Origin of the sequence: Bradyrhizobium sp. USDA 4538 (genome assembly GCF_024171045.1) — a bacterium.
GTDB lineage: Bacteria > Pseudomonadota > Alphaproteobacteria > Rhizobiales > Xanthobacteraceae > Bradyrhizobium > Bradyrhizobium australafricanum.
The window spans coordinates 6,322,948-6,378,030 of sequence record NZ_JALJZE010000001.1 but is presented as its reverse complement, the minus strand read 5'-3'; the positions used below and the strand labels follow the sequence as shown (position 1 = coordinate 6,378,030).

Genomic DNA, 55,083 nt, shown 5'->3' with positions numbered 1-55,083 from the left:
ACAACAAACGCCGAGATCGCGAAAGCCGATGGCGATCTCAGGATCGCGCTGCTGCTTGGCATCGCAAACTGGTTTCTGTTTCTGGACCATATTCCGCACAACGTCGTCGGCGCGCTGACCATGCGCAACTTCGGCTTCAGCGGCGCAACCGACCTTTTTGTATTCGTCGGCGGCTACGCAGTGACGCTCATATACGCCAGGATGACGCTGGAACGCGGATTCCTGGTGGCCGCGACCCGCATCTTCAAGCGCGTATGGCAGCTCTATGCTGCCTATATCGTTCTATTCGTGATCTATGTCGAGTTCATCAGCTATGTCGCTACCCGGACCGCGGCGCCGGAGATCATCAGCGAGTTCAACATCACCGGCTTCATCGATCACCCGATCCGGACGTTGATCTACGGCCTGTTCCTGCAGGCCAAGCCGCTCAATCTCGACGTGCTGCAACTCACCATTGCCTTGATGGCGTTCCAGCCCATCATCGTGTTCGGGCTGTTGTACGTGCCGAACGCGACGGTCGTCGCATCCGTGACCCTCTATGCGGCCGGCCGGCTGCTCAACTGGAACCTGTCGTCATATCCGTATGGAGACTGGTACCTCAATCCGTTCTGCTGGCAATTGCTGTTCGTGATGGGCGGCTGGCTCGCGCTGATCGGCGCGCGATATGCGCCCGCGATCCGCGCGATGCAGGCTGCTCCCGCGCTGCGCGCCATGGCGTTGCTGTATCTGCTGTTCGCCCTGACGATCATCTCGAGCAGCGATATCCCGGCGCTCGCGCAAATGATGCCGAGCGGGCTGAGCGATATGCTGCTGCCAAACGACCGGGAGGAGATCGCGCCTCATCGCATCCTGCACTTCCTGGTCCTGACGTTCCTGTTCACGTGGCTGGTGCCGCGCGATTGGGAATACCTGCGATCTCCCGCCTTGCAGCCGATCATCAAGTGCGGCGAGGAATGGCTCGCCGTGTTCTGTGCAGGCGTCTTCCTCTCCTTCGCTGCGCACCTGATCCTGATTACGGGCCCATACTCACTGGCAAGGCAGGTCGCGGTCAGCATCGCCGGTATCGCGGCGATGACGGCCGTCGCCTACTACGTCTCGTGGTCAAAGCAGCAGGACGGCAAGTCGGCCGTCGCTCATTCCTGATTCCTGCGGTTAGTCGATCGCCAGCGACCGCCGCAGCCGCGCCTCACTATCGCGCAACATGGCGGTATCGGCCCGCCTCCCCGACTATTTCCTGCGCGACGCCAGGATCTTCTCGGCGGCGCGCAGATGCGGCTTGTCCAGCATCTTGCCGTCCATCTTGGCGACCCCCGACGGGTTATTGGCGAACGCGGCGATCACCCGCTCCGACCATGCAATCTCCTCATCCGTCGGCATGAAGGCCGCGTTGACGACGTCGACATGCTTGGGATGGATCACGGCTTTGGCGAGGAAGCCATCCTGGCGTGCGGCGACCGCCTCGGCCTTCAAGGCATCGAGATCGTTGATGTCGGTCGCGATGGTGTCGATCGCGACGACGCCGGCGGCGGCCGCGCCGATCAGGCAGAGATCGCGCGCCAGGATGAAGGGCGAGTGATAGCGGCCATCGCTGCGATTGCGCGTTGCCCCGAGCGAGGCTGCGAGATCCTCCGCGCCCCACATCATGCCCCATAGCCGCGGGCTCATGTTCTCGAAATCGAGGATTTTCAGCACCGCCCGCGCCGTCTCGGTCGCGACCGTCACGATCCGGGTGGTGCCCTGCGCGATATCAGAGGCCGCCTCGAATGCGTCAAGATAGAGTGCGAGCCGGTTGACGTCGGCGGCACCGGCGCATTTCGGCAGCACGATTCCATCGGGTTTGCCGGGCATCACGGCGGCGAGATCGCCGAGCGTCAGATCGGTGTCGAGCGCGTTGACGCGGATATAAAGCTTCTGCTCCGGATTGCGCGCATCGAGCATCTGGCGCGTGATGCCCCGCGCAACCACCTTCTGGTCCGGCGCGATGGAATCCTCGAGGTCGAGGATCAGCGCATCGGCTGCGGTCTTCTTCGCGCTTTCATATTTCCGGGTGCTGTCGCCGGGAACGAACAGGAACGATCGCATCGCTTACGCCTTCGGCTTGCAGTGCATCAGGCCGGTCCGGCGGCAGCTCGCCACCACCTCGCCGCGCTGGTTGGTCATGGTGTGCTCGAACTCGACGATGCCCTGGGTCGGCCGCGACTTGCTGGCGCGCTTGCCGATGATCCTGGTGTGCGCCTTCAGCGTATCGCCATGGAACACCGGCTTCGGGAACTTGACGTCGGTCATGCCGAGATTGCCGACGGTCGTTCCCAGCGTCGTATCGTACACGCTCATGCCGATCATGATGCCGAGCGTATAGAGGCTGTTGAACAGCCGCTGGCCGAACTCGGTCTTCTCGGAGAAATGCGCGTCGATATGCAATGGCTGCGGGTTCATGGTCAGAAGGCTGAACATGGTGTTGTCCATCTCGGTCACGGTGCGGCTGAACTCGTGATGGAATTCCTGTCCGATCTCGAACTCCTCGAAATACAATCCAGCCATTTACCGTCCCTTGTAGTTGGGCGCCCGCTTCTCGACGAACGCATTCAGCCCTTCCTGGCAATCTTCCGTCGATGCGACCACAACGAAGCTTTCCGCCGTGTTCTCCACCGAGCGGCGGAAATCGGCATCGACCGCACGCATGAAGGCGTCGCGGCCGATCTTCATCACGATCGGCGATTTCGCCGCGAGCTTGCGTGCGATCTCGCGGGCGCGCGCGAGCGCGGTGCCCTTCGGCACCACCTCGCTGAGCAGGCCCATGCGAAAGGCGGTCGCGGCATCGAAGGGCTCGCCAAGGAACAGCGGGCCGAACGCCTGGTGCTTACCGACCAGCCGCGGCAACTGCACGAAATGGATCGCCGGGATCAGGCCGACATCGATCTCGGGATAGCCGAAGGTCGAGCCGTCGCCCGCGACGATCATGTCGCAGGAGATCGCGATCGTCATGCCGCCGGCGCGCACCGCGCCATCGATCGCCGCAATCGTCGGCTTGCCCATGCGGTACTGCGTATCGTTCAGCGCGAAATACAGCCGCTCGAGGAACGTCTTGGTCTCGATCGCGGGCTTGCCCCTGACGATGTCGAGATCGAGGCCGGCGCAAAACACCTTGTGAGCGCTGCTGATGATGACGGCACGCACCGCGTCGTCGTCGCGCGCTTTCGCCAGCGCCGCCAGCAGCGCGTCGATCAGGGGAATGCTGAGTGCGTTGACCGGCGCGCGATCCAGCACGATCTCCGCAATCTGGTCGGTGACCGAGTAACGAACGAGGTCGGTGCTCATGATGTATTGCCTCCCGTTAGCTCTTGGTCTGCCGCACCGCGCCCGAGAGCAGCAGGCCATCGATCTCGGCGGAACCGAAGCCGGCCTCCGTCAGCACGGCGCGGCTATCCTGCCCGACGTCAGGCGCGGGGCAAAGGTGATCCTCGGACAGGCTCGCGATCCCCGGCGTGCGTGGCGTGTAGACCGCGCCGACGCCGGGTGTGTCCTGGCGCACCGATGCCCTGGTCGCCTCGACATGGACATTGCGCAGCCATTCGCCGGGATCGAGGATCCGCTCGGCGATGATATCTGCCGCATGCAGCCGGGTCAGCCAGGCATCCGTCGCCTGGGTCAGGAACACCTCGCGCAATTGCGGGATCAGCGCGTCGGCCGCGTCGGCGCGCCGGGCGAAGTCGGCAAAACGCGGATCGGCGGCGAGATCCTCACGGCCGATCGCACCGCACAGCCGCTTGTATTGCGGCTCGTTCACCAGGGTGACCATCATCCAGCCGTCCTGGGTCTGGTAGGTGCCGGCCGGAACGTTCAGCGCGCGCGGCGCGCCGCCCTCGAGGATGAACTCCGCCACCTTGTGGCCGAGCAGCGCCGACGTCGACTGGCAGAGATTGACGTCGATCCAGCGGCCGGTGCCGACGGTCGCACGCGCGAATAGCGTCGTGGCGATGGCCTGGAACGCATAGACGCCGGTGACGACGTCGGAAATCGTGGTGCCGACCCGATGCGGCACGCCATCGGCGCCGAGATTGACCGAGACCAGCCCCGAGAACGCCTGCGCCACCGAATCCGAGCCGGGCCGCTTGGCGTACGGGCCGCTCTGCCCGAAGCCGCTGACCGACAGATAGACCAGGGCGCGATTGTCGCGCGACAGGCCCTCGTAGCCGAGCCCGAGCCGCTCCGCGACGCCGGGACGAAATCCTTCGATGAGCACGTCGGCCTCGCGCGACAGCCGCTGCGCGATCGCGATCCCATCCTTGTGCTTCATGTCGAGGCACAGGCTGCGCTTGCCGCGGTTGTAGACCGCCGACAGCGTCGTGTGATTGCCGTAGGTCGTGCCGAGATAGCGCGACCAGTCGCCCTCCGGCGGTTCGACCTTGATGACGTCGGCGCCGTAGACCCCAAGCAGCATCGCGCAATAGGGCGAGGCAATCCCCTGCCCGAAATCGAGGACCTTCAGCCCGCGATACGGCGCTTCATGCGTCGGCGACAGCTTGCCCGCCATTTGTCCTCCCATGTCGAAAGAGCCCTGTCCTTTGGGCATGATCCCCGCGCAACCGCTACGCGCTTGTCGCTTTTTTCCGGATCATGCCCTACAGCGCCAGATAGCGCTGCCGGATGTTGTCGTTGGCCTTCAGCTCTTCGATGGAGGATGTGTAGACGATCTGTCCCTTGTCGATAACCGTCGCGTGGCTCGCAAGGCCAAGGCAAAAATGCATGTTCTGCTCGGCGATCAATACTGTGGCACCGGTTCCGCGGAGCTGCCGCAGCAGCTCGCCGATGCGCTGCACGATGATCGGCGCCAGCCCCTCGCTCGGCTCATCCAGCAGCAGCAGAACCGGATTGCCCATCAGCGTGCGGGCGATCGCCAGCATTTGCTGCTCGCCGCCGGACAGCCTTCCGGCGATCCGGTGCCGCAGCGGCTCGAGCAGCGGGAACACATCATAGACGCGGCGGATCGACCACTCGTCCTCGCCATCAGGCCCCTTCTTCTGGCCGATGACGAGATTGTCCTCGACGGTATGCTCGGGAAAGATCTGGCGGTCTTCCGGCACGAAGCCGAGCCCGGCCCGCGCGATGTGATGCGGCCGCATTCCCGAGACCACCTGGCCGCGCAGGGTCACCCTGCCGCGGTGCGCCGGCGCCAGCCCCATGATGGCCTTCATGGTGGTCGACTTGCCGGCGCCGTTGCGGCCGAGCAGCGCCATGGTCTCGCCCTGCCGCACCGACAGGCCGACGCCGAACAGGATCTGGCTGGTACCGTAATAGACGTCGAGGTCCTCGACCTGCACCACCGGCTGCGCGCTCATGCCACCGCTCCCGCGTGGTCGTCGCTGCCGAGATAGGCCTCGATCACGGCATCGTTCCTGCGGATCGCGTCCGGCGTCCCGGTCGCCAGGATCCGGCCGTAGCACAGCACGACGATTTGGGGCGCGATCTTGAACACGATGTCCATGTCGTGCTCGATGAACACGACGGTGATCTTCTGCTTCTCCCAGAGCTCGCGCACCTTGTCGATCATGCGCCAGCGCTCCTCGGTACCCATGCCCGCGGTCGGCTCGTCGAGCAGCAGCACCTTGGGCTCGAGCACCAGCGCGAGCGCGATATCGAGCAGCTTCTGGTCGCCATGCGACAGCGTCGCCGCGGTCCGGTTGCGCTTCCCGGCGAGGCCGAGCAGCTCCATCGTATGCTCGGCGCGGTCGCGCGTCTCGGCCAGCGGAAACCGGCGATGCATCACGCCGGCGCGGCGCTGATCGGCGCAGACTGCAGCGAGCATCGTCTCCTCCACCGTCAGCGACGGGAATATGCTCGCGACCTGGAAGGCGCGGCCGATGCCATGGCGCACGATCTCCGGCGGGGCCTTGCCCGCCATGTCGACGCCGTTGAGCAAGATCTGCCCGGCATCAGGCTGCAGCGCGCCCGTGATCAGGTTGAAGAATGTGCTCTTGCCGGCGCCGTTGGGGCCGATCACGGCGGTGAGCGAACCATCGGCGAAGTCGAGCGAGACGTTGTCGGTCGCCTTGACGCCGCCAAAGGATTTCGAGAGTCCGCGAATCTCCAGCATGGCTAGCCACTCGCCTCCCGTAGACCGCCGTACGTGCTCCACGATGTGCCGGCAAGCCAGCCGCAATCGACCGGCACGTTGGCGCCGGTCATCGCGGAGGCCGCGTCGGAGGCCAGGAATGCGACGACGCGGCCGATCTCCGAGGGGTCAACAAGGCGGCGAAGTGCTGCATTGGCAGCCAACGCCGAGACATCCCGCTCCCCTCGATCGATGGCATTCTTCAGCGCCGGCGTCAGCGTATAGCCAGGGGACACGGCATTGACGCGGATGCCGGACGGCCCCCATTCGGCCGCGAGGCATTCGGTGATGGCGATCACCGCCGCCTTGGCGGGCGCATAGGCATGCAGCGGCATCGAGCGCATGCCGGCAATCGAGGCGATGTTGAGGATGCTGCCGCGCTTGCGCGCGATCATCTGCCGCGCAAAGGCAACGCAGGCGACATAGGTCCCGCGCTGGTCGACGCGCACGACGTCGTCCCAGGAGGTCATCGGCAGCTCGTGCGGCCGGACCGGCACCTGGATGATGCCGGCGCTGTTGACCAGCACCGCGACCGGGCCGCAGTCGCGCTCGATCGCGGCCGCACAGGCCTCGACGCTGCGCTCGTCCGCCACGTCGGCCGCAAACGCCTTGCCACCGACTTCCGCCGCAATCGTCTGCGCCTTGGCAAGATCGCGGTCGAGAACGGCGACGAGATCGCCAGCCGCTGCGAGCTCACGCACGCACGCCGCGCCGATGCCGCTGGCGCCGCCGGTTACGACGCTGATCCGCGTCTGTGCACTCATGGCGCGCGCTCCCCGGCTTCTCCGCGACGCTGCGCGAACCATTCGACGACAAAGTCCATCAGGCCCTTTCGCAGGCCGATGGCAAAGAACAGGATCACAATGCCGAGCACGATGCCGTGATACTCGGTCAGGCGGGTAACGGTATCGTTGAGGATCAGCAGCAGCACCGTACCGACCATCGGTCCGAGGAAGGTTGTCACGCCCCCGAGCATGTTGATGAAGATGCCCTCGCCCGAGATCGTCCAATAGGCGAACTCGGGATAGGCGCCGGAGACGAACAGCGCCATGATGATGCCGCCGGTTGCCGCGAACAGCGCGGCGAGCACAAAGATCGTCAGCTTGGCGCGCCAGACATCGATGCCGATGAAGCTCGCCCGCGTGGCGTTGTCGCGGATCATGCGCAGCGTGTAGCCGAACGGCGATTGCGCGATCTGGCGCATGAGCAGCAGGCCGATCACCAGCAGGGCGCAGCTCGTGATGTAGAGATGTAGATGATTCGACAGATCGATGCCGAGAAACAGCGGCCTCGGGATCCCGCCGCGCAGGCCCTGGTCGCCGCCGGTCAGCGACTGCCACGACAGGATGGTCGAGTGAATCAGCATCTGGAATGCCAGCGTGACGAAGGCGAAATAGATCTCCTTCAGCCGCACGCAGATCGCGCCGATGACGACGGCAACGACCAGGGTCATCGCCAGCGTGGCGACGAAGGCCACCGGGATCGGCACGCCGGTCTTCTGCATCATCAGCCCGAAACCATAGGCACCGAGGCCGAAGAACATGCCGTGGCCGAACGAGATCAAACCGGTGTAGCCGACCAGAAGGTTGAGCGACGTCGCGAACAATCCGTAGGCTGCGCAGCGGATCACAAAGTCGAGCAGCTGCTTGCTGCCGAAGATGAACGGCAGCAGCGCGAGCAGGACAAAGGCCGCGAGCGCGATCAGCACATCGCGGTAACGCTGCGGCCTGGCGTCGATCCGGGCAACATCGAGGGGCTGCGTGCCCTGCCCGGCCTGCAATTCGGTCATGCGACCTCCTTGCCGAACAGCCCGCTCGGACGCGACACCAGCACGACCACCATGAACAGATACATCAAGCCCTCGGTGAACAGCGGGAAGCCGAGCGATCCGAAGGAGCGGATCAGGCCGATCAAAAGCGCGCCGATCAACGCGCCGAGGATCGAACCCATGCCGCCGATCACGGTGACGATGAAGGACTCGATCAGCACCGAGAAGCCCATGCCTGGTGTCAGCGAGCGCACCGGCGCGGCAAGCGCTCCTGCCAGTCCCGCCAGCATGCCGCCAAGCGCAAATACGCCGCCATAGATCAGCCCGGTATTGATCCCCAGCGCCGAGACCATTCCGGGATTATGCGCAGCCGCACGGATCACCTTGCCGATCCTGGAGCGCGCCAGCCCCAGGCCGAGAACAACCGCCGCGGCGAGCGCCACCCCGATCAAGAGCAGATAATATGGCGGCACCACGCCGCCGGCGATGAACAGCGGCGGCACCTGGAACGCGGCCGGCATGCCCATCGACTTGAACTCAGGCCCCCAGATCATGCGGACGACATCGTCGAAGATCAGCACAAAGGCGTAGCAGACCAGGAGCTGCATCAAGACGTCGCGGCCGTAAACCCGGCTCATGAACACGCGCTCGAAGATCAGGCCGAGGATCGCGGTGCCGACGGCGCCGCTCAGCATCGCCAGCGCGAAGCTGCCGGTGAGCTGATAGGCCGTCATCGCGAAGTAGGCGCCGAACATATAGAAGGCGCCGTGGCTGAAATTGACCACCTTGAGCACGCCGAAGATCAGCGTCAGCCCAACGGCGACAAGGAACAGCAGCATGCCGATGATCAGGCCGCTGGTGGTTTGCGTCACCAGGCAGGCAGGGCTGGCGAGGCAACTGGCGAGCGCGTCGAGGTCCACGGAAAATCATCCATCACGGCGGGCCGCAACGTCGGCGCGCGACAAACATCAGATGCGAGGCGAAGGCAGCAGATTGCCACCTCCGCCCGACATGCGGATCAGGTGTAGCCCTTGCTCTTCTTCCACTCGGCTTCGAGCTCGAAGATGGTCTTCCAGTCTCCGGCCTTCACGTCAGGCACGTAGGGCTCCTGCGGGATCGTGGTGCCCCAGCCGATGGCGTAACCGACCAGCGTGTGGTCGTCGGCGCGCATAGTGACGGTGCCGTCGGCGCCGAACGGGCACTTGATGGTGAGCCCGGTGAGCGCTTCCGCGACCTTCTTGCCGTCGGTCGAGTTCGCCTTCTTGACGGCCTCGTTGAGGAACATGACCGCCGTGGCGTTCTGCCACGACCAGTTGGTCGGGTACTCGTTGTACTTGGCCTTGTAGGCATCGCCCCAGGCCGCATTTTCCGGCGTCGGCGGGAATGTCTTGATGTAGCGGTCGCCGGAGTGGATGCCCTTGGGCAAGTTCTTCACCACCGTGAGTGCGGTGTAGTCGGCCATGTTGACCGCGAACACCTCCATCTGGGTGAACATCGCGTAGATGTTGGCCTGGTCGATGTAGGAGGTGAGATCGCCACCCCACAGGCACGAATAAAGCGCCTGCGGCTTTGCCTGCAGGATCTTGGTCACCACCTCGGTGTAATCGGGCTGGAACAGCTTTGGCCAGGACTCGCTGATGATCTCGACGTCAGGCGCGAACTTCTTCAGGTAGAGCACGAACTCGCCGGTGGTGTCGCGGCCATAGGCATAGTCGGGCGAACAGGTCGCCCATTTCTTCAGGCCCTTGGCCTTGGCGATCCCTGCAGCGTAGCTGGCGCCGACGATCGAATCATGAATGCCCTGCCGCACACAACGGAAGGCGTTCGGGATGTGCTGCTTGGGATCGGCGGTCAGCGATGACGCTTCCGAGCAGGTGTGGATGCACAGCACGCCGAGATCGCGCGCCACTTCGTGAACCGCGAACGATCCCGAGGACGCTTCGCCGTCAAGCAGCATCTCGCAGCCGTCGGTGTTGACGAGCTCGCGCGCGATGCGCGCCGCTTCCTGCGGCTGTCCCTTGGAGTCGCGGATCACCATCTCGATCTGCCGCCCGGCAAGGCCGCCGGCGGCATTGACCTTCTCGACCTCCAGCAGCACTGCGTTGCGCGAGGACGTTCCGAGCTGCGCGACGCGGCCCGACAGAATGGTCGGCATGCCGATCTTGATCGTCTTGGCCTGTGCGCGCGCCACCCATGGCGCGGCAAAGCTCACCGCACCGGCGCCCATCAGCGCAAGCGTCGAGCGCCGGGTGATGCCCGGTTTCCGGGTCCTCTTCATCATTCCCCTCCCTGTCGGATTCGCGTTCCCAAAATCCCTGCCGGAGATCGTTCCGTCTCCATGACCACGATGTTTTCAGAGCAAGGGGGGTGACGTCAAGCCAAAGATGAATTACGACTCACAATTCATCCAGGGAGAAAACGGCGCCGGAATCGGCCCCGCGGGCGGCAAATGATCAACCTTTCCAGCTTCATCGCATTTCATGCCCGGCGGACTCCGGACCGCTGTGCGCTGAAATATCGCGGTGAGGACGTCTCCTACGCCGACTTTGATCTGCGGATCCGGCAGGTCGGCGGCTGGCTCGCGGCGCGCGGGATGGCGCCCGGCGACATCGTCGCCGTGCTGATGAAGAACAGCACGGCCTTTCTCGAGCTGGCGTTCGCGACCAGCCATATCGGCGCGGTGTTCCTGCCGATCAACTATCGCCTCTCGGCCGATGAGGTCGGCTACATCGTCGGCAATTCCGGCGCGCGCCTCTTGGTCGCCGACGAGGAGTTTGCCGCGATCGAAACCGGCGGCGCGCCGGTCGTGCTGCTCGATGAGGTCGCGCAGTCCAGCGTCACCAACCTTGCGCCCGACATCGCGCCGGCGCCGATCCATGTGCGCGGGCCGCGCGACCTGATGCGGCTGATGTACACCTCGGGCACGACCGATCGTCCCAAGGGGGTGATGCTCACTTACGAGAACGTCTACTGGAAGTCCGCCGACCAGACCTTGGTGCTCGGGCTCAACGCCGACACGCGGTTGCTCGTCGTCGGTCCGCTCTATCACGTCGGCGCGCTCGACCTGCCCGGCATCGCGGTGCTCTGGCATGGCGGCATGCTGTGCATCCACCGCACCTTCGAGCCTGAACCCGCACTCGCCGCGATCGAGCGGGAGAAACTGAACGCGGCATGGTTCGCGCCGGTCATGACGACGGCGCTCCTCACCTGCCCGAACCGCGAGCGCTATGACGTCTCCAGCCTGCAATGGGCGATCGGCGGCGGCGAGAAGACACCGGAAGTCCGCATCCGCGCCTTCTCTGACTATTTCAAGAACGCGCGCTACATCGATGCCTACGGCCTCACCGAAAGCTGCGGCGGCGATACCTTCATGGACGCCGGCCGCGAGATCGAGAAGATCGGCTCGACCGGCCGCGCCATCGCCCATGTCGAGATCGAGATTCGCGACGATGCCGGCAAGCGCCTGCCGGCCGGCCAGAACGGCGAGATCTGCCTGCGCGGCCCGAAGGTCACGCAGGGCTACTGGAAGGATCCGGAGAAGACCGCATCCGCGTTCTTCGGCGACTGGTTCCGCACCGGCGATGTCGGCTATCTCGACGATGACGGCTTCCTGTATCTGACCGACCGCAAGAAGGACATGATCATCTCCGGCGGCGAGAACATCGCCTCCTCCGAGGTCGAGCGCGTCATCTACGAAATGCCCGAAGTGCGCGAGGTCGCGGTGATCGGCCTGCCGGACGCGCGCTGGGGCGAGAAGCCGGTCGCGATCGTGGTGCTGGCCGACGACGCCAAGCTCGACCTGCCCGGTCTCACCGACCACTGCCGGACACGGCTCGCCGGCTTCAAGGTGCCGCGGCAGCTCGTCATCCGCGACAGCCTGCCGCGCAATCCATCCGGCAAAGTGCTCAAACGCGTGCTCCGCGCCGAACTCGAGGCCACCGCATGACGCAAGCGACAACCGCCAAAGTGACAAAGCTCAACCGGGTCGAGCGCAACGCCTGGACCAAGCAGAAGATCTTCGACGCCGCGACCAAGGTCGTCGGCAAATACGGCTATGCCGAAGCCTCGGTCGCGCGCATCACCGAGGCCGCCGGCGTCGCGCAGGGCACCTTCTACAATCATTTCGAGAACCGCCAGGAGCTGCTCGACCAGCTGCTGCCGAAGATCGGCCTCGACATGGTCCGCTTCATCCATGCGCGCACCGGCACCGCAAGCGAAGCCCGGCAGGAGGTCGAGCGCTTCAGCGCCTTCTTCGATTTCATCCGCGAGGTGCCGGAATTCCTGCGCATCCTCAACGAGGCCGAATTCTTCGCGCCGATCGGCTACCAGAAGCATTTTGACAACATCTCGAGCGCCTATGTGCGGATCCTGCAACGCGCGCGGGCTGCCGGTGCGACCAACGCGTTCAGCGACGAGGAATTCGAGGCCATCGTCCAGGTGCTGATGGGCGCGCGCGGTTATCTCAGCCGCCGCTATTCCTATTCCGAGCGCGGCGTCACCGCGGTGCCCGACTATGTGATCACCGCCTATCAAAAACTGGTCACCCGCGGCCTGTTCACCACCAGCGACAAGGGAAGAAAATCATGAGCGCTGAGGGCACCATCCTCGTCACCGGCGGCAGCCGCGGCATTGGTGCGGCGACCGCGACACTGCTCGCCGATCAGGGGCATCGCGTCGTCATCGTCGACATCGCGCCCGAGCCGCTGGTTGGAACTGCCGCCGTCCTGTGGCCGGCGCCGTTCGACGTCGCGAACGAGAGCGCCGTTGTCGCGGGCATTGCCGATATCGAGACCGCGCATGGTCCGATCAGCGGCCTCGTCAACGCCGCCGGCGTGTTCGGTAAGATGCACACGATCGAACGGGTGCGGATGGAGCAATGGGACCGCGAGGTCAATATCGATCTGCGCGGCACCTTCCTGGTCGCGCGCAGCGTCGGCATCGCCATGGCGAAGCGGCGGCATGGCGCGATCGTCAACGTCGCCTCGGTGGCCGGCATGACGTCGGGCCCGATCCACGCCTATACCGCGGCGAAGGCCGGCGTCATCCAGATCACGCAGACGCTCGCCGCCGAATGGGGCCGTTCCGGCGTCCGCGTCAACGCGGTGTCGCCCGGCTTCACCCGCACGGCAGCGCTCGAGGCCGGCATCGCATCGGGCGCCCTGAACAAGGACCTGCTGGCGCGGCCGACCGCGCTGAACCGGCTGGTCGAGCCGATCGAAGTCGCGCAGGCGATCGCATGGCTGCTCTCGCCGCAGAGCAGCGGCATCACCGGCATCAACCTGCCGGTCGATGCCGGCTACATCGCAGGCACCACCTGGGCCGCCTATGGCGGCCTGCCGGAAGCCCCACGCAGCTGAGGACAACGCATGAATATCGAGCTTCCGCGCAAACACCTCGATCTGTCCTCCGCCATCGCCGAGGGTGACATCCGCGTGCTGCTGATGGTGCTGGTGCACATGACCGGCGACGAGAAGTGGCTCGAGCCGCCCTACAAGCCGAAGCGCGACGTCCGCCTGATCCCGGATCCCGACGCCGGTGTGCCTCAGGAGATCCAGGACGAGATTCGCGCGGCGGTCCTGAACCTGTTCGCGAACGGCACCCCGAAGCCCGTCATCACCGATCCCGGCAATGAGCTGATGCTGCGGATGATGCGCGCGACGCTCGGCGACAATGTCGCGCCGGAATATGCGCCGCTGATGCGGGAGGAGATGGGCTTCATCCCACGCGACGCGCGCTGGCGCGAGCGCCCTTCTGGCGAGAAGCTGGCGCAGCAGCATGTGCTGATCGTCGGCGCCGGGGTCTGCGCGATCGCGCTTGGCGTCGCGCTCGGCCGGCTCGGCATCCCCTATACGATTGTCGAGAGGCAGGACGAGATCGGCGGCACCTGGTACGTCAACCGCTATCCCGGCTGCGGCGTCGATACGCCGAACCACTCCTATTCCTTCTCGTTCGGCGCCCGCAATCCGTGGACCCGCTATTTCGCGCAGCGCCAGGAGCTGCTCGATTATCTGCTCAAGGTCGTGCGCGAATACGACATCCGCAAGCATGTCCGCCTCAATACCGAGCTCGTCGCCTCGCGCTGGGACGAAGGCAAGCGACGCTGGATCTCGACGCTGAAGACTGCCCGCGGCGAAGAAACCTTTGAATCCACCGCGCTGGTCAGCGCGATCGGCCAGCTCAATGATCCCCTGCCTGCCCGCTTTGAGGGAGACGAGGCCTTCACAGGCCTGAAGGTCCATTCGGCGCTGTGGTCCGACGACATCAAGCTCGACGACAGGCATGTCGCCGTGATCGGCACCGGCGCAACCGCGATGCAGCTGGTGCCGTCGATCGCCGACCGCGTCGCCTCGGTCACCGTCTACCAGCGCACCGCGCAATGGGCGCGGCCGGTGAAGGGCTATTCCGATCCGATCACCGAAGGTGCGCAGTGGCTGCTCGCGCATCTGCCGTTCTATGTGCAGTGGTATCGCTTCAACATGTTCTGGCGTTACGGCGACGGATTGCTGCCGTTCCTGCGCAAGGATCCGGCCTGGCCGCATCCGGACCGCGCCGTCAACAAGGGCAACGACCGGCATCGCCAGGAGCTCGCCGACTTCATCCTGTCCGAGCTGAAGGATCGCCCCGACCTGATCGAGAAATGCATGCCGACCTATCCGCCCTACGGCAAGCGCATCCTGCTCGACAACAACTGGTTCAAGACGCTGACCAAACCGAATGTCGAGCTGGTCACCGACAAGATCGACCATTTCGATCGGCACGGAATCGTCACGGCCGACGGCACGTCGCGGCAGCACGACGTCGTCGTGATCTCGACCGGCTTCAAGGTCTCCGAGATGGCGGCGCGGCTCAACATCACCGGGCGTGACGGCAAGAACCTCAAGCAGACCTGGCACGACGACAATCCGACCGCCTATCTCGGCCTCACCGTGCCTGATTTCCCCAACCTGTTTCTGATGCTTGGTCCCAACTCGGGGCCCGCGCATGGCGGCAGCGTGATCTTCCAGTCGGAATGCCAGAGCCGCTACATCTCCGCCTGCCTTGTCGAGATGATCGAGAACGACATCGCCGCGATCGACGTGCATCCCGACGCGCATGACGCGTATATCCGCAACGTCGACGCCGAGCATGAGCAACTGATCTGGACGCACCCGGGCATGACGACCTACTACCGCAACAGCGGCGGCCGCGTGTTCTCGGCGATGCCGTGGCGGTTCGTCGACTACTGGAAAATGACGCACGATCCGGACTTCACCCAATATCGAAAGACCAAGGCGCGACAGGACTCCTGACCTGAGTTCCCTCGCTCGTTAACTTGACAGAAGGCCATAACTGCCGCAGCATTTCGCTGACTGCACCTGTTGGGGTGCTGGAGCGCTTGCTCCTCGCGTCGCAGGAATTGACGGACGATTATGGGATCGGCCGCCAGGCAGCAGAAGCGGACAGATGTCCGTTGGACCACCCCTCGGAGAGGAGCATGACGCCACCGGCGAAAGCCAGCGACCTTGCTCAGCGGCAAGGTCACGGTGCACGTTGAGGCGAACAGCAGCTGCTAGCCGCGTGCACTGCCGACAATCTGAAGATATCCGCAGGACGAGAGCGCAAAGGCCACGCGCTTTTAGGTCCCGAAACACCACTGGTCTTTACCAGACATCCTTCGCTAAAACGAAGTAGCAGGGCCCCGCAAGATGCTTGAATGCACCGGGGCCCATTCGTTTGCCTGCCATCTCCCTTCATCAGGCCGCATTGCACCCCCGCGCAGGATCGGAAACAATTGTCCCGACCGGGTGAGGAACGATGATGGAAAAGCCGCGCGTACGCATCTACACCGACTACAAGTCTCCCTATGCCTACGTCGCCAACAAGCGGCTATTCGAACTCGAGGAGATCTACAGCGTCGATTTGGAATGGCTGCCCTACACGCTTCGCATTCCCGAATTCATGGGCACGGTCGAGGAACGCACGCCGCACTTCTGGCGCAAGGTGCGCTACGCCTACATGGATGCGCGGCGGTTCGCCAACGCGCAGGGATTGACCATGAAGGGCCCGCGCCGGATCTACGACGCCTTCTACGCCAGCGCCGGGATGCTGTTCGCGCAGCGTCACGGGCTGTTCCGCCCCTATCACGACACGGTGTTGCGGAGATTCTGGAACCATGAGCTCGAGATCGACGAACTGCCCGAGATTGCCGACGTGATCACCGCGGTCGGCGGCTCCGCCGACGCCTTCGAGGCCTATGTTCGCGGTCCTGCCCGCGCCGAACATGATCGCATCATCGACGAGGCCGAAGCCCTCGGCGTGTTCGGCGTGCCCAGCATGGTGTTCAACGGCGAGTTGTTCTGGGGCGGCGACCGCATCGACATGCTGATCGAGCGGATCAAGCAGCCTGAGACGATTGCGATCGCGCTTGGCAGCCGGCACCGGACGTAGGCGCCGACCGTTTCGAATCGGCCTATCGTCGCTGATCGATCAGCCTCCGTTCAGGATCGCCCAGCACCTGGTGCGTTCCAGCACCGGCTTCAACGCCGCGCGCTCGCCGGCATCGAGCGCGGCAAACTTCTCGCGCAGCTGCTGCAGGCATTTGACCTGATATTTGAACGGCGCCAGCGCGTAGGGCAGTCCCCAGACGTTGATCTCGAGCCGTTCGAGGCCCTTCGCGAAGGCATCCGCGTTGGCCGCCAGGAACGGCAGATAAAGTTCGCCGGCGATCCGCAGCAGCGCCTCCGCGAATCCGCCAAGCGCCTGCTCACGAGGATACCAGTCACCCTCGACACCTGACGCATCGTCGAGCCGCCGCACCCAGTGATCGGTGAACGGCGCGCGCTCGCGCATGATCCGCATCGGGGTCGGGTCGGTCGCCATCTCGCTGAGCTGGCCGAACCAGGCAAAATCCGCCAGCGACGGCCGGCTGCCGAACAGATAGCTCCTCATGCCGACCTGAGGCTCGAACGCGGCAAGCGTACGCCGGTAGCTCTCCTCCAGCAGCGGCCTGTTCTCATCCGTTGCGCCGAGAATGACCATGCGCGAAATCTGCCGCTGCCGGAACTCCTCGATCTCCTCGCAGCTGCCGGCCTCGGCCTCCGATGTCGACCACTCCTCGCCGGCCCAGCGCGAGACATAGGCCTGGTCTTCCGGATCCCACCAACGATAGAGAAACAACGGCTTCACCGCCCATTCGTCGGCGAGGTCCTCGAGCAGATCGCAGATGAAAGCGATGGCCTTGTCTTCGGGGATCACCGACCGTCCCTGATGCCGCGCTTCCAGATCATAGGCCAGCGTCGTGGTCTCGCCGCGGTAGCTGCCGTCGGGATATTGCAGCACCGGGATCAGCATCGGCTTCAGATGCGCGGTTGCCTCGCGCAAAGCCTTGGTCATGATCACCCAGTCGTGCGGGATCCGACGGTAGCGCATCAGCGCGCGCAACTTGATCGCATAGGGCGAGGCGGTCGAGCCGATCAGGCGATAGCGGTTCTCCGTCATGGCGACGCCTCCGAAAATGCCGGATTGCCGTACGGATAGAACTGCGCGAGATCGACGTTCTTGTACGGCAGCTTGTCGAGACGCGTGGTACCGAGGAACGGCTCGTCGGGTTCGACCAGGAGGATCGTCTTGGCAAATCCATTGTCGTCGAAGCCGCGCCGGAAATGGACCCGCGACTTGATCGCCATCACGTCAAAGGCGCCGATGTCGGGCACCAGCGCCTTCAGCGAAAACGGCTCCATGATCTGCACCAGATAAGTGGACAGGATCAGCACATTGTTGCGGCCGAAGCGCACGCAGACCCAGAATTGGCCGTAGCCCTCGCCCGCCGCCGAAACCGTACCCTGAATCCGAACCGGATCGCCTGCCGACTCGTCGGCGCGGCCGCCGATCTCCATGTCGAAGGTATCGCCGGCCTTGGCGCCGGCGGCCTTCAGGCTTGCGGTCGCCCTGGCGTCGGCGATGGTCGCGATCACGGTGTTGGCGAGGTCCTGCGCGATGATCTCACGCAGCAGCCAGGTCGCCGACCCCGACCGGTCGCTGTGATCGGCCAGCACCACCGGTGTATTGCCAGCGGCGACGGCCTGCTTGGCCAGCGCAACACCCTCGGTGATGCTGTACAGCCTAGTCGATTGCAGCAAGGCTTCGCGCAGCCGCCAGATCGTGCCGGCGAGATCGCGCGCGACCTGCTCGGCGAGCTTTGGATTGTCGTTGGTCAGAACCTGCACGGTCATGCCGAGATCGGGAACGTCGGCGAACGGGAAGCCGAAGAAGATGTTGACATAGACGTCGACCTCGCGCGCCTCCCAGACCAGCGCGCGCTGCACGAGGTCCATCCAAGGCCGCGCCCCGGTCCATTGCAGCACCGTGGGCAAGATCACGGGAACCTTGATCGTCCTGTGCGCCGGCTTGTAATCGCCTCGGATCGCCCGCACCAACATACGCGCCGCGCGTTCGCCCTGCAGATGCGCGTCATAATGCGGGAAATATTTGACCGCGAATGCCATGTCCGCCTGCTCGAGGAACGCCTCGTCCTCATTGCCGTGAGGATCAAACGTCGCCGCAATGAAGGCGGAGCGGCCGACCACTTCGCGCACCTGCCGCGCCAGATCGGCTTCGGGACGCGGCACGCCGCGCACGGCCATCGCGCCATGCAGGCACAGATAGACGCCGTCGAACGGTCCCTCCTCCTTCAATCCGGCGATCATCTTGCCGGTGAAGGTGCGATAAGCTTCCTCGGTAATCCAGCCGGATCCGGTGTAAGTCTTCGGCCAGAGCGGGGATTCGATGCCGACCAGTTCGACCTCGGAGAACTCGCGCGCCACCTGCACGAAGCCGCCCATATAGTTCTTGGGATCGAACCGCAGCAGCGCCTCGCCTTTGGCCGGCGAGCCCGGATAGATGAAGTCGTCGAGCGTGGTCTCGTTCGGCAGGAACGAGACGGTTTCGTGGGAGAAATGCAGGACGGCGATACGTATCTTGCGATCGCTCATTTTGGTGCGCCTCGGCTGTTTTCCGCATTGTGGCATTGAAGGCGCGGCGCGCCAATCCGCATTCGGTTTTTGCCCGCCAGACCTGCAAATAAGCAGGCGCAGCACAGCTTGCCGCCGCGCGGATTCTGCTATGGTCGCCGCAACAATCGGGCCGCGGCCCCGCAGATATCTCAAGGAGAGAACGCCATGAATCCCCCCGTCAGTTCGCCCGCGATCAAGGTCGTCAAATCGGTTCGCGAGCAGGTGAGCGCCGAGGAGTGGCAGGCCCGCGTCGATCTTGCCGCCTGTTATCGGCTGACGGCGATGTACGGCATGACCGAGATGATCGCGAACCACATCTCCTGCCGCGTGCCCGGCACCACCGACCAGTTCCTGATCAACGCCTACGGCATGCTGTATGAGGAGATCGACGCCTCCAGCCTGATCAAGGTCGACGTCGAGGGCAACACGCTGCTCAACGCCACCGACTACGACGTCAACGTCGCCGGCTTCGTCATTCACAGCGCCATCCACATGGCCAAGCACGACATGGATTGCGTCGCGCACACCCATACCCCGGCCGGCATGGCGGTCTCGGCGATGGAATGCGGCCTGCTGCCGCTGGCGCAGACCTCGATGCGCTTCCTGCACATCGCCTATCACGACTTCGAGGGCATCGCCGACAATGTCGACGAGCGCGAACGCCTGGTCCGCGACCTCGGTGACAACGAGGCGATGATCCTGCGCAATCATGGCCTCTTGGTCGTCGGCCGTACCGTGCCCGCCGCCTTCAACGTGCTGTTCCGCCTCGAGCGCGCCTGCCAGACCCAGGTGATGGCGCTGTCCTGCAATACCAAGCTGATCTATCCGCCGCAAAACATCCTCGAAGACACTTATGAGCGGATGCTGCCGAAGCCGGGCCGCGCCGCCCGCAACGGCGAACTCGCCTGGCCCGCGCTGCTGCGCAAGCTCGACCGGGCGGATCCGTCGTATCGGGATTGAGAGCGAAAGCCGGCTTAGGCCTTCTCCATTCGTCGTCCCGGCGAAGGCCGGGACCCATAACCACAGAATAGCGTTGTTGAAAAACAGGCCGTGGCCCAGCGTCGCGCCACAATTCGCATTCGTGGCAATGGGTCCCGGCCTTCGCCGGGACGACGCTGAAATTGTTGCACGATCTGTGAGTCACACATCCCATTCTCGCGGCGCCTTTCGCCCGAGCTTTGCTGTTCGTTTCACCCTCTGAAAGAGAGGGCGCAGGGAAAGCTGGGTGCCGATCGCACCCATGGGCCCCGAGCAATGGGTAGTAAGCTCGGGGGTAGGACCACAGGTGTAACCGGAAACAACCCGGCTTTCCCAGCGCGATGGGCTACGGCTTATTTCGTGCTCTCCCCGGCGAGACTGGGCTTGCTTGTCACCGTCTTCGCAACGCGCATCGCGCAATTCGAAAAGACACCTACCGCTAGGGCGTCAGGACCACACGACTTGATGTCTAGCCACTTTTTCGACTTGTTGAAAACGGTGGAAGTGCCGGAAAATAAAGGCATTTCCCGCATTGTGTTGGGCGAGCGAGTTGCCCGTCCGGACCCGCTGGGCCCCGATAGGCCCTAGTTTCACGTATGCGCGAGCGCGGCTGGCCCGGTGCCCTGTAGCCCCCTCGCGCCGGGCCGCTGTTTGGCCTTCCTATCGCGGCCGTAAGCGCTCGGATTGCGTGTGTCCTTCTTGCTCAGGAAGCGAAGACGAAGCGTGTGCCCGTGTAGGAGCGCAGGAGCTTGTTCGGCACCTCGGCCTTGGCCATCTCGTAGAACGGCTCACCAGTGCAGTGCAGTGGAATAACGTAGTCGATATCGATACTCTTGAGCGCTGTGATCGTGTCGCGCACATAGCCTTCGTTGTAGGGCGCGAGGTGGAAGCCGCCGATCACCGCATGAACCTTGTTGACGCCCGAAGCCGCTTGGGCCTGTTTGATTGCGTTGATCACCCCGCGATGACTGCAAGAGGTCAATACGATCAACCCGCGGCCTCTTAAATTGAATGCGGTGGCGATCTCGTGCCGGAACTGGTCCGGGATGACAGCCTTCGTCCGTTCGTCCTCTGGAAGCTTGTCGGCATAGCATCCAATGCCGTGGTCCACGCCGATCCTCATGGCGCTGGGGGACAGCAGCTTCTCAAAGCTTGTCTGGTCGATGTGTCCTGTGGTGAAGCCGTGATCGGCGACCAGTGCCGGTCCTTCTACATAGGTGACTGCAACATTGGCGTCTTCCAGCGCTTTCCGATCCAAGGCTCCGAAGTCGCCGCGCACCGGCGGAGCGGTCCATTCGCGCGAGCAGAATGCTTCCTCGCCGCCGATGTAGATAGGCAGCTTGGCTTTCAGCTTGCTGCTGTTTTGCTTTAGGAAGCCAGCAAGACCGCCAAAATGATCGTAGTGACCATGGCTCAAGACAAGGGCGTCAAGCGCGGCCGGATCGATGCCGACGAGATTGGCATTGTTGACAAGCGCGTCAGGTGAGAAGCCGAAATCCACCAAGACATTACGTGCCTCGGTGCCGCGCCGCGTCTCGACGTGCATCGACAGGCCGAACTCACTGATCAGCGTTTTACCGGGCGGCTTGCCTCCGCCGATGCCCCAGCCGAAGTGTTCGATCTCTACATCGGCAACCTTCCGGCTCGGTGCCACGGCGAATTGATAGCTGTCGACCACTACACGTACTGCCACGCGGTCGATCTCCGGAACCTTACCCGCCATCGCTTCTGCCCGCACCGGCTTCGCGCCGCCCATCAACGACGCCACGACGGCGCTGAACAGGGCAGCACCACCGCCGCACACCACATCGCGTCGATGAATTGCGTTGCACTGGCAAATGAACATAGTCAAATCCTCCCTTTGCGCGGCCTTTGCTGCCGCAAGGCATCGCGCGGAAACGCACTCCAACCAAGGGCGGAGGCGTTGGAGTGCCGAACACACCAGCGTCTGGCAGCCCGCACACCGAGGATCATTGCATCCTATCCCCCGTTGGACATCGTGGCGAGTGTCATTCGGCACGGGCGAGGCCGAGCCAAGTTTCGACGGCAAGGTAGAAGCTGGCCGTGCGCGCGTGTGATCGGGGATACAAGCGCAGTGCTTGGTCCGGTTCGGTCAAAAGGCGGCATACCGGAGTTACTCGCCGAAGGTCTGCTCCAGCCCTAAAAGCGGACATGGCCGCTGTTAGCAGCATGCTGTCCGCTCCCGATGCGCGCCGTCTGCCGCCGCCGTGGTGTCGCGGTCGCGTCGAGGACGACAAGGTGATCGATCTGCCCGAGATACCGTGGAGGGCGTGAACTGATCGTGCGGAGAGTTGGCCTGCAAGCCGCGCTTGACGCGCGGCGCAAGCGAACATCAATCGGATGACCGCACACGCCAAGCAGCAAACTGGCTGGCGACCGACAAGAGATGCTCTTGCGAAAAATTTGCAGCTTCTTGACCAGCATTGCGCGCTGTGCGGCGACCTGCTTCTCGGTGCCGCCGATCTCCAGCCCAGTTGTCCTGTCCGATTTGCCTTGGGCGAAACGCCGCAATAGCTGCTTCTCGCGCGGGCTCAAGATCGGCGGTCGTTCAAGCATCGGCGGCCCTAGCTGTCCGTCGAATTGGGTCAGGACACGAACAGCGCCGCAATTGCCATCGCTATCGGGAGCAACCCGAGGCCGATGACGCCCATGGTGAACGCGATTTCGCGATGAGGCAGCGGTTGGAATGGGTGATGCATGACCATGCCCTCCTCGACCCCACCAGCAGCCCCAGCGTCCGCGCGGTCGGATCGGCGCTGGAACTATGCACCCAAAGGGAGACATCCGCCAGACCTGCAACCGAGCACATCACGGTGAGCGTAACTCCGGGGTCGAGGACGATGCCGCGCTCGATCTCGACGTATTACGGCGCGACCGTCGAGCGGTGGCAGCCCCTCCGCAATCAGACGACAGGGTCCTGTGGAGGCCGGAACTTGGCGCGGGGACCGCGCGACGGCGACGTGTGAGGATATTTGCCATCGCGCATTTTCGATTTTATTTTTGTACGAACTGGCACAAAAAGGCGGTGCGCGATGTGGCGCAATGCCGTCGTCCGACATTGTCGAAGTCCGAGCCGTCAGTGCAGCCGTCGCGCCTATCGTACTTGTCGTAACTCTTGAGCAGATCGTCTGCGAACAGGTCTTCGCCAACAACGGAGCTCGCGCATGACCATGAACAGCATCGGTATCCCCGAAGGTTTCGAGCCTCACTTCCGCAAGAGCCCTTTCACCGATCCTTGGGAACCGCTCTATTCGAAGCGCACGGACAAAGCCGTGATCATCGGATTACGGCTGGCCAAGCCGCACACCAATGCGCGTGGCAACGTTCATGGCGGGCTGATCTCCGCGCTTGCTGACAACGCGATGGGCTATAGCTGCGCACAGGCGATTGGCTGGGCATCGTCGCTGGCGACAATCACTCTTGCGGTCGACTTCACCGGCATCGCGCAGATCGGGCAATGGATCACCGTGGACAGCGAGGTGATCAAAACCGGCAGAACGATCTGCTTCGCACAAAGCCTAATCAAGGCCGACGACAGTGTAATCGCGCGTGCGAACGCCACGTTTCGCGTGGTGCCGAAGCATGAGGGTGACACTCATCCCCGTTAGCGTCTACGTCCGATCCGGGTCAAAACGCGACTTGCGTTCTACGTCGGCTCTTAGGCCGTACCGGACGTTCACCACACCGCTGTCGCGGTAGAGCACGACGGCCCGACGCCCGCGAGTAGGAAAGTGGCTCCGCTACCCAGCGACAGATTGGCCGGGCGCTCTGCCAGCCTTTAGCTGCGCATGGCGGCGCGGAAGCCGACGAAGCTCAACGCGCCCGCCACAATGACGGCAATCCAGCTCGGCCAGAACGGTACATCGACGCCATTCAACGTGATGGACCAACCCATCACAATCCGGATCAACTGCAGAAGCGCGATCAGGGCAAAGAAGGCGGCGGCAAGTGTGCAGAAGGTTCTTACGGTCATTGCCCATCTCCGATGGCACACGAGGACCTGCTCGTCCCGTACACCAAAATGGGGAGGGGCGCGGCTCGGCGGCCACTCGCCTTTAGGAGTACACGGCCCTAGATCAGCCCATTGCCGCGCTGCTTGAGCGCCCAATGCCGGTAGGCCTCGTCCTCGTAGGGATCATCCTCTGTCGGCGGCGGGATCAGCTTGGCACCTTCGCGGCGGAAGTGATCGAGGCCGCGACCCATCGCCTTGCCCTTGATCGTGTGCTGATCATGAGCCCAGTCCGGTATCGTCGGGGCGAAATCCTCCAGCGATGACCGCAAGCCGATGGCCGCCGCGAAATGGCAGCCCGCGCGCGACTTCGGTGCAGGCGCCATCATGCGGATGGCATTGCCGATCATCAGGCGCGCTTCGCCGATGCTCTTATTGTACCGTTCCTTGCTCTGCGCCACGGCGGCGGCGACGAACGGCACCACATGCGGCGCGGCCGACGTGTCGCCTACGCGATCTTGTATGCAGCAGACTTGCCGCTGGCGCGCTCGCTCGTGTGGAACATCCCGACCATCGGCATACTCATGAATGTTGCGGCGGTATTCCTGAGGTGAGCGGTCGCGCATCGGGCTCGCGTAGCCCCTACGCCGAGCGGCCTTGCTGCTCGCCCCAATTGCGCCAGTGAGTGGGATGAACCTCCACGGCGCGGTTCGTTGCCGTCTTGATCCAGCCATTGTGGTCACGACGACAGGGGAAGATCAGAGAGTATATGTCCCCCTTAGCGTCGATAACGGCCAATTCCAAGTCGCGATCGAACGGGGCGGTTTCAATCGGCATCCACATCATCACTGACTAGCCGGCGAACCGGCGCGGCTCATTGATTATTGTCAACGGCGTCCTCAATCCTTACCGCGTGACCGTCGATTTTGCGCCTGCCATTCGGCTAGCTTGGCTTCCTCCTCGGCCAAAAGCTTGTGCAAGGTCTCGATCTTCCGAGCGTTGGCTTCCGTTTCCAAAAGTTCTTTGTGTGAGCGATGTTGGCCCGAAAGATGAAATCGGCCATGGTTGCTGCCGTTATGATTGAGCTAGCTTCATCGTGCCACAACCGGCGTGTAAATTGGAAGCCGGTTGGCTCGCCCGCAGGATTGAAACCACGCCAGGACAAAATGGACGAGATCGAGAAACACGGCCTCAAATTGATCGACGTCATGAAGGCCGCCGGACTTGGCGCGGGACAGGTCATCCGCCGAGAGACGATTGATGCGGTTTGGAGCGCTGCTGGTGCAAAGCGCGATGATCTAGCTGCCGGGCTCAAGTTTGCCGAAAGCTTCGGCTGGATCGAGGACCGCGATGGCAGCGGGACTTTCGTGAGGCTGACCCCTGCCGGTGAAGCGATAGTTGCGGTTTAATGTAACGTCTGCCGTCGGTGATGCCGCGACACGTGATCAACGAGCTCCGCGTTCAAACAGTTTAGGATGTGCTCCAACTGCTCATTGACCAGCAAGAGCGCCCTGAGAGCGCTCCGCACATCGCCGTCACAGGCGGCAACGATCTCGTCTAGCTCCCGGTCATACTCGTCCAGATAATCGTTGGTCGTTGGGTGCGGCATGCGAACAACATCCAACCAGAAAATGTCTTGTCGAAACAACGAGCGCAGCATTTCTCCTCGATATTCACAGGCAGGCGCGAAAGAGCCGGTTGCATTTCTGCGGGCCGCGCTCTGCTCTGAACGGATACTTTCAGCCTTTTGGGAGACAATATGGTCGAGGTGTATTTCAACGTCAGGCGCGATCTCCTCGTTGTGAAAAAAGGATTTCCAGTGCCGGACATCAGCGCTCAGGGCAAATGGCGCAAGAGCAAGAAGAGGGTCGTCAGGGTTAGCGAGGAGATCAGGCAGGCGGTTCAGAGCCACGGCTATTACATGCGCAGGCTGAGCGATCTCAAGAAGAACTAACTGCCGAAAAAACGCGTGGCGCGCATGCAAAAGCCCGGCCGTCAATGAGACGGCCGGGCGGAGAGGAAATATGAACTCGATGAACACCGCGAATATGCTGCGGCGCGGGAAACACTTCCATCCCGGACGAATACGGGTGGCGGCCGGTGCCTAGACGCACTCGCGTGGGGGCGGCTGTTAACCGCCAGGCCGAGGCGAGAACGCATCCACGGACGCGGCTATTCGGGTCGCCAATTCAGTGGCGGTCGGCGTGGACTGCGTTTCGAGCGGCGAGCCGACGGAATGGACCGCTGCCAATCCAGCACCAGCGGTCCAAACAGCTATCGCAATTGCAGCGAGATATTCGATCCTCATGGCGATGGTCCCTTGCATCGGCCCCATCAATTAACCCGACACTTTTGGAATTGGTTCCCGAGCGCGAGCGATTTCCTATGAGTATCGCCGGCGTTGCCCGGCGCTTTGCATGGTCGATGCTTCGGCTCTGTGCTCCGTAGGTTCCTCATTCCGTTCGCGATCAGAATTGGGGAACGAAGAGGCTAGCCAAGACTTAGAAGCCATGAGGCCGCCGCTCGCTGGTGAACAACCCGGCGCATGTCGCAGATAGCCAAAGGTCGTTACCAAAGACCCGCTGTTGTCAAAAACCAGCGCTCGCGCAAGATAGCCAAAAGCGGCGGTCTCCGGTTTAGTCACAATCGCTAGCCGCGCCCCGATGTGTTTGCGGGGGGAGCGCACTCTCGGCCTGCCGGTGCGTTGTTCATTCCGACCGGAGGCTGTGTAATGCGCAACCGCATCGACATCGACCACGTTCACAGCCGGGCCATTGTCCGGGAGATCGGCGAGACGCTGCGAGCGTCGCTGGAACCAGAGACGGAACTCTCGCCGAGGCTCAAAATGCAAATCGACCGGCTCCGCGAATTTGAAGAGCAGTCGCCCTCAATCATTCCAGCGGGTGAGCGCTGGGATAAGCCTCGTCGTTGAGCCGGGAGAAGGACTGGGTCCTCACATCGGCTGCGCCGTGCCAGTGCGCGCGTTCCTTTCAGAACAGCCCGATCACGATGAAAAAGGCGACCTCAGTCAGGAAAGTGACGCTCATAATCGCAACTATGAGGAAGGCGTTGCCCGCTGACAGTGGGATCATGATATGCCTCGCATCTTGCGAAGCCCCGAAGCCTCCAAGCGCTAATTCTCCGAGGGCCGGAATGTTTCGGTTCCCGAACGCGGGAGCGGATGTTGCGATCGGTGCTGTCGTCCTGGTTCCACTCGGGAACGCGGTTCAAATATTGAGCCTGATCTGATCTCAGCATCGAGGCCCTAACCTGAGACGGCCTTACCATGCGGATACCAAGAGGGCGACGGACGCGATCAGAGTTGCCGTGCTGAGGGCCACCACGACAAGGGCTTGTTCACTGTGCGCTTGCAGGTTTTTGTCGTCCATTGTCGCCAATGCTGGCTCGCGTATCTCGTTCCTAATTGGGATAAGGCGGTCGTTCCAGAGCGCGCGCGGGAAGACATCAACTCCCGGCGTCACCGGAACTTCCAGTGCCTTGATCGCCTGCGCCGAAATCTCGGCGGGGTCCCTGAGACCAGATTGCGCGACCTTGATAATCGTCTTCGCGATCATTTCCGTCAGCGGGTCATCGCGATCTTTGACGCTGAGCGCGTGCAGCTTTTTCAATAAGGTTGGCGTCTTTCGACGCCATGGCGTCGATTTGTAAGTGCGAATAGATGGACATATTTTGCCCTCTCAGCCCGGTGGCAGAGGTTACCACGACAACCCTGCTCCCCCGGGAAAGCTGCGCTTACGGCACTCGATGCGCGAGCAGACCTGGCTTCGGGGCATTCTTCGGCGGCGGTCCCATCGTCAGCCAAACGGCAAAACCCAACAGAACCGACGCCACCAATAGTCGGAACAATAGATGCAAAGGCCGTCCCCGTCGGCTGCGTGCTCCGACGTTGGGATAAAGCCTAGCGGGGCGCAATTCGACTTGTGGGGTGCGGCGGCGGCGTGGCCATCGCTACGATGGCAAACGAAGAGGGACAACTGAGGCGGCCCTGCCGTGTTCACGCACCGGCGCTAACGCTAGTTCTTGGTTTGGCGTTGGGGGGTATCCGGTGAGCAAGGCCCGCGAGTTTATCGATTTCTGGGTCGAGAATAGCATTCACGCTGTCGAGCAGTTTCGCACTGTCGGCGCGTCGCAGGATATCGCCGAACTGACCCGCCGTCTTGTCGCGGCTGCCAAGGAGCAGGGTTTCTCGGCGGCCGACTTGCAAGCTGAGATCGGCGACATCTCCGACTACATCGGAGACCTGCTCAAAGCAGCGAACAGGGCTGAGCGCGAACGGCGTAAGCCTACGTAGGCATCGCAATGCGGGCGCCTTACTTTGTCAGTCTGCAAACAGCGCCAGGCTTGAGGTTGAGTTCCTCGAACGTACTTTGCTGCTTATCCGTCAAGTTGATGTTGAGGGCAAAGTAGACACGCATAGACATCTCGGCGATCTCGGCCTCGACACGAAACGGAAGCGCAAAATGCGGAGGCCTGCGCGGCTTATAGCGGAGGAACAATACGACGCAAGCGCTCGGGATACTATTTGCTCGCGGCGAAAAGGTCCCATTTCCCGGGCAGCCCCTTTAATTCGTATGAGCCTCGCTCGGAGAACTTCAGATCGGTGCCTGCTACGAGGTCGGTGACCACCCGCGAGACAAATACCTCATTGCTTCCCGACTGCGACATCACCCGCGCGGCTGCGTGGACGGCAATGCCACCGATGTCGTTGCCTCTGATTTCGACCTCGCCGCAATGAAGACCTGCGCGTACGGGCAGGCCAATACTCTTGCTCTCTTCACTGAGCGCCAAGGCGCATCGCACAGCCCGCCCCGGCCCGTCAAAGGTCGCCAGAACGCCATCGCCTGTGCTCTTCACCAAAGTGCCGCGATGCTTGCTGACAATCCGGCCGGAAAGATCGTCGTGATTGTCCAAGAGGTCGCGCCAACGGTGATCGCCGAGTTGCAAAGCGAGATTGGTCGATCCAACGATATCAGTAAAGAGAACGGTAGCGAGTATGCGCTCCAGATCAATTCCCTCGCTGGCGCGTTGTCCAGTGATGAATTCTTCGATGTCTCCGGTAACGCGCTCAATGTCTCCCGTCCAGAACGCGTGATCGCCCGACGGATATTCAATGTATTTCGCTCCCGGGATACCGGCGGCGAGCTTGCGGCCTAACGTTACAGGCACCTGCGCGTCGGTTGTTCGGTGCAGCACTAGAGTTGGCGTGCGGACGACTGGGAGGATGGGGTTGATGTCTATCCGTCGGTTCGAAAGTATGTAGGATTTTAGTGCGCCAGGACTGCTGCCCAACTTTTCGAATTTTGCGATGCGAGCGAGTATCTCCGAATTGCCAGCATCACTCGCGAAAACTCGCTTGAGGAAGTCCCCGTTTCCCCAACTCTTTACGACGTAAGCTAACCGTTCCTGAACCTCGGATGGCGTGAGGTTGGGCGGGAGCAGGTCTGATATCCGCGCCAGCCCTCCGAATAAGACCAAGTGGGAAACGCGCTCTGGGTAGGTCGTTGCGAATAGAACGCTCATCGACGCGCCTTCAGAGAAGCCAACTAGCGCAGCACGCTTGGAGTTGATTGCGTCCATGATCGTGCGGACATCGTCGATACGTTCCTCAAGAGACGGTACGTCGGCCAACCGATCTGATAGTCCTTGACCTCTCTTGTCGAACGTGACGACCCTTGAGAACTTCGCCAAGCGACGAAGAAAGCGCGTATAGCCCGGGAGTTCGTGCTGAAAATCGATGTGGGATATAATGCCCGGAACTAGGATAATGTCGGTAGGCCCGTCGCCCATGACTTGATAGGCGATGTTGAAGTCGCCGCTCTGCGCATACTGCGTCTCGGGCAACGCTACTTCCGTCATCGCGGCCCCCACCATTTGTTCGCGTTTCCAACTATCTTCCAGATCAGGCCGGACATCAACGGACGTCATCCACCGTAGATACCCGGTATTGCCCGTCACGCGATGGGCCGAAGCTGTGGTCTGGCACCTGAAGGTGAACGCTCTAAGGGCCTATTGGGGCCCAGCTCAATCGGCTGGACCTTTCTGCTGACCCAGAATGGCTGCTCAAACCATTAACAGATATGGCTTTTATTCGTTCTTTGGATAACGAAAAAAGAGCTTGCGTCAGGACCACACGACTTCACCGTCCACGTCATGCGCACTCGTCAGTTGCGCAATCGGCGTCCACCGCATCTCGACCCACGTTCGTGACGACCGCGAAGCGCCCCTCAATCGGGTGAGACGGGCGGAATTGGATCACTGATTTGCCCGACGACGGAAGCGGGATTTTGCCCGTCGGGGTGATTTGTCGCAGCCATCGTGCGGTGGGCGCGGAACGTTGTGCCGCTCAGCTTCCGAGCTGAATGGTGCGCTCCAGCGCCGCGGCGAAGCCTTTGAGGGGGACGTTAAAGACAACAGCCTGCCCGTTGCTGATGCTCTGTGCGGCAACGGTGAGCATTTTGGCCCTGCTGATGGTGTCGGTCACGACCGTGGGAAAGGATACCGGCAGCAAGCAGCCTTGCGCCGTGCAGGTGGAGAAGCGCGTCTGTTCGAGATCCTTGCCGTCAAGCTTGAGGACGGCCCCGGCGTCGAACTTCAGCCCGAACGGCATCAAGATGTTGCCTTCGGCCTTTCCGTCCCTGGGAATCAGTTCGATGGCGAAGATTTGCTGATTGGTTTCCTTGGCGAGCTGTGTCTGCCCGAGGGTACACAGCTTGGCCCCGCCGTCGAGCTGGCATTTGACGATCCAGTCTCCGTAGGTCTCGCTGATCGCGGAAGCGCCCTTGGGAAGCTGGACGGCGCGGACCACGCCATCCATCGCGGACGTCTGGCTCCGTGTGTCGATCGGCATGGAGACGGCGCTCCCACTGGCATCCGACACATTGGGTGTTCGGGCGGCTTGCGCCGAACCGACGCCGGCCATGACGACGAGAGCGACGATCGCCCGAAGACGCCTGTCTGCTGCGCTGACCGTCACCATCGCATTCGCTCCGCCTCGTTACGTCCCGAAACCGATCTGCCTTTTCGTCGGCGTATTCGTGGGCATAATTCCCACCTGAACGAGATGCACCTACTTGGAGAACCGCTGATATGCAAGAGCTGATCGCCGCCGGCGTGATTGTCGCGATTGTTGCATTCTGCGGCGGGTATTTCTGGGCAATTGCACGTGAAGCCAGGACCTCGAACAAGGCCGCGAACAAGCAACAACGCAAATAGTAGTCCGGCGCCTCGACCTTGCTCCCGTGATTTGCCCGCGGGATGCGTTTTCAACTAAGCTCACCGGATGGACATGCTCGTCAAGCTCTACGCCCTGCCCGATTCCCGGCCCGCCTACGATCGATTGCTCAAGGCCGGAATTATCATGCGCCGCGCGCTCGCCCCGGAAAAGCACAAGGTTGTCGCCTGGGTGCGGGAGACATTCAGCGAGGCGTGGGCCAGCGAAACCGAGGTCGCGTTCAGCCGCCAACCAGTCTCCTGCTTCATCGCGATCCAGCAAAAGAAGATCCTCGGATTCGCCTGCCATGACGCGGCCTGTCGCAACTTCTTCGGTCCGACCGGCGTCGCGCCGAAGGCGCAGCAAGGCGGAATCGGCAAGGCGCTGCTGTTCGCCTGCCTCGAGGACATGAAGCACCAGGGGTTCGGCTACGCCATCATCGGCGGCGTCGGGCCGGCGGATTTCTATACGAAAGCTGTCGGCGCGGTGGCCATCGAAGGTTCCGCGCCGGGGATCTATCGAGGATTGCTGTAGCTGCGCCGCAGGTCCATTTCCGGTCTTGTCGCGCTACGAGACAGACTGGCAATGTCTGCGTTCACGGAGATCGGGTAACCCAAGGATGGCTGGCGGGTTGAAGATCACGACCGGCATCATCGCCGCGGTGCTGGTCATTGCGGCGGTGGCTCAGGCGCGCAGCGTGCTCGCCCCGCTTGCGGCCGCCCTGTTTATCATCGCGATCGTCTGGCCCGTTCAGCAACGGCTGCAGTCGTGGCTGCCGAAACTCCTCGCGCTCGCCATTACCGTCGTTGTTACGGTTGCCACCTGCATCGCGTTTGCCTCGCTGGCAGCATGGGGGTTCGGCCGCGTCGGGCGCTCCTTGATTGCGGATGCGGCGCGGTATCAGGCCTTCTACGATGCCGCGGTGATCTGGCTCGACGGCCATGGCGTCTCGTTCGCCGGCGTCTGGGCGGAGCATTTCAATGTCGGCTGGCTGCTGCGTACCACGCAATACGTCACGGGCCGCGTCAACACCACATTGAGTTTCTGGCTCATCGCGCTGGTCTATGTCGTGCTGGGACTTCTCGAGGTCGAAGACGCTGGTCGACGAATCCAGCGGCTGGAGAATCGCACAGCTGCGCGCGTCCTGCTCAAGGGCAGCAAAGCGACGGCCGCCAAGTTTCGTAAATATATGCTGGTGCGGACGCAGATGAGCGCGGTGACGGGTCTCTTAGTCGGCCTGTTCGCCGCTGTGACCGGGCTGCCATTCGCATTCGAATGGGGCGTGATCGCCTTTGTCCTCAACTACATTCCTTTCGTCGGTCCTTTCATCGCGACGCTGTTCCCCACGCTGCTGGCCATGACACAGTTCGAGAGCTGGCCCGCGGTGTTCGGCGTGTTCGCCTGTCTCAACGTCATCCAGTTCGTGGTCGGCAGCTATATCGAACCGCGGGTGGCCGGTTCGACGTTGTCGATCTCGCCGTTTCTGGTGCTGTTTGCGATCTTCTTCTGGAGCTCGCTTTGGGGCCTGTTCGGGACCTTCATCGGCGTACCGATCACGCTCGCTATTCTGACCTTCTGTGCCGAGAGTCCGTCGGCCGCATGGATAGCCGATCTGTGTGGCGGATCGCACGAAGATAAGCTGGAAGCGTCCTAGCTTGCGGCAATCTCAACCCGCTCGGGCTCGGTGAGGCAAAGCTTCCGGTCCGGGCCGACCATCATTTTGTGGATATAGAAATAGCTGACTTCATCGTCGGCCCCCATCACCGGCGACGGGGCCGAGACGATCCTCGACGCACCACATGTACCGATCCAATCGATATGCCGGTGACCGTGCATCACCACTGAGCGATCGGAAAACCGTTGCAACCTGCGTACAAACCAGCTGCCGTTGATCAAGGCTGTCCCAATGCGCTCGGCAAATGTCTTCACTGGCATGGGATATTCCATCACGTGATGATGTAACGCGATGGTCCAGCATGCCGTCGGAAAATGACGGATCGCAGCCTCCAACCGCCGCGTTTGCGCTTCCGAAACCAAACCGAGCGCGTTGGTGAAGGAGAAGTGGGTTTCGGCGTTGGAGTTGAGAATGGCGATCCCGAGGCCACCGTCCTGGTCCGGCGGCAGGATCATTGGGAATTGATCATCGAACAGGCCACGGAGCGCGGCTGCGCGGCGCACGCCTCCGTGCTGCGCAAATTGCGTTATCCGATCATGATAAGGGGCCAGCGCCTGGTTCAGCGTCGCCGACGGTTTGCCGGAACCGTCGATGACGCGCACGCGATCGCCCTGGACGGCCGCGATCGCCGACAGGGTACGCATCTGCCGTAGCCGCTTGCCTGGGCTGAACGGCAGGTCGAGGCGCGCAGGATTGGCACGATCCACGACGTTAACGTCATGATTGCCCGGAAGCATGATGATGCGTGCTGCAAGCTCGGGATGACCTGCCAATGCATCGAGAAATTCCGCCCATTCGCCGGGCCGGCCGGCGTCCGTCATATCGCCGCTGATCAGCACGTGGTCGAGCGGATCAACGCTGTGAATTTCGGCAAGGCGAGCCAACACGCGATTGAAGTGCTCGTTTCCCCGCGGACCGGCGGTCCCGCTTTCAATGCGGAAACCGTACCGCTCGCCGACCACGTGAAGATCGGACAGATGCGCAAGGCGCCAGCAGCGGCCTCCGGACGGAGTCGCGTCGAATCCGGCCAGGTCGGCCGGTTGTTCCATACTGGCGTCGGCCACGCTCCAGGCCAGTGACGCGACCGCAAGATAGCAGGACACCAGCACCGCGGCGTTCGCGAACGTCGGCAACACCAGACGATGGATCAGAACAAGGTCATTGACGGTCGCAGTCCATTGCGAGGCAGGCCAGGCCAGGGCCGCGATCAATGCCGCCCCCGCGGAGAGCAGTATGCCGGCGCCGACCGAGCAACCGCGGCGCAGCCTCGTGCGAGAGGCAGGAGTCGCGCCGGTGCGCCAAAGCAGCTCCGCCAGATGGCCCAGCGCCTCGCGTGTGAAGGCATAACTCGGTTGGACCGCGAGCGCGTTCAGCGACCAGAAGCTTGTTTCCGCGATTTGAAGCAGCGGTCGTCCGCCGAGCCATCCCAACGCTGCGATCACAACCAGCGCCAGCACGGCGCCCACTTCGGACAGGGCAAGAGCGTGTTGCGAAAGGCTCGAAATCCAGGCGGATGCGACCAGTGGCGCAAGGCCGAGCAGTACGCCCGGAAGCAGAAGCGAGACCGTCCAGGCGAACAACAGTTTCGCCGGGCTTATCTCAACCAGAAGGCTACCCACGATCGCGAACAACGAACGCTGTTCCGGGCTGGCGGCATTGTCCTCAAAGTCGCCGCGGCGGGGATCAAGCAGCACGCCGACGTCCTCCGTTGCACGGCGCATTCTGTCACAAACCGCTTCAGACCAACATACGCGTCAGGCTTAGCGCAGCTTCCCGAAGAACTCGCGCACCTCGCCGACGAACAGCTCGGGCTGCTCGAATGCCGAGAAATGTCCCCCTTTCGGCATCTCGCTCCAGTGCTGGATGTTGGTGAAGTTTGTCTCCATCCATTTGCGAACCGGCGTGACGATCTCCTTGGGAAACACGGCAACGCCGGTCGGCACACCCACCTTGTGCGGGGTTCGCTTGCCCGGCCCAAAGCTTTCCCAATAGAGCCGCGCCGATGACGCAGCCGTCGCGGTGACCCAGTACAGCATGACGTTGTCGAGCAGTTCGTCGCGGCTGAGGATGTTTTCCGGATGGCCGTCGCAATCGGTCCAGGCCCAGAACTTTTCGAGAATCCAGGCCGCCTGCCCGCAGGGCGAATCCGTCAGGCCATAGCCGAGCGTCTGCGGCCGGGTGGACTGCTGCTTGGAATAGCCGGAATCCCAGTCGGCATAATATTTGATGCCGTTGAGCGCCCTCGTCTCCTCCGGCGTCGGCTGCCCCTCGACATTGGGCCAGGTCGACATCGCAAGCGTGATGTGGATGCCGGCGCAATGTGCAGCATCCTGCCCGCCGATCGCGGTCGTGACCGCGGAGCCCCAGTCGCCGCCTTGCGCGAAATAGCTGGCGTAGCCGAGCCGCAGCATCAGGACGGCCCAGGCCGTCGCGATCCGGTCGACGCCCCAGCCCGTCGCTATAGGCTTGGCCGAGAAGCCGAAGCCCGGCAATGACGGGCACACCACGTGGAAGGCATCGGCGGCGCGGCCGCCATGCGCGGTCGGATCGGTCAGCGGCTCGATCACCTTGTGGAATTCGACCACCGATCCCGGCCAGCCATGGGTGATGATCAAGGGCCGCGCCTCCGGATGCTTCGAGCGGACATGAATGAAGTGGATGTCGAGCCCGTCGATTTCGGTGGTGAACTGGCTGAAGCGGTTGAGCCGCGCCTCGCGCTGCCGCCAATCATAGGTCTCGGTCCAATAGTGGCAGATGTCCTTGATCCATTGCAGCGGCGCGCCCTGGCTCCAGTCGTCGACCAGTTCGGCTTCCGGCCATCGGCTCCGGCGCAGCCGGCTGCGCAGATCCTCGAGGACATCGTCGCTGACGGCGATGCGGAACGGGCTGATGGCGGTCATGGCGTCTCCCCGGGATGCTGAACTTTCGGGGAAAGATAGGCTGGCGCGGGTCGCCGATCAAACCTCGCGCCGCAAACCTCGCCTGCACGGACCCTGCACGACTAGCCGCGAAATCTGACGACAAGAACCATTATCGGCACCGCGATCTTGCTAAGACATCGGCCACAATAGATCGACATCACGCGCAGGCGATCGAAGCGCTGATGTCACAGAGGACGGAGCTTGTTGTGGCAATCTATCTGAGATTAGCATCCGTGACAGACAAGATGCCGTGCTGAAGTTGGGATTGCCGCTGGTCAATAGCTCGCTGAGCTATTTGCCGATCGCCGCCTCGAGTAGCGCCTGGGCCTGCTTGGTGGCCGCGGCGAAGGCCGGCTGTTGCGGTGCGCGTTCGGTGAAGCAGCGCTTGAACGCATCCTCGCCCTGCTGGCGCAGGTCGCCGAGCTTGTCATAGGCCTGCCGGGTGATCTGCTTGCGCTCGAGCCTCTCGGCCGCCGCATCGGCCTTCTTGTTGTAGTCGGCGCGGATCGCGGTGCAGGTCGGCACTTCCACCGCCGGCTCGATCTCGCCATAGGCGACATACATCTTGCCACCAGCGAGCGCCGCCACGAACACCTCGTCGGCCTTGTCGGGGAACGAATCCTGGGTACGGCCGGCCAGGAAGCCGTAAGCCAGGGTGGCCGACGCCGGCTTGGCGATCGGCAGGTCGTCGAAATTGACCACCGCGGCATCGGTCGAGATCGCCTGGGTGTAGAGGCCCTCGAACTTCAGGGCGGCATCGATCTGCTGCGGCACGTTCTTGCTGCCCTTGTCCCACCAGGTCTTGTGTTCGTGCAGCCAGCGCGTGAATAGAGGCTCGGTGGTGACGATGATATGGGCTTTCGGCTCGACGAAGCTGCCGTCGGCACGCTTTTCTCCGATCTTTGCCCCGTCCCTGCCGGTGTCGGCATCGAAGCGCAGGCCGTCCAGCATGCCGAACCCCATATCGCCCTTGTATAGAGTGTCGAGGTTGAGCTGGGCGGGAGCAAAGCCCGGCCGGGCGGGCTGTGACAGGATGGCCGTCAGCTGCCCCTTCAGCTCGTCGCGCGCGGCTGCCTCGGCCTTGTCGACGACCTCATTGATCTTGTTGTCGTTCGACAGCTTGGCGAATTTGGCGATCGCGGCGCCACGCGCGGCGATATAGCGGTCTTCCTGCGACGCGGCGCGGGCCGGCGAAAGCAGCAGGATCGGGGAAAGGACGAGGGCAAAGCGGAAGATAAAATGCATGCCCTGTGGTCGTCCGCAGGGCATGCAAGGTTCAAGGTCACGGGTACTACCAGCATATCCCTCGCCGGCAGACCCTCTGCCGGCGCAGGATCTCGTCAAGGCGAGTCAGTCAGGCCGCCTTTGTCACGGTGCCGTCGTCAGGCCGCCTTGGACTTCGCCACGTGGGTAGCGATCGCATCCATCAGCGGCGGCGACAAGCAGTCATAGGGCTCGAGCCCAAGCTCCTTGAGCCGCGACCTGATCCCGGCCATATCGGCCGGCTTGACGCCGGACTCGATCACCGACGACACGAAGGCGGCAAATCCGGGCGCAGCCGAGCCGGACTCCTGGAACAGCTCGGGATGGATGAAGTCGAGGCCATAGAACGGATGGCCCTTGTTCTCGATCCGGCCGTACATGTGGGTGCCGCATCCCGTGCAGGCATGGCGCTGGATCACCGCCGCGGCATCGACGATCTTCAGCTTGTCGCCGTTCTCCAGCACGGTGACATTCTCGCGCGGCACCACCGCGACCACCGAGAAGGTGGCGCCCGAAGGCTTCCAGCACTTGGTGCAGCCGCAGGCATGGTTGTGGGCGACGTCGCCCTTGATGCCGACCTTGACCGGCTTGTCCGCGCATTTGCAGACCAGCGTGCCGCCGGCAAAGCTGCCGGAGCCTTGCTTGACGCCATTGTCGACCGACGGGTGGATATGAACAGTCATTGACCTATCCTCCTAGTGCTTGGTGTTGTGATTTCAGAATACGACGACCGAACGGATCGATTTTCCCTCGTGCATCAGGTCGAAGCCCTTGTTGATCTCGTCGAGTTTCAGCACGTGGGTGATCATCGGATCGATCTGGATCTTTCCGCCCATGTACCAGTCGACGATCTTCGGCACGTCGGTGCGGCCGCGTGCGCCGCCGAAGGCCGTGCCCTTCCAGACCCGTCCGGTGACGAGCTGGAACGGCCGGGTCGCGATCTCCTTGCCGGACTCCGCGACACCGATCACCACCGAGACGCCCCAGCCGCGATGGCAGGCTTCCAGCGCCTGCCGCATCACGTTGGTGTTGCCGGTGCAGTCGAAGGTGTAGTCGGCGCCGCCGTCGGTCAGGCCCACCAGGTGCTGGACGATGTCGCCGCCCACCTTGGTCGGGTTGACGAAATGCGTCATGCCGAACTGCTTGCCCCAGGCTTCCTTGGAGTCATTGATATCGACGCCGATGATCTTGTCGGCGCCGACCATCTTGGCGCCCTGGATCACGTTGAGGCCGATGCCGCCGAGGCCGAACACCACCACGTTGGAGCCCGGCGTCACCTTGGCGGTGTTGACGACCGCGCCGACACCGGTGGTGACGCCGCAGCCGATGTAGCAGCTCTTGTCGAACGGCGCGTCCTCGCGAATCTTGGCCACCGCGATCTCGGGCAGCACGGTGAAGTTCGAGAAGGTCGAGCAGCCCATATAGTGGAAGACCGTCTTGCCCTTGTAGCTGAAGCGCGAGGTGCCGTCGGGCATCACGCCCTTGCCCTGGGTGGCGCGGATCGCGGTGCAGAGATTGGTCTTCTGGCTCAGGCAGCTTTTGCACTGCCGGCATTCCGGCGTGTAGAGCGGGATCACATGATCGCCCGGCTTGACCGACGTCACGCCGGCGCCGACCTCGCGAACGATGCCCGCACCTTCGTGCCCGAGGATCGAGGGAAAGATGCCCTCGCTGTCGAAGCCGTCGAGCGTGTAGGCATCGGTGTGACAGATGCCCGTCGCCTTGATCTCGACCAGGACCTCGCCGGCCTTGGGACCCTCCAGATCGAGCTCGACGATCTCAAGCGGCTTCTTTGCTTCAAATGCGACTGCGGCGCGGGTCTTCATCTTGGTCTCCACAAAACGTCAAACAGGTTTCTCGTTCGCACCGGACCGGCTCACTTCTTGTCGTTGTTGCCCATGCAGGCGTCTTCCGCCTTGCCGTAGGCTTCCGACTTGTCTTCGTGCTTGGCCGGCCGAACACGCCCAACCGCGTCATTGGCGCGGGCGCGCAGGTAGACATAGAGGTCGTCCATGTAGCAGGCAACGTTCGGGTTATCGCCGAACGCCGGCATGACATTTTCCTGCGCCGTCGAGACGTTCTTGCGTCCGCTCGCGACCACGCCCATGAAATCCGGATAGCTCATGGTCTTCAGCGAGTCCTTCAACGCCGGCGCGTAGGTCGAGCCCATGCCATCGGGTCCGTGGCAGACGTGGCACTCCGAATGATAGCGGCGGTATCCGGAGTAGGTGTACCAGTCCACCGTGCCGTCGGATGTCACCTTGAACGTCGGGTTGCCATCCTTGTCGAGATACTTGCCGTCCTCGTTCTTGACGGCGGTTGGATCACCCACGTCCTCGGCGGAGGCAACTCCACCCATTGCCACGACGAAAATCGCGGCAGTCACAAACCAGATCTTACGCAAAAGCATATCCTCGCGTGCAGATTGAAGACGGACCGGCGCATGGAGATCGCCCCATGCGCCGGAACGAGGTTGCTCAGCTCACTGCTGCGGCAGCGAGAACACGGTGAGCGTTCCGCCGAGCGCGGTGTAGTTGCTCAGCGCGGCATAGCCGCCGACTGCGCCGAGACCGGCCGTCGGATCAGTCAGACCAGCCGCGAGGCCGATGCCTGCCCAACCGCCAACACCCGACAGAATGGCGACGTACTGCTTGCCGGCATGCTCATAGGTGGTGACGTTGCCGATGATGCCGGACGGGGTCTTGAACTTGTAGAGCTCCTTGCCCGTCTTGGCGTCGACAGCCTTCAGGTAGCCTTCCAGCGTGCCGTAGAACACCACGCCACCGGCGGTCGCGAGCGCACCCGACCAGACCGAGAACTGCTCCTTGTTCGACCACACGATCTTGCCGGTCTTGCCGTCCCAGGCGATGAAGTTGCCCATGTTGGTCTCACCGGGAGGCGGATACATCGACAGCGTCGCGCCGACATAGGGCTGACCTGCGGTGTAGCTCACCTTGAACGGCTCGTAGTCCATGCAGACGTGGTTGGTCGGCACGTAGAACAGCTGCGTGTCCGGCGAGTAGGCTGCCGGCTGCTCGTCCTTCGAGCCGAGCGCTGCCGGGCAGATGCCCTTCACGTTGACGTCCTCGCCTGCCTTGTCGGTCGACGCTGCGTCAAGAACCTTCGGACGACCATAGGTCGGCGAGTCCTTCTTCATGTCGACGCCGGAGGTCCAGTTCACCTTCGGATCGTACTTCTCGGCGACCAGCAGTTCGCCGGTGGTGCGATCGAGCGTGTAGCCGAGGCCGTTGCGATCGAAATGCGTCAGCAGCTTGCGCGCCTTGCCGTCGATCGTCTGATCCGAGAGGATCATCTCGTTGACGCCGTCATAGTCCCATTCGTCATGGGGCGTCATCTGGTAGACCCACTTGGCGACGCCGGTATCCGGGTTACGCGCCCAGATCGTCATCGACCACTTGTTGTCGCCGGGACGCTGCTTCGGATTCCAGGTCGAGGGATTGCCCGACCCGTAATAGACGAGGTTCAGTTCGGGATCGTAGGAGATCCAGCCCCAGGTCGCGCCGCCGCCGATCTTCCACTGATCGCCCTGCCAGGTCTTCAAGCTCGAATCCTTGCCGATCGGCTTGCCGAGCTCGGTGGTCTTGTCGTCGACCAGGAGCTGGTCATCCGGGCCTTCCGAGAAGCCGCGCCAGACCTGCTTGCCGGTCTTGATGTCGTAAGCGGTCACATGAGCCTGGACGCCGAACTCGCCGCCGGAGATGCCGAGCAGCACCTTGTCCTTGACCACCAGCGGCGCGGAGGTACCGGTCGAGCCCTTGCTGGGATCGCCGTTCTTCACCGTCCATTCCACCTTGCCGGTCTTGGCATCGAGCGCCACCAGCGTGGTGTCGGCCTGGTGCAGGAAGATCTTGCCGTCGCCATAGGCAACGCCGCGGTTGACCGTGTCGCAGCACATCACCGGAATGACGTTCGGATCCTGCTTCGGTTCGTACTTCCAGACGATCTTGTTGTCCTGCGAAAGGTCAAGAGCATAGACCTTGTTTGGGAACGGGGTGTGGACGTACATGATGTTGCCGATGATCAGCGGGCCACCCTCGTGGCCGCGCAGCACGCCGGTCGAAAACGTCCAGGCGACCTGCAACTTTCCGACGTTCGAGGCGTTGATCTGATTCAGCTTGGAGTAACGCTGATTGGCGTAGTCTCCGGCCGGCATCACCCAGTCTTTCGGGTTCTGCGACATCTTGTGGAGTTCGTCATTGGCGTTGGCCGCTCCGGCGGCAAATACCGCCATTGCCCCAAGGCCGGTCGCGTAAAGCATCTTGCGCATCGTGGATTTCCTCCCAGGTTCAAGAGCTCAAGGGTTTCCGCCGAAACGGCCCCACTTCTTCCATTTTGGTGCCCCAGTCGTAGTCCTCTCGAAGCGCGCTGACTTGCCCAAAAGAGAAGAGCCGTTTGCTCAAAAGCGAAGCTTCGTCAGATTTTTGTCGCCCGGCCCTGATTTGGCTGGAAAGCTTGCTTCATGTTGCAGGGCATCAATCGCGGCCGGCGCGATCCGGATGCCAGATTGACGCGTGCTAAGGTTGCGCTTGACGAGCCTAGAACTAAGTCGGAGGATCACCCGACATTAACCGGGAAGAAATCCCGCCGCCTCCCTAAGCTATTCAGAATCAGGGAGAAGGCGCATCATCTCGGGCCAGACTTAAGCTCGGTGAGCAGTCACGTGGGGATCGAATCGGTGGCTGGAAAGATGTCCGATACAGTCCATTCTCTCAGCACGAACGGATTGACGCCCAAGCGGCAGATTCAGCGCTGGTCGGATGCGCTCACTGACCTTTGCGGCCAGTTCGACGTCGATGCGCTGGAAGGATCCTCGCTCGAAGCCCGGGTCAATTTCACGACGGTATCGCGCCTGAAGCTGTGTCAGATCGAGGCAAGCCAGCACCGGATCGCGCATACCATCTCGCGCATCAAGCTGAGCGAGCACCCCTATATCAAGATCGTGTTCCAGACCCACGGCGTCTCGCATTTCGAGCAAGACGGCCTGCACTTCGACATCATGCCGGGCGACTGCTTCGCCTACGACGTGTCGTGTCCGCACACCATCATCAGCCCGTCGCTGACGCGGCACGAGGTCGTCATCGTTCCAAAGGACCTGCTCAAGGAGCGCGGCTTCCAGCTCTCCAAGATGGCGCCGTGCAAGCTGTCGGCGCGCAACGGCACCGGCCGCATCGCCTATGATTTCGTCCATGCCGCCTTCGGCGAGGCACCGACGCTGACGCCGGTCAACGCCGTCGGCGTGGCTGATGCGCTGATCGACTTGCTGCTGTTGCCGCTGCGCGAGACCGGCGCCATGTTCGACCGCGGCAGCGCCGAGGCCACCTATGTGCGGGCCCAGGGCTTCATCCGCGAGCATCTGCGCGATCCGGATCTCTGCATCGACCGCATTTCCGCGGCGCTCGGCTGCTCGAAGCGCTATCTGCACATGCTGTTCAGCGATCGCGGCATGACGGTCAGCGACTACATCTGGAAGGCCCGGCTGCAGAACTGCCGGCAGGAGCTGGAGTCCCAGAACGGCAAGACCATCACCGACGTCGCGTTCTCCTGGGGCTTCTCGAGCTCGTCGCATTTCAGCCGCGTCTTCCGGAAGTATTTCGGCATCGCGCCCTCCTCCGTCCACAAGGGCCTGCACGGCGGTATGCCGGCCGATGTGGTGCTGGAATAGCGGTTCCATCCGACGTGCAGGCGTTGCGCCATGCCGTCCGCCGACAGACTTTCTCCAACCAAGTTGTCCTCAATCAAGCTGTCCTCGATCAAGGTTTGGGCGCGCAACCTCAAGCGGGACAGCGTTGCGCTGTATCTCGCATCGCGTGATCCGCGCGTGCCCTGGTATGCCAAGGCCCTTGCCGTCGCCGTCGTGGCCTATGCGCTGTCTCCCATCGATCTGATCCCGGATTTCATTCCGGTGATCGGCTATCTCGACGATCTGATCCTGCTGCCGCTCGGCATCTGGCTTGCGATCTCGCTCGTGCCGGACGAGGTGATGGCGGAATGCCGTACCAAGGCCGGCGCCGTCTTGCAGCGTCCGACCAGCCGGGCGGGAATGATCGCGATCGTCGTGCTCTGGATCGCCGGCGCGGCGGCGCTGGCTTGGGCGGCTTTCAGATATTGGCGACAGCCAATCGTCTAGGACCGTGCGGCCTTTGGCACGAGCGCCTCGACCGTCACGCCATCATCGCTGGAATTGATGTTAAGCGTGCCGCCAAGCGCGAGGATCCGCTCCTGCATCCCGGTCAAACCGCGGCCAAGCCTGTGATCCCTCAGCAGGCCGCGGCCATTGTCGCGAACCCGCACGAGCGCGCAGTCGCGGCTGCCGCGCAGGCCGGCCTGGCATTCCGCCGGTTCGACCGTGATATCGACCGCGGTCGCGCCGGCATGGCGGAACACGTTGGTGAGCGCCTCCTGGACGATGCGATAGATCGTGAGGTCGGCCATCTCGCCGGTATCGCCGAGCGCCGGCGAGATGCGGCTCTCGATCTTCACCTCCGGGTGCGTTTCGCTCCATAGCCGCACCAGCGCGCCGAGCGCTTCCGCAAGCCCGAGCTCGGCCAGGCCGACCGGCCGCAATCGCTCAAGAATCCGGCGCGTGAACTGCTGGAGCGCGTTGACCTGCTCGAGGATGGCGTTGCCGTGCTTGCGCAATGCCGCAGGGTCCGGCTTTTCGACTTCCGCCAGCCGGGTCAGCGCGCCGGCATGCGCGCGCAAGGCAAACAGATAGGGCCCGAACTCATCGTGCAATTCGCGCGCGATCTCCTTGCGCTCGGAATCCTGCAGCGAGACCGCGCGCTCGGCGAGCTGCCGCTTGCCCTCGACGGCATCGCCAAGGGTCGCCGCCAGATGGTTCAGTTTGGCACAGATGGCGGCCAATTCCGGCGATCCGCCGGGCTCGACGCGGGCATCGTAATCCCCGGCCTCGATGCCGGTCATGGCCTGCGACAGTGCCTCCAGTGGCGCCAGCGCGCGGCCGACCACCAGCATGGTGACCAGAAGCAGCGCGACCGTGATCGCGGAGCCGACCTCGATCTGGGTGACGATGCCGTCCCAGATCTCGGCGACTTCGTCGTCGGGATGCGAGGTGATGACCAGCGATTGCGGCTTGCCGTGCACCGAGATCGGCACCCGCACCGAGGTCTGCTCGGGATGAACCAGCGCGACGAACCACTGCGGCGGAGCGCGTTGATCGCCGACGTCCTCGGGGCGATCAGGAGATTTTGCGGTCGCGCCATCCTGCCGCGTGATGCTGACGTGACGCAGCCGGCTCAGGTCCTGGACGATCTGATCGAGCCGCGCATCGGGATCCGGCGCCTCGTCGAGACCGGCCACGATCGTCGCAACGAATTCACGCGCCAGACGGATCACGCTCTGGTCCTCGGCCTGGACACGCGGCCCCGCTTCCAGCACGAGCCGCGCAATATTGATGCCGAGGCCAAGCGCCAGGATCAGCGCCAGCAGCAGGTTGATCCGCGCGCGCAAAGATAGCTTTTGCCACATGACGTTGCCCCCGACCGCGATCCCTCCTCCGAGAGGATCGTTGACAGCCAAATTTGCCCGGCTATCTAATCGCACCCTATCGCAATCCCGCACGAGGTGCACAACCGGTCGGAACCGACCTGTCCTTCGCGCAAACCGACGTGATGATGAGTGAATCGAAGCAGGTCGCCGGAACAACGCCATGCGCATTCTGATCGTTGATGATCATCCCATCGTTGCCTCCGGTTGCCGCACCGTGTTCGCCGACGATCCCGAGATCACGCTGCTGGAAGCGGCGGATGCCGAAAGCGGCGAACGGGCGTTCGTCGCGGAGAAGCCCGATCTCTGCGTGATCGACATCAACCTGCCGACGGTCTCCGGCTTCGAGCTGGCGCGCCGCATCCTGACGCATGATGCGTCTGCGCGCCTCATCATGTTCAGCATGAACGATGACCCGGTGTTCGCCGCCCGCGCCATCGACATCGGCGCCAAGGGTTACGTTTCGAAGACCGGCGATCCCAACGATCTGGTGGAAGCAGTGCGCGAGGTCGGCAATGGCGGCGTCTATCTGCCGCCAGCGATCGCGCGCAACGTGGCGTTTGCGCGGCCGGGCTTTGCGCAAAATCCGCTCTCCAAGCTCACTTCACGCGAGATGGAGATCCTGCGCCTGCTCAGCTCCGGCAAGAGCCTGTCGGAGATCGCCTGGCTGGTGCATTCATCATACAAGACGGTCGCAAACACGTCATCGATCATGCGCCAGAAGCTTGGCGTGCGCACTTCGGCAGAGCTGGTGCGGCTGGCGATCGAGAGCGGCGTCGCCTGACGCAGCGCTCCAACCAAGAGGAATACGACAATGCAGACGGTTTCCCAGAACAAGTCGCATGGCGGCACGCAAGGCGTCTATCGGCATCCAAGCCGCGAGACCAAGACCGACATGACCTTTTCGGTGTTCGTCCCTGAACATGCGGCCGGCGCCAAGCTGCCCGTCGTCACCTACCTGTCGGGCCTGACTTGCACCCACGCCAACGTCACCGAGAAGGGCGAATTCCGCCAGGCATGCGCCGAGCTCGGCCTGATCTTCGTCGCGCCCGACACCAGCCCGCGCGGCGAAGGCGTCCCCGGCGATCCCGCCAACTCATACGATTTCGGGCTCGGCGCCGGCTTCTACGTCGATGCGACGGAGCAGCCGTTCGCGACCAATTACCGGATGTGGAGCTACGTCACCGAGGAATTGCCGAAGCTGATCGCCGAGCAGTTCCCGGTCGACACAACGCGGCAATCCATCCTTGGTCATTCCATGGGCGGCCATGGCGCGCTGACGGTCGCGCTGCGCTACCCCGATCGTTATCGCGCGGCGAGCGCGTTTGCGCCGATCGTGGCGCCGTCGCAGGTGCCATGGGGCAACAAGGCGCTCGGCGGCTATCTCGGCAGCAACAAGCAGGCGTGGCGCAAGCATGACGCCGTCGCCCTGATCGAGGACGGTGCCCGCTTCTCCGATCTGCTGGTCGACTACGGCGATGCCGACGGCTTTCTCACCGAGCAGCTGCGGCCCGAACTCCTGAAGGCCGCCTGCGAGAAGGCCAACATCCCCCTCACCCTGCGGCGTCAGCCGGGCTATGACCACAGCTACTACTTCATCTCGACCTTCATGGCCGATCATCTGCGCTGGCACGCCGCGCGACTGAAGGCGTGAGCGTCACGCAGTCTGTTCATTCCGTCATTCTGAGGAGGCCGCGAAGCGGCCGTTTCGAAGGATGCACGGCCCGAATTTCTACGTGTGGCTGTAACCAGGCCGATTCATCCTTCGAAGCTCGCCCAGCGGCGCAATTGCGCCGCAAGGCTCGCACCTCAGGATGACGGAGGTCCATTCGTGAGCGCAAGCTACCGCGCTTGCGGCACGCCGTAGTTCGGCGCGAGCAGGCGGTTGCGCACGAGGTAGTCGGTGGCGCGCGACCAGGATTCGTCGGTGTTGCCGCGCATGTCGGCGCTCGCCGCTGCCAGCAATTGCCCGCTATGGACGTCGCGCAAATAGAGATTGATGTTGAGGATGAGGTTGGAGACCTTCTGCACCACGCCCGTCATCACGAGATCAGCGCCCAGTTCGCCGGCCAGCTTCACATCGCAGCCGCCGCAGGCCTGAAGATTGCTGCCATGCGCCGCAGCATTGACCGGCGCGATGTCGAGCACGCGGAACTTGCCGGAGTCCGCGAGCTCCTTGCGCACCTGATCGCCGGCCCGGAGCAGCCGCGCCTGCTCATCACTGCGTGGCCCGCTCACTTCCCCCTGCAGGCTGGTGTCGATCATCTCGAGGTCGAACACCGCGAGCTTGGGCGGCTCGGCGCGCGCTGCCGCCGCAGACACCACCAGCAAAGAAACGGCGAAGGCAAACGCTGATCTCATGATTGTGAACCAATCGTAATTTGTAACGTCGCAACGACAAAAAGCGGGGTTGCAAGCTAGGCCAATTCCGGCATCTTGCAAGTCAACAGCATGGAAGCCGGATTTCCGAACGCCATGCCGAGTGAAAAAAGACTGCGGGAGGAGTTATGTTGCGATGGCTGATCGGCACGATCGCGCTCAGCATGGTGGCGACCGGCGCGCTGGCGGCTGATCCCGTCGAGGTTCATATCGGCTATCTCGGTCATGCCGGCGTCAAATCGACGCTCTCGCTGGTCGAGCAGCCCGCCGACAATGACGGCATCGCAGGCGCGAGCCTTGCGATCGAGGACAACAACACGACCGGCAAATTCCTCAACCAGCGCTTCGTGCTCGACGAGGTCAAGGTCAAGGATAGCGACGATGTCGCCAAGGTCGCGACCGACCTCGCCGGACGCAACGACTATATCATCACCGACCTGCCCGCCGACGCCTTGCTCAAGGTCGCCGACGCGCTGCGCGACCGCGGCACCGTGCTGCTCAATGCGGGCGCGATCGACGATCGGCTGCGCGAGCAGGACTGCCGCGCCAATGTCATCCACATCGCACCCACCCGCTCGATGCTGGCGGATGCGCTTGGCCAATATCTGGTGTGGAAGCAGTGGAAACGCTGGCTGCTGGTGGTCGGCTCGCATGATCAGGACAAGCTTTACGCCGACGCGCTGCGCCGCGCCGCGACCCGCTTCGGCGCCAAGATCGTCCAGGAACGGACCTTCGAGGACACCGGCGGCGCGCGCCGCACCGACAGCGGTGTGACCTTGATCCAGCGCCAGATGCCGGTGTTCACCCAGCAGGCGCCGGCTTACGACGTGCTGGTCGCCGCCGACGAGAGCGAGGTGTTCGCGAACTATCTGCCGTACCGCACCTGGGACCCGCGTCCGGTGGCGGGCTCGGCGGGCCTCGTGCCGACCAGCTGGGACGCGGCGCATGACCAGTGGGGCGCGGTCCAGATCCAGAACCGCTTCGTCAAGCTGAACATGCGCCGCATGACGGCGCTCGACATGCAGGCCTGGACTGCCGCGCGCATGATCGGGGAAGCCACATCGCGCACCAATTCGGGGGACCCCAAGAAGGTTATCGCCTTCCTCAAGGGCAAGGATTTCTCGATTGCCGCCTTCAAGGGCACGCGATTGACCCTGCGAGACTGGAATCTGCAACTCCGCCAGCCGATCCTGCTGGCCGATGGTCGTATGGTCGTTTCGGTCTCGCCGCAGGAAGGTTTCCTGCATCAGGTCTCCGAACTCGACACGCTCGGAGTTGACCGGCCTGAAACGAAGTGCAAGCTGCAGTGAGGGAGATGATACGCATGTGGCGCCGCTGTCTGTTGACCGGGATGCTCGTTTGGCTTGCCGCGACACCGGCGTCCGCCTTCGTTGCCTACGTCTCCAACGAGAAGGGCAACACCGTCACGGTGATCGACACCAACAGCTGGACGGTGACCAAAACCATCAAGGTCGGCCAGCGGCCGCGCGGCATCGAGTTCTCGCGCGACGGCAAGTTCGTGATGGTTGCGGTCGGCGACGACGACACGATCCAGGTGATCGATACCAAGACCCAGGAGATCGTCGACACCCTGCCCTCCGGTCCCGACCCCGAATTGTTCACCCAGGATGCCGCCGGCAAGACCATGTATGTCGCCAACGAGAACGACAACACGGTCACCGTGATCGATCTCGAAAAGCGCGCCCGGATCGGCGACATCCAGGTCGGCGTCGAGCCTGAGGGCATGACGATCAGCCCGGACGGCAAGATCCTGATCAACACGTCCGAGACCACCAACATGGCGCATTTCATCGATACGTCGACGCGCCAGATCGTCGCCAATGTGCTGGTCGATTCGCGGCCGCGTTTCGCCCAGTTCAAGCGCGACGGTTCCGAATTGTGGGTCTCCTCCGAGATCGGCGGCACGGTGTCGATCATCGATCCGGTCAAGCGCGAGGTGACCGGCAAGATCACCTTCGAAATTCCGGGCTTGCGCAACGAGGCGATCCAGCCAGTCGGCATCGGCATGACCAAGGACGGCAAGACCGCATTCGTTGCGCTCGGCCCCGCCAACCGCGTTGCCGTGGTCGACGGCACGAGCCACAAGGTCCTCAAATATCTCCTGGTCGGCCAGCGGGTCTGGCACATGGATTTCACCCCGGACGAAAAATATCTGCTGGTCACCAACGGCGTCTCGAACGACGTCTCCGTGATCGACGTCGCGGCCCAGAAGGTGATCAAGACCATTCAGGTCGGCGAACTGCCCTGGGGGATCACGATCGCGCAGCCATGACCTCAACCGACGCCCATATCGCGAACCAGCTCTCGCCGGATGCAGGCCCTGGAACAGCCGCGGCCGTGCAGCCGGCGCTGTCGATCGGCAATGTCAGCCACAGCTACGGTCCGCGCCGCGCTTTGATCGATGTCAGTTTCACGGTCCAGCCTGCGAGCTTCACCGCGCTGCTGGGTCTCAATGGCGCCGGCAAGAGCACGCTGTTCTCGCTGGTGACGCGGTTGTTCGGCATCCAGAACGGCCAGATCAAGATCTTCGGCCACGACATCAGCCGGACGCCGGGTGAAGCGCTGCGGCTGATGGGCGTGGTGTTCCAGCCGCGCACGCTCGATCTCGACCTCTCGCTGACGCAGAACCTGCTGTATCACGCCGCGCTGCACGGCATCTCGCGGCGCGAGGCGCGGCTGCGCAGCGCCGAGGTGCTCGGCCGCATCGGGCTTGCCGACCGCGCCGCCAGCAAGGTGCGCGATCTCTCGGGCGGCCAGATGCGAAGGCTTGAGATCGCCCGCGCGCTGCTGCACCGGCCCCGGCTGCTGCTGCTCGACGAGGCCACGGTCGGGCTCGACGTCAAGGCGCGCGCCGACATTCTCGACCATGTCCGGCAGCTCGTCACCGAACAGGGCATCGGCGTGCTCTGGGCGACGCATCTGTTCGACGAGATCATGCCAAATGACGACCTCGTCGTGCTGCATCAGGGCCGAATGCTGGCGCACGGCCCGATGTCACGGGTGATCACCGACGCCGGCGCCCAGGACGTCAACACCGCGTTCATGCGCCTGACCGGAACGGCAACACTCGCGGGGAGACCGCCGTCATGACCAGCACGACGGTTACGCCTGAGCGAAGCGGCTTCTCGCTGTCGGAATACATCGTCTGCCTGAACGGCATCGTGTGGCGCGAGGCGCTGCGCTTCCTGCATCAGCGCGAGCGCTTCGTGTCGGCGCTGGTCAGGCCGCTGGTCTGGCTGTTCATCTTCGCGGCCGGCTTCCGGCAGGTGCTCGGCATCTCGATCATCCCGCCCTACGAGACCTACATCCTCTACGAGGTCTATATCGCGCCCGGGCTGATGGCGATGATCCAGCTGTTCAACGGCATGCAATCCTCACTGTCGATGGTCTACGACCGCGAGATGGGCAACATGCGCACGCTGCTGGTCAGCCCGCTGCCGCGCAGCTATCTCTTGTTCTGCAAGCTGCTTGCCGGCACGGCGGTGTCGCTGCTCCAGGTCTATGCCTTCCTTGTCATCGCGTGGTTCTGGGACATCTCGCCGCCGACCATCGGCTACCTCACCGTGCTTCCGGCGCTGGTGCTGTCGGGCCTGATGCTCGGCGCGCTGGGCATGCTGATCTCGGCCAGCATCAAGCAGCTGGAAAATTTCGCCGGCGTGATGAACTTTGTGATCTTCCCGATGTTCTTCGCATCGTCGGCCCTCTACCCGCTGTGGCGCGTGCAGGAAGGCAGCCCGATGCTGTATTATATCTGCCAGTGCAATCCGTTCACGCATGCGGTGGAGCTGATCCGGTTTGCACTGTACGGCAAGATGAACTGGGTTTCGCTCGCGGTGGTCGGCGGCTGCACCGTCGTCTTCATGATCGGCGCGATCCTGGCTTACGATCCATCGCGCGGCCTGGTGCGCCGCGGACCCGGCGGAGGCGAGGCATGACAGGCTGGCGAACAGGACTGGGCGCGCTGCTCGCGATGGTTCTGTCGAACCAGGCCGCATCGGCTGCCGACCCGCGCTATCCGGACTGGCCCTGCCAACAGGCCAAGGTGCCCGAGATCTCGCTCGCCGCAGTCTGGGCCGGGCCGCCGCTCGGCGATGCCGAGACCAAGTGGAAGGACGACCCGAAAGTCAGCGCGCTCGCGATCAAGCTCGCGGCGCGCCGCGTTCCGCTCGAAGAAGCGCAGAAGGAAATCACCGAATTCCTTTCAGCTGCCGCGGCCGACAAGGCGAATGCGGGAAAACTGCTGTTTGCCGGTCTGTTCGATACGCTGAACGGACAGCGCGCCTCGGTGATGAACGGGCTCGAGCGCGTGATGCGCAAGCAGCGCGAGGCCGCGGAGAAGATCCGCGACGATACGCTCAAGCTGCAGGCGCTGCAGGACGCGACACCGCCGGACCAGGCCAAGGTCGACGAGCTCGGCAACCAGCTGGTCTGGGAGACCCGCATCTTCGAGGACCGCGGGCGCGTGGTGAAATTCGTCTGCGAGGTGCCGACCGCCATCGATCAGCGCCTGTTCGCGCTCGGCCGCACCATCCAGCAGGAGCTCGATTGAGGCCTGCGACCGAACGCCCCGGGATCGTCAACGCGCCGTTTTGACGGTCTTTTGGGTAACAGTCTGTTGGGCCACGCCGATCCGGAACAAACTGCACTGCCCGCTCGTTGTCTCCAACTATATCTGAACTTGGGAGACCTCCATGAAAGCAGCCAAGATCGTCATGACCAGCCTTGCCGCCGCGAGCCTGGTCACCACAGCGGCTTTGGCCCAGCAATCCATGTCGGGAATGGTCACCAAGATTGACCGACTGAGTGGAACCATCTCGATCCAGCAGACGCAAGGCGGCACAGTGGGCGCGTCCGGCGGCGCGATCCAGGAATACAAGGTGCCGAAGGGACAATCGCTGGAGGCCTTCCACGCCGGTGACAAGGTCTCGTTCACCACAACGGACAGCGACGGCGGCAAGACCATCAACAAGCTCGACAAGCAGAAGTAACGGCCCACGTGGCGCGCGAGGCTGGGCTTACTGCTCTCCCTCGCGCGGCTCGGGCTCGGCATCCGCCAGCGGCAATTTGGCACGCTCCCATCCGTCAGTTCCCTCCGGATACCACGCCACGTTGCGGTAGCCGTAGGACAGCACGCGCTTGGCCGCGTTCCACGACATCCAGCAATTCTCCTGGCAGTAGATCACGAGCAATCTGGTGGCGTCGCCGCCTGAGGCGCGGACCAGCCCGCGTCGCAGGTAGTCCTCCGTGGGCGCTGCGACCTTGCCGTAGCCGGTGTCAGGCAGCCAGATGCTGCCGGGAATGTTGAGGTGCGGCCGTTCGCGCCACACCGTGCCGGCGGGCAGATTTGGCTTCGGCGCACGCGGCAGCACGTCGACGAAGGCGGCGGACTTGTCGCGCCAGATCGCTTCCGCTTCCGCGGTGGTGAGCACCCGTGCGCCGGCAAGCGTCACCGGCACCGGAGCGCGGTAGTCCTCGGTGCGATAGCCCTCCGGCTCTGCGGGTGGGTCTTGCGCGCGGACAGGCGAAGCGGCGACGAGCATCACCGCAAGCATGGCCGCGAGCCTGATCATGGTGATTTGGTCGCGGTCTCCGGCCCGATTGGACGGTCGTTCTCGTCGAGCAGCGGGACGCCGTAGTCGAGCAGGATCTTGTTGATCTCGGGCTGGTTCTCCTGGATCAGGCGATTGAGCTGGCGCTTCCAGTTCTGGTCGGACGCCCGCACGCCCATGCCGATGCGATAGATCAGCTTCGGTCCCGTGGTCTCCTTGACCAGCGGGGTGATGTGCAGCGGCGGGTTGGCCTTCTTGGCGTAGAAGCCCGCCATCGGTCCCCACAGGATGCCGGCGTCGATCTCACCCTTGGCGAGATCGTTCATCATCGCCTCGGCCGACGAATCGTAGCGCGTATCGATCATCAGCGGATAAGGCTTCGCATTGGTCATCAGACCGTTGATGGCCATGTTGGTCGCGGGCGGCGTTCCCGCCACGATGCCAATATGCTTGCCTTTCAGCCGCTGGTCCTCGAGCGTCGTGACCTCATCGAGCCCACTGCCCGGCTTCGCGACGATCGCATAGGCTGTGCGGTAATAGGGATTGGTGCCCTGCGCGAGGTCATCGCCCTGCGGAAAGCCCATGATCACGTCGCAGCGATGCGCGCCGAGCGTCATCCGCACGAAGCCGGTCGCCTGCGGAAAGAACATGTAGTCGAGCTTCTTTTGCAGCTTCCCGGCCAGCAGTTCGCCGATCTTGTTCTCAAACCCCTCGCCCTTGTCGTTCGAGAACGGCAGGTTGCGGGGATCGGCACAGATGCGCAGCACGCGGGCATCGATGAGCTCGATGGAAAGCTCGCCCTGATCATTGACCTGCGCGCGCGCGATGTCGCGGCCGGCCAGACAGGCGATGAAGCCGACAAGCGCGAGCAGAACAGGACGGCATCCGACAATTCTCATTACGCGGTCTCCTCTTGATCGGATCGATCGCCGCCATCCAGCAATTGCCCGGCGCACCATGACGTGCAACAGGAATAATGATCGCGACCACGCCGCGCTGCTTGCTGCAGCGCAAACTGGAACGCGACGACATCGATCGCGCGTCCCGGAGTAACTGAGGCGGAAACATGGCTCATGGCGGTTCGGTGCTTGCGCTGCTCCTGATGCTTTGGGCGCCGACCATAGCGCGGGCGCAAGAGGTGGAATTGCCTGTAAGCGAAGTCGCTCCCGGAATATTCGTTCACACCGGGGTCACCGCGTTGATGACGCGCGAGAACGAAGGCGCCATCGCCAATGTGGGGTTCGTGATCGGCGACAGTGCCGTTGCGGTCATCGACACCGGCGGCAGCGTCCGCGAAGGACGACAGCTGCTCGCCGCGGTCCGCAGCCGTACCGACAAGCCGATCCGCTACGTGATCAACACCCACGCCCATCCAGATCACAGCTTCGGCAATGCGGCTTTCGTCGGCGACGGGACCAGCTTCGTCGGCCATAAGTCCCTGCCACGCGCGCTGGCCGCGCGCGGACAATTCTACCTCGACGGGTTTCGCCGGACCATGGGCGATGAGCTGATCGACGAGGTGAAGATCATCCCCCCGACCGTGCTGGTCGCGGACACGCTGAGGCTGGACCTCGGCGGCCGGGCCCTCACCCTGAAGGCGTGGCCGCCCGCCCATAGCGATAACGACCTCACGGTCCTCGACGAGCAAACCAGCACCCTGTTCGCCGGCGACATGGTGTTTCTTATCCATATTCCCGTGGTCGACGGCAGCCTCAAGGGCTGGCTGCGTGCGCTCGACGAGCTCGCGGCGATCTCCGCCGAGCGCGTGGTTCCCGGTCACGGACCCGTGAGCGCGTGGCCGGCTGCGCTTGCCGACGAGCGCCGTTATCTTGGGGTGCTGGCCGCGGATGTGCGCGCACTGGTCGCAAGCGGCAAGCCGATCACGGCCGCGGCGGAGCACGCGGCAGCCGCCGAGCGGCCGCGCTGGCAATTGTTCGACGATTACAACGCCCGCAACGCAACTGCAGCATTCTCGGAAATTGAATGGGAATAGCTGTTCGTCCTATACTTACGCGGCTGCATAGGATTTCGCGAACATGACCGGACATCGCGCCCGCCTGCTTTGCATCGCAAGCCTGCTCACGATCGCGCTGGGCACACCGGCTGCGCCCGCCGCGGAGGCCTATGATCCCTGGCCGGGTCTTGTCCAGGACATCTTCAGCAACCGCCCGATGAATGACGGCAATGATGTCATCGGCATCGAGATGCCGATGCGCGCGGAAGACGCCGCGATCGTGCCAGTGACGCTGCGCACCAAGCTGCAGCCGAGCGACAGCCGCCGCGTCGTCGCGATCACGCTTGTGATCGACGAGAATCCGGCGGCGATGGCCGCGAAGTTCACGCTGGGGCCGGCCGCCAACGTCACCGAGATCTCGACCCGTGTCCGCGTCAACAACTACACCAATGTGCACGCCGTCGCGGAGCTCAGCGACGGCAAGCTCTATGTGAGCAAGATCTATGTCAAAGCCTCCGGCGGCTGCTCGGCGCCGGCCGGCAAGAACGTCGAGGAAGCCAGGAACCGCCTCGGCCAGATGCGCTACCGGCAATTCACCAAGTCCGAACAGGGACCTGCGACCAGCACGCGGGAAGCCCAGATCATGATCGGGCATCCGAATAATTCAGGCCTGCAGATGGACCAGGTCACGCAGCTCTATATCCCGGCCTACTTCGTCAACGAGCTGCACATCTGGCAGGACGA

At 63.1% G+C, this 55,083-nt stretch carries 57 protein-coding genes (2 of these 57 cut by a window edge); 26 read left to right on the top strand and 31 right to left on the bottom strand.

Features of this window, described 5'->3' with window-relative positions; all coding sequences use genetic code 11:
• Positions 1–1,143, top strand: partial view of an OpgC domain-containing protein gene (locus tag J2R78_RS28925; RefSeq protein WP_253607723.1) — the 3' portion only. 9 nt of this gene lie to the left of the window's left edge; only the last 1,143 of its 1,152 coding nucleotides appear in the window; its start codon lies off the left edge, out of view; it ends in the stop codon at positions 1,141–1,143.
• Between the two features lie 84 nt (positions 1,144–1,227).
• Here J2R78_RS28925 and J2R78_RS28920 read toward each other — a convergent pair whose 3' ends face one another.
• From J2R78_RS28920 to J2R78_RS28875, 10 genes are all read right to left on the bottom strand, one after another.
• Positions 1,228–2,082, bottom strand: coding sequence for a CoA ester lyase (locus tag J2R78_RS28920; RefSeq protein ID WP_050383900.1), 855 nt, complete (start codon positions 2,080–2,082; stop codon positions 1,228–1,230).
• 3 nt (positions 2,083–2,085) lie between these two features.
• On the bottom strand, positions 2,086–2,541 hold the full coding sequence (locus J2R78_RS28915) for a MaoC family dehydratase (protein ID WP_016847346.1): 456 nt from the start codon (positions 2,539–2,541) through the stop codon (positions 2,086–2,088).
• Entirely contained in the window at positions 2,542–3,318 is a 777-nt protein-coding gene (locus tag J2R78_RS28910; protein WP_018272841.1) for an enoyl-CoA hydratase/isomerase family protein, read from the bottom strand.
• A gap of 16 nt (positions 3,319–3,334) precedes the next feature.
• Positions 3,335–4,534, bottom strand: coding sequence for a CaiB/BaiF CoA-transferase family protein (locus J2R78_RS28905; RefSeq protein WP_253607722.1), 1,200 nt, complete (start codon positions 4,532–4,534; stop codon positions 3,335–3,337).
• A gap of 88 nt (positions 4,535–4,622) precedes the next feature.
• On the bottom strand, positions 4,623–5,339 hold the full coding sequence (locus J2R78_RS28900) for an ABC transporter ATP-binding protein (protein WP_075968245.1): 717 nt from the start codon (positions 5,337–5,339) through the stop codon (positions 4,623–4,625).
• Positions 5,336–6,094, bottom strand: coding sequence for an ABC transporter ATP-binding protein (locus J2R78_RS28895; protein WP_076834112.1), 759 nt, complete (start codon positions 6,092–6,094; stop codon positions 5,336–5,338). Before J2R78_RS28895 ends, J2R78_RS28900 begins: the two co-directional genes overlap by 4 nt.
• Positions 6,095–6,096: 2 nt before the next feature.
• On the bottom strand, positions 6,097–6,876 hold the full coding sequence (locus J2R78_RS28890; RefSeq protein ID WP_253607721.1) for an SDR family NAD(P)-dependent oxidoreductase: 780 nt from the start codon (positions 6,874–6,876) through the stop codon (positions 6,097–6,099).
• Positions 6,873–7,901, bottom strand: coding sequence for a branched-chain amino acid ABC transporter permease (locus J2R78_RS28885; protein ID WP_253607720.1), 1,029 nt, complete (start codon positions 7,899–7,901; stop codon positions 6,873–6,875). Before J2R78_RS28885 ends, J2R78_RS28890 begins: the two co-directional genes overlap by 4 nt.
• Positions 7,898–8,800 carry a branched-chain amino acid ABC transporter permease gene (locus tag J2R78_RS28880; RefSeq protein WP_076834117.1) on the bottom strand — a complete coding sequence of 301 codons (903 nt, stop codon included), beginning with the start codon at positions 8,798–8,800 and terminating at the stop codon, positions 7,898–7,900. The genes J2R78_RS28885 and J2R78_RS28880 overlap by 4 nt, the downstream gene beginning before the upstream one ends.
• Positions 8,801–8,898: 98 nt before the next feature.
• On the bottom strand, positions 8,899–10,158 hold the full coding sequence (locus J2R78_RS28875) for an ABC transporter substrate-binding protein (RefSeq protein WP_038383532.1): 1,260 nt from the start codon (positions 10,156–10,158) through the stop codon (positions 8,899–8,901).
• 171 nt (positions 10,159–10,329) lie between these two features.
• Here J2R78_RS28875 and J2R78_RS28870 point away from each other — a divergent pair, with 171 nt between their 5' ends.
• From J2R78_RS28870 to J2R78_RS28850, 5 genes are all read left to right on the top strand, one after another.
• The gene (locus J2R78_RS28870; RefSeq protein WP_253607719.1) at positions 10,330–11,826 is read left to right on the top strand and encodes an AMP-binding protein; all 1,497 of its coding nucleotides are present in this window, start codon (positions 10,330–10,332) and stop codon (positions 11,824–11,826) included.
• Positions 11,823–12,467: a TetR/AcrR family transcriptional regulator gene (locus tag J2R78_RS28865; RefSeq protein WP_157345231.1), complete on the top strand. Its 645-nt coding sequence runs from the start codon at positions 11,823–11,825 to the stop codon at positions 12,465–12,467. Before J2R78_RS28870 ends, J2R78_RS28865 begins: the two co-directional genes overlap by 4 nt.
• Complete coding sequence (locus J2R78_RS28860) at positions 12,464–13,237, top strand: SDR family NAD(P)-dependent oxidoreductase (protein WP_225645907.1); 774 nt, start codon at positions 12,464–12,466, stop codon at positions 13,235–13,237. Before J2R78_RS28865 ends, J2R78_RS28860 begins: the two co-directional genes overlap by 4 nt.
• A 9-nt stretch (positions 13,238–13,246) precedes the next feature.
• A complete protein-coding gene (locus J2R78_RS28855) occupies positions 13,247–15,169 on the top strand; it encodes an NAD(P)/FAD-dependent oxidoreductase (protein ID WP_253607718.1) in 1,923 nt (640 codons plus the stop codon).
• A gap of 508 nt (positions 15,170–15,677) precedes the next feature.
• Entirely contained in the window at positions 15,678–16,307 is a 630-nt protein-coding gene (locus J2R78_RS28850; RefSeq protein ID WP_253609937.1) for a 2-hydroxychromene-2-carboxylate isomerase, read from the top strand.
• 39 nt (positions 16,308–16,346) lie between these two features.
• On the opposite strand, the gene J2R78_RS28845 is transcribed toward J2R78_RS28850, so the two are convergent.
• Complete coding sequence (locus tag J2R78_RS28845) at positions 16,347–17,357, bottom strand: glutathione S-transferase N-terminal domain-containing protein (RefSeq protein WP_253607717.1); 1,011 nt, start codon at positions 17,355–17,357, stop codon at positions 16,347–16,349.
• Positions 17,354–18,850 carry a M81 family metallopeptidase gene (locus tag J2R78_RS28840; RefSeq protein WP_253607716.1) on the bottom strand — a complete coding sequence of 499 codons (1,497 nt, stop codon included), beginning with the start codon at positions 18,848–18,850 and terminating at the stop codon, positions 17,354–17,356. The genes J2R78_RS28845 and J2R78_RS28840 overlap by 4 nt, the downstream gene beginning before the upstream one ends.
• Before the next feature lie 186 nt (positions 18,851–19,036).
• Between J2R78_RS28840 and J2R78_RS28835 the strand changes: the two genes are divergently transcribed.
• Positions 19,037–19,831 carry a class II aldolase/adducin family protein gene (locus tag J2R78_RS28835; RefSeq protein ID WP_021080321.1) on the top strand — a complete coding sequence of 265 codons (795 nt, stop codon included), beginning with the start codon at positions 19,037–19,039 and terminating at the stop codon, positions 19,829–19,831.
• A 721-nt stretch (positions 19,832–20,552) separates the two neighbouring features.
• Here J2R78_RS28835 and J2R78_RS28830 read toward each other — a convergent pair.
• Both J2R78_RS28830 and J2R78_RS28825 read right to left on the bottom strand, forming a co-directional pair.
• Entirely contained in the window at positions 20,553–21,695 is a 1,143-nt protein-coding gene (locus J2R78_RS28830) for an MBL fold metallo-hydrolase (RefSeq protein WP_229163158.1), read from the bottom strand.
• Between the two features lie 314 nt (positions 21,696–22,009).
• The gene (locus J2R78_RS28825; RefSeq protein WP_253607715.1) at positions 22,010–22,426 is read right to left on the bottom strand and encodes a helix-turn-helix transcriptional regulator; all 417 of its coding nucleotides are present in this window, start codon (positions 22,424–22,426) and stop codon (positions 22,010–22,012) included.
• A 614-nt stretch (positions 22,427–23,040) separates the two neighbouring features.
• On the opposite strand from J2R78_RS28825, the gene J2R78_RS28820 reads away from it, so the two are divergent.
• Complete coding sequence (locus tag J2R78_RS28820; RefSeq protein ID WP_229163160.1) at positions 23,041–23,478, top strand: PaaI family thioesterase; 438 nt, start codon at positions 23,041–23,043, stop codon at positions 23,476–23,478.
• A gap of 170 nt (positions 23,479–23,648) precedes the next feature.
• Here the strand turns inward: J2R78_RS28820 and J2R78_RS28815 are convergent, their stop codons facing one another.
• Together J2R78_RS28815 and J2R78_RS28810 are read right to left on the bottom strand one after the other, a co-directional pair.
• Positions 23,649–23,843, bottom strand: coding sequence for a hypothetical protein (locus J2R78_RS28815; RefSeq protein WP_229158033.1), 195 nt, complete (start codon positions 23,841–23,843; stop codon positions 23,649–23,651).
• 98 nt (positions 23,844–23,941) lie between these two features.
• Positions 23,942–24,445, bottom strand: coding sequence for a hypothetical protein (locus J2R78_RS28810; protein ID WP_253607714.1), 504 nt, complete (start codon positions 24,443–24,445; stop codon positions 23,942–23,944).
• Between the two features lie 435 nt (positions 24,446–24,880).
• Between J2R78_RS28810 and J2R78_RS28805 the strand changes: the two genes are divergently transcribed.
• Complete coding sequence (locus J2R78_RS28805; protein ID WP_253636027.1) at positions 24,881–25,228, top strand: hypothetical protein; 348 nt, start codon at positions 24,881–24,883, stop codon at positions 25,226–25,228.
• On the opposite strand, the gene J2R78_RS45430 is transcribed toward J2R78_RS28805, so the two are convergent.
• Positions 25,225–25,860, bottom strand: a complete 636-nt coding sequence (locus tag J2R78_RS45430) for a hypothetical protein (RefSeq protein WP_375167068.1) — start codon at positions 25,858–25,860, stop codon at positions 25,225–25,227. The genes J2R78_RS28805 and J2R78_RS45430 overlap by 4 nt on opposite strands.
• Positions 25,861–26,550: 690 nt before the next feature.
• Between J2R78_RS45430 and J2R78_RS28790 the strand changes: the two genes are divergently transcribed.
• Positions 26,551–26,751, top strand: coding sequence for a hypothetical protein (locus tag J2R78_RS28790; protein ID WP_225645917.1), 201 nt, complete (start codon positions 26,551–26,553; stop codon positions 26,749–26,751).
• A gap of 349 nt (positions 26,752–27,100) precedes the next feature.
• On the opposite strand, the gene J2R78_RS28785 is transcribed toward J2R78_RS28790, so the two are convergent.
• Positions 27,101–27,448, bottom strand: coding sequence for a hypothetical protein (locus J2R78_RS28785; RefSeq protein ID WP_253607711.1), 348 nt, complete (start codon positions 27,446–27,448; stop codon positions 27,101–27,103).
• A 437-nt stretch (positions 27,449–27,885) separates the two neighbouring features.
• Between J2R78_RS28785 and J2R78_RS28780 the strand changes: the two genes are divergently transcribed.
• On the top strand, positions 27,886–28,131 hold the full coding sequence (locus J2R78_RS28780) for a hypothetical protein (protein WP_253607710.1): 246 nt from the start codon (positions 27,886–27,888) through the stop codon (positions 28,129–28,131).
• A gap of 227 nt (positions 28,132–28,358) precedes the next feature.
• Here the strand turns inward: J2R78_RS28780 and J2R78_RS28775 are convergent, their stop codons facing one another.
• Together J2R78_RS28775 and J2R78_RS28770 are read right to left on the bottom strand one after the other, a co-directional pair.
• Positions 28,359–29,765, bottom strand: coding sequence for an adenylate/guanylate cyclase domain-containing protein (locus tag J2R78_RS28775; RefSeq protein WP_253607709.1), 1,407 nt, complete (start codon positions 29,763–29,765; stop codon positions 28,359–28,361).
• 418 nt (positions 29,766–30,183) lie between these two features.
• Positions 30,184–30,816, bottom strand: coding sequence for an invasion associated locus B family protein (locus tag J2R78_RS28770; RefSeq protein WP_253607708.1), 633 nt, complete (start codon positions 30,814–30,816; stop codon positions 30,184–30,186).
• A gap of 110 nt (positions 30,817–30,926) precedes the next feature.
• Between J2R78_RS28770 and J2R78_RS44815 the strand changes: the two genes are divergently transcribed.
• The 3 genes from J2R78_RS44815 (at position 30,927) to J2R78_RS28760 (ending at position 32,704) form a co-directional block, all read left to right on the top strand.
• Entirely contained in the window at positions 30,927–31,052 is a 126-nt protein-coding gene (locus J2R78_RS44815) for a hypothetical protein (RefSeq protein ID WP_256558678.1), read from the top strand.
• A gap of 67 nt (positions 31,053–31,119) precedes the next feature.
• On the top strand, positions 31,120–31,584 hold the full coding sequence (locus tag J2R78_RS28765) for a GNAT family N-acetyltransferase (RefSeq protein ID WP_253607707.1): 465 nt from the start codon (positions 31,120–31,122) through the stop codon (positions 31,582–31,584).
• An 85-nt stretch (positions 31,585–31,669) separates the two neighbouring features.
• On the top strand, positions 31,670–32,704 hold the full coding sequence (locus tag J2R78_RS28760) for an AI-2E family transporter (RefSeq protein ID WP_253609936.1): 1,035 nt from the start codon (positions 31,670–31,672) through the stop codon (positions 32,702–32,704).
• On the opposite strand, the gene J2R78_RS28755 is transcribed toward J2R78_RS28760, so the two are convergent.
• From J2R78_RS28755 to xoxF5, 7 genes are all read right to left on the bottom strand, one after another.
• Positions 32,701–34,419, bottom strand: a complete 1,719-nt coding sequence (locus tag J2R78_RS28755) for a metallophosphoesterase (RefSeq protein ID WP_309145020.1) — start codon at positions 34,417–34,419, stop codon at positions 32,701–32,703. The genes J2R78_RS28760 and J2R78_RS28755 overlap by 4 nt on opposite strands.
• A gap of 66 nt (positions 34,420–34,485) precedes the next feature.
• Positions 34,486–35,625 carry an epoxide hydrolase family protein gene (locus J2R78_RS28750; protein WP_253607705.1) on the bottom strand — a complete coding sequence of 380 codons (1,140 nt, stop codon included), beginning with the start codon at positions 35,623–35,625 and terminating at the stop codon, positions 34,486–34,488.
• A 312-nt stretch (positions 35,626–35,937) separates the two neighbouring features.
• On the bottom strand, positions 35,938–36,891 hold the full coding sequence (locus J2R78_RS28745; protein WP_253607704.1) for a hypothetical protein: 954 nt from the start codon (positions 36,889–36,891) through the stop codon (positions 35,938–35,940).
• Between the two features lie 137 nt (positions 36,892–37,028).
• Positions 37,029–37,592 (bottom strand): S-(hydroxymethyl)glutathione synthase, encoded by a 564-nt coding sequence (gene gfa / locus J2R78_RS28740; protein WP_016847312.1) that lies wholly within the window; start codon positions 37,590–37,592, stop codon positions 37,029–37,031.
• Between the two features lie 33 nt (positions 37,593–37,625).
• Positions 37,626–38,735 (bottom strand): S-(hydroxymethyl)glutathione dehydrogenase/class III alcohol dehydrogenase, encoded by a 1,110-nt coding sequence (locus tag J2R78_RS28735; RefSeq protein WP_024580243.1) that lies wholly within the window; start codon positions 38,733–38,735, stop codon positions 37,626–37,628.
• Between the two features lie 50 nt (positions 38,736–38,785).
• Positions 38,786–39,268: a c-type cytochrome, methanol metabolism-related gene (locus J2R78_RS28730; RefSeq protein WP_253609935.1), complete on the bottom strand. Its 483-nt coding sequence runs from the start codon at positions 39,266–39,268 to the stop codon at positions 38,786–38,788.
• 123 nt (positions 39,269–39,391) lie between these two features.
• Positions 39,392–41,197: a lanthanide-dependent methanol dehydrogenase XoxF5 gene (gene xoxF5, locus J2R78_RS28725; RefSeq protein WP_092082995.1), complete on the bottom strand. Its 1,806-nt coding sequence runs from the start codon at positions 41,195–41,197 to the stop codon at positions 39,392–39,394.
• A gap of 420 nt (positions 41,198–41,617) precedes the next feature.
• On the opposite strand from xoxF5, the gene J2R78_RS28720 reads away from it, so the two are divergent.
• Positions 41,618–42,592, top strand: a complete 975-nt coding sequence (locus J2R78_RS28720) for a helix-turn-helix domain-containing protein (RefSeq protein WP_016847804.1) — start codon at positions 41,618–41,620, stop codon at positions 42,590–42,592.
• A gap of 30 nt (positions 42,593–42,622) precedes the next feature.
• Positions 42,623–43,057: a YkvA family protein gene (locus J2R78_RS28715; RefSeq protein ID WP_253607703.1), complete on the top strand. Its 435-nt coding sequence runs from the start codon at positions 42,623–42,625 to the stop codon at positions 43,055–43,057.
• Here the strand turns inward: J2R78_RS28715 and J2R78_RS28710 are convergent.
• Positions 43,054–44,418 carry a histidine kinase gene (locus J2R78_RS28710; protein WP_253607702.1) on the bottom strand — a complete coding sequence of 455 codons (1,365 nt, stop codon included), beginning with the start codon at positions 44,416–44,418 and terminating at the stop codon, positions 43,054–43,056. The genes J2R78_RS28715 and J2R78_RS28710 overlap by 4 nt on opposite strands.
• Positions 44,419–44,599: 181 nt before the next feature.
• Between J2R78_RS28710 and J2R78_RS28705 the strand changes: the two genes are divergently transcribed.
• Both J2R78_RS28705 and fghA read left to right on the top strand, forming a co-directional pair.
• Entirely contained in the window at positions 44,600–45,220 is a 621-nt protein-coding gene (locus tag J2R78_RS28705) for a response regulator transcription factor (protein ID WP_016847801.1), read from the top strand.
• 30 nt (positions 45,221–45,250) lie between these two features.
• Entirely contained in the window at positions 45,251–46,090 is an 840-nt protein-coding gene (gene fghA, locus J2R78_RS28700) for an S-formylglutathione hydrolase (RefSeq protein ID WP_141339819.1), read from the top strand.
• 188 nt (positions 46,091–46,278) lie between these two features.
• Here the strand turns inward: fghA and J2R78_RS28695 are convergent, their stop codons facing one another.
• Positions 46,279–46,797, bottom strand: a complete 519-nt coding sequence (locus J2R78_RS28695) for a DUF3280 domain-containing protein (protein WP_253607701.1) — start codon at positions 46,795–46,797, stop codon at positions 46,279–46,281.
• 146 nt (positions 46,798–46,943) lie between these two features.
• Here J2R78_RS28695 and J2R78_RS28690 point away from each other — a divergent pair, with 146 nt between their 5' ends.
• From J2R78_RS28690 to J2R78_RS28665, 6 genes are all read left to right on the top strand, one after another.
• A complete protein-coding gene (locus J2R78_RS28690) occupies positions 46,944–48,125 on the top strand; it encodes an ABC transporter substrate-binding protein (protein ID WP_253607700.1) in 1,182 nt (393 codons plus the stop codon).
• A 5-nt stretch (positions 48,126–48,130) separates the two neighbouring features.
• Positions 48,131–49,108 carry a YVTN family beta-propeller repeat protein gene (locus J2R78_RS28685; RefSeq protein WP_253607699.1) on the top strand — a complete coding sequence of 326 codons (978 nt, stop codon included), beginning with the start codon at positions 48,131–48,133 and terminating at the stop codon, positions 49,106–49,108.
• Positions 49,105–49,926 (top strand): ABC transporter ATP-binding protein, encoded by an 822-nt coding sequence (locus tag J2R78_RS28680; protein WP_253607698.1) that lies wholly within the window; start codon positions 49,105–49,107, stop codon positions 49,924–49,926. The genes J2R78_RS28685 and J2R78_RS28680 overlap by 4 nt, the downstream gene beginning before the upstream one ends.
• The gene (locus tag J2R78_RS28675) at positions 49,923–50,771 is read left to right on the top strand and encodes an ABC transporter permease (protein ID WP_253607697.1); all 849 of its coding nucleotides are present in this window, start codon (positions 49,923–49,925) and stop codon (positions 50,769–50,771) included. Before J2R78_RS28680 ends, J2R78_RS28675 begins: the two co-directional genes overlap by 4 nt.
• A complete protein-coding gene (locus J2R78_RS28670) occupies positions 50,768–51,385 on the top strand; it encodes a hypothetical protein (RefSeq protein WP_076834158.1) in 618 nt (205 codons plus the stop codon). Before J2R78_RS28675 ends, J2R78_RS28670 begins: the two co-directional genes overlap by 4 nt.
• A gap of 142 nt (positions 51,386–51,527) precedes the next feature.
• The gene (locus J2R78_RS28665) at positions 51,528–51,824 is read left to right on the top strand and encodes a copper-binding protein (protein WP_016847793.1); all 297 of its coding nucleotides are present in this window, start codon (positions 51,528–51,530) and stop codon (positions 51,822–51,824) included.
• A gap of 27 nt (positions 51,825–51,851) precedes the next feature.
• Here J2R78_RS28665 and J2R78_RS28660 read toward each other — a convergent pair whose 3' ends face one another.
• Complete coding sequence (locus J2R78_RS28660; protein WP_253607696.1) at positions 51,852–52,406, bottom strand: PQQ-dependent catabolism-associated CXXCW motif protein; 555 nt, start codon at positions 52,404–52,406, stop codon at positions 51,852–51,854.
• Complete coding sequence (locus J2R78_RS28655; protein ID WP_076834162.1) at positions 52,403–53,284, bottom strand: substrate-binding domain-containing protein; 882 nt, start codon at positions 53,282–53,284, stop codon at positions 52,403–52,405. Before J2R78_RS28655 ends, J2R78_RS28660 begins: the two co-directional genes overlap by 4 nt.
• A 167-nt stretch (positions 53,285–53,451) precedes the next feature.
• On the opposite strand from J2R78_RS28655, the gene J2R78_RS28650 reads away from it, so the two are divergent.
• Together J2R78_RS28650 and J2R78_RS28645 are read left to right on the top strand one after the other, a co-directional pair.
• Positions 53,452–54,378, top strand: coding sequence for a quinoprotein relay system zinc metallohydrolase 2 (locus J2R78_RS28650; RefSeq protein WP_253607695.1), 927 nt, complete (start codon positions 53,452–53,454; stop codon positions 54,376–54,378).
• Positions 54,379–54,421: 43 nt separating this feature from the next.
• Positions 54,422–55,083, top strand: the 5' portion of a protein-coding gene (locus J2R78_RS28645; RefSeq protein ID WP_253607694.1) for a quinoprotein dehydrogenase-associated SoxYZ-like carrier. Its footprint extends 163 nt past the window's final position; 662 of the gene's 825 nt are visible here — the first part of the coding sequence; it begins with the start codon at positions 54,422–54,424; its stop codon lies beyond the right edge, outside the window.

Coding starts and splice junctions, on each gene's coding strand:
- J2R78_RS28920 (WP_050383900.1), bottom strand. CDS start 2,082: ATGCGATCGTTCCTGTTCGTTCCCGGCGACAGCACCCGGAAATATGAA.
- J2R78_RS28915 (WP_016847346.1), bottom strand. CDS start 2,541: ATGGCTGGATTGTATTTCGAGGAGTTCGAGATCGGACAGGAATTCCAT.
- J2R78_RS28910 (WP_018272841.1), bottom strand. CDS start 3,318: ATGAGCACCGACCTCGTTCGTTACTCGGTCACCGACCAGATTGCGGAG.
- J2R78_RS28905 (WP_253607722.1), bottom strand. CDS start 4,534: ATGGCGGGCAAGCTGTCGCCGACGCATGAAGCGCCGTATCGCGGGCTG.
- J2R78_RS28900 (WP_075968245.1), bottom strand. CDS start 5,339: ATGAGCGCGCAGCCGGTGGTGCAGGTCGAGGACCTCGACGTCTATTAC.
- J2R78_RS28895 (WP_076834112.1), bottom strand. CDS start 6,094: ATGCTGGAGATTCGCGGACTCTCGAAATCCTTTGGCGGCGTCAAGGCG.
- J2R78_RS28890 (WP_253607721.1), bottom strand. CDS start 6,876: ATGAGTGCACAGACGCGGATCAGCGTCGTAACCGGCGGCGCCAGCGGC.
- J2R78_RS28885 (WP_253607720.1), bottom strand. CDS start 7,901: ATGACCGAATTGCAGGCCGGGCAGGGCACGCAGCCCCTCGATGTTGCC.
- J2R78_RS28875 (WP_038383532.1), bottom strand. CDS start 10,158: ATGAAGAGGACCCGGAAACCGGGCATCACCCGGCGCTCGACGCTTGCG.
- J2R78_RS28870 (WP_253607719.1), top strand. CDS start 10,330: ATGATCAACCTTTCCAGCTTCATCGCATTTCATGCCCGGCGGACTCCG.
- J2R78_RS28865 (WP_157345231.1), top strand. CDS start 11,823: ATGACGCAAGCGACAACCGCCAAAGTGACAAAGCTCAACCGGGTCGAG.
- J2R78_RS28860 (WP_225645907.1), top strand. CDS start 12,464: ATGAGCGCTGAGGGCACCATCCTCGTCACCGGCGGCAGCCGCGGCATT.
- J2R78_RS28855 (WP_253607718.1), top strand. CDS start 13,247: ATGAATATCGAGCTTCCGCGCAAACACCTCGATCTGTCCTCCGCCATC.
- J2R78_RS28850 (WP_253609937.1), top strand. CDS start 15,678: ATGGAAAAGCCGCGCGTACGCATCTACACCGACTACAAGTCTCCCTAT.
- J2R78_RS28845 (WP_253607717.1), bottom strand. CDS start 17,357: ATGACGGAGAACCGCTATCGCCTGATCGGCTCGACCGCCTCGCCCTAT.
- J2R78_RS28840 (WP_253607716.1), bottom strand. CDS start 18,850: ATGAGCGATCGCAAGATACGTATCGCCGTCCTGCATTTCTCCCACGAA.
- J2R78_RS28835 (WP_021080321.1), top strand. CDS start 19,037: ATGAATCCCCCCGTCAGTTCGCCCGCGATCAAGGTCGTCAAATCGGTT.
- J2R78_RS28830 (WP_229163158.1), bottom strand. CDS start 21,695: ATGTTCATTTGCCAGTGCAACGCAATTCATCGACGCGATGTGGTGTGC.
- J2R78_RS28825 (WP_253607715.1), bottom strand. CDS start 22,426: ATGCTTGAACGACCGCCGATCTTGAGCCCGCGCGAGAAGCAGCTATTG.
- J2R78_RS28820 (WP_229163160.1), top strand. CDS start 23,041: ATGAACAGCATCGGTATCCCCGAAGGTTTCGAGCCTCACTTCCGCAAG.
- J2R78_RS28815 (WP_229158033.1), bottom strand. CDS start 23,843: ATGACCGTAAGAACCTTCTGCACACTTGCCGCCGCCTTCTTTGCCCTG.
- J2R78_RS28810 (WP_253607714.1), bottom strand. CDS start 24,445: ATGCGCGACCGCTCACCTCAGGAATACCGCCGCAACATTCATGAGTAT.
- J2R78_RS28805 (WP_253636027.1), top strand. CDS start 24,881: ATGGTTGCTGCCGTTATGATTGAGCTAGCTTCATCGTGCCACAACCGG.
- J2R78_RS28790 (WP_225645917.1), top strand. CDS start 26,551: ATGCGCAACCGCATCGACATCGACCACGTTCACAGCCGGGCCATTGTC.
- J2R78_RS28775 (WP_253607709.1), bottom strand. CDS start 29,765: ATGACGTCCGTTGATGTCCGGCCTGATCTGGAAGATAGTTGGAAACGC.
- J2R78_RS28770 (WP_253607708.1), bottom strand. CDS start 30,816: ATGGTGACGGTCAGCGCAGCAGACAGGCGTCTTCGGGCGATCGTCGCT.
- J2R78_RS44815 (WP_256558678.1), top strand. CDS start 30,927: ATGCAAGAGCTGATCGCCGCCGGCGTGATTGTCGCGATTGTTGCATTC.
- J2R78_RS28765 (WP_253607707.1), top strand. CDS start 31,120: ATGGACATGCTCGTCAAGCTCTACGCCCTGCCCGATTCCCGGCCCGCC.
- J2R78_RS28760 (WP_253609936.1), top strand. CDS start 31,670: ATGGCTGGCGGGTTGAAGATCACGACCGGCATCATCGCCGCGGTGCTG.
- J2R78_RS28750 (WP_253607705.1), bottom strand. CDS start 35,625: ATGACCGCCATCAGCCCGTTCCGCATCGCCGTCAGCGACGATGTCCTC.
- J2R78_RS28745 (WP_253607704.1), bottom strand. CDS start 36,891: ATGCATTTTATCTTCCGCTTTGCCCTCGTCCTTTCCCCGATCCTGCTG.
- gfa (WP_016847312.1), bottom strand. CDS start 37,592: ATGACTGTTCATATCCACCCGTCGGTCGACAATGGCGTCAAGCAAGGC.
- J2R78_RS28735 (WP_024580243.1), bottom strand. CDS start 38,735: ATGAAGACCCGCGCCGCAGTCGCATTTGAAGCAAAGAAGCCGCTTGAG.
- J2R78_RS28730 (WP_253609935.1), bottom strand. CDS start 39,268: ATGGGTGGAGTTGCCTCCGCCGAGGACGTGGGTGATCCAACCGCCGTC.
- xoxF5 (WP_092082995.1), bottom strand. CDS start 41,197: ATGCGCAAGATGCTTTACGCGACCGGCCTTGGGGCAATGGCGGTATTT.
- J2R78_RS28720 (WP_016847804.1), top strand. CDS start 41,618: ATGTCCGATACAGTCCATTCTCTCAGCACGAACGGATTGACGCCCAAG.
- J2R78_RS28715 (WP_253607703.1), top strand. CDS start 42,623: ATGCCGTCCGCCGACAGACTTTCTCCAACCAAGTTGTCCTCAATCAAG.
- J2R78_RS28710 (WP_253607702.1), bottom strand. CDS start 44,418: ATGTGGCAAAAGCTATCTTTGCGCGCGCGGATCAACCTGCTGCTGGCG.
- J2R78_RS28705 (WP_016847801.1), top strand. CDS start 44,600: ATGCGCATTCTGATCGTTGATGATCATCCCATCGTTGCCTCCGGTTGC.
- fghA (WP_141339819.1), top strand. CDS start 45,251: ATGCAGACGGTTTCCCAGAACAAGTCGCATGGCGGCACGCAAGGCGTC.
- J2R78_RS28695 (WP_253607701.1), bottom strand. CDS start 46,797: ATGAGATCAGCGTTTGCCTTCGCCGTTTCTTTGCTGGTGGTGTCTGCG.
- J2R78_RS28690 (WP_253607700.1), top strand. CDS start 46,944: ATGTTGCGATGGCTGATCGGCACGATCGCGCTCAGCATGGTGGCGACC.
- J2R78_RS28685 (WP_253607699.1), top strand. CDS start 48,131: ATGATACGCATGTGGCGCCGCTGTCTGTTGACCGGGATGCTCGTTTGG.
- J2R78_RS28680 (WP_253607698.1), top strand. CDS start 49,105: ATGACCTCAACCGACGCCCATATCGCGAACCAGCTCTCGCCGGATGCA.
- J2R78_RS28675 (WP_253607697.1), top strand. CDS start 49,923: ATGACCAGCACGACGGTTACGCCTGAGCGAAGCGGCTTCTCGCTGTCG.
- J2R78_RS28670 (WP_076834158.1), top strand. CDS start 50,768: ATGACAGGCTGGCGAACAGGACTGGGCGCGCTGCTCGCGATGGTTCTG.
- J2R78_RS28665 (WP_016847793.1), top strand. CDS start 51,528: ATGAAAGCAGCCAAGATCGTCATGACCAGCCTTGCCGCCGCGAGCCTG.
- J2R78_RS28660 (WP_253607696.1), bottom strand. CDS start 52,406: ATGATCAGGCTCGCGGCCATGCTTGCGGTGATGCTCGTCGCCGCTTCG.
- J2R78_RS28655 (WP_076834162.1), bottom strand. CDS start 53,284: ATGAGAATTGTCGGATGCCGTCCTGTTCTGCTCGCGCTTGTCGGCTTC.
- J2R78_RS28650 (WP_253607695.1), top strand. CDS start 53,452: ATGGCTCATGGCGGTTCGGTGCTTGCGCTGCTCCTGATGCTTTGGGCG.